Source organism: Streptosporangium canum, from assembly GCF_900113865.1.
Lineage (GTDB): Bacteria > Actinomycetota > Actinomycetes > Streptosporangiales > Streptosporangiaceae > Streptosporangium > Streptosporangium canum.
In genome coordinates, this window is sequence record NZ_FOQY01000001.1 from 478,789 (window position 1) to 520,745 (window position 41,957).

Sequence of the window (41,957 nt, forward strand, 5' to 3'; positions counted from 1 at the left end):
GGCTCGGTGGGCGCCCCGAAGCCGGCGTAACCGCGCACGGCCTGGTCGAAGATGACCAGGTCGAAGGTGGTGGCCCGGAAGGTCGCGAACTTGACCAGGCCCAGCAGCGAGTAGGCCGCCGTGGCCAGCACCACGAGCGCGCCCAGCGCCAGTCCGTGCCGCCGCCTCCGCAGGAGGTCCATGACGGCCGGGATCACCGGGGCCACGGCCTCGGGCGGAGCGGTGGCGCTCATGCCTTGCGCGTGCTGGTCATCGTCGCGTAGGCGATGACGTTGTCGGTGTAGTGGCCGGTCGCGCGGTCGTAGGTGCCGCCGCACGTGATCAGGTGGAGCTGGGGATTGGGCGACTCGCCGTACACCCGCTGCGTCGGGAAGACCGCCTTCTCCGCCTGTTCGAGGCCTCCCACGGTGAACACGGCGACGATGCCGTCCTTACGGTGCACCTCGATGACGTCGCCGTTGCGGATCTCGTCGAGGCGGCTGAAGACCGCGCTCCCCGACTTCGTGTCCTTGTGCCCCAGCATGATCGCCGGACCGGCCTCCCCTGCCGTGGGCCCGGAACGGTACCAGCCGACCAGGTTCGGGTTGGTGACCGGCGGCACCTCGATCGCGCCCTGCTTGTCGAGTCCCACCGACCTGATCGGCGCGTTGACGCCGAGGCGTGGGATGACCACGCGTACCGGGGTCGAGGGCTGCATGGCGGGGGCCGCCGGGATGTTCGGCAGGGGCGGCGGCTCGGTCGGCTCGGCCTGGAAGTACGGGTCCGCCGGCCCGGTGGCGTTCGCCTGGCTGCGGGGCGGCAGCGTGGTGCGCTGGTCGGCCAGGCCGTACTGCTCGGGCGCCGCCACCATGTAGAGCATGCCGACCAGCACCGTGATCACCCCGGCGACCCCCGCCAGGATGAGCACCGACCGCATCACCCGGCCGCCGTCGATCCGCTCGTCGGGCCACTCCCCGTGCGGCCCGCCGTACTGCTGGTATCCGGGGTGCTGCTGCTGGTAGGACGGATGCCCGTACGGCGGCACCGGCCCGCGGGGACGCCCCTGGGGGCTCCCGCCCTGGGCGGGAGCCCTCGGCGGCCAGTTGTCAGGCGTCGGGGTGGTCATCCGGCCGACCCGGTCAGCCTCGGGTCGCCGTACGGCGCCGCAGCACCAGCCCGCCGGCCGCCGCGCCCGCCATCATCAACGCGCCACCAAGCATGATCATCCGAGCGTCCGGACCGGCGTCCCCGCCACCGCCCGTGGAGGCGCCGCCGCCGGGGGTCTCGTCGATCTGCCGGTCCTTGGTGGGCTTGGACGTCTTGGTCCGGGTGACGGTGATCGTCGGCTTCGGCGCGGTGGCCGTCGGGCTGGGGGTGCCCGTGTTCGTGTTGCTCGGAGTCGGGGTCGGGGTCGGGGTGCCCGTCCCGGTGCCGGCGACCGACGGCTTGACCGTGATCAGCAACGCCGCGGCGCTCGCCTCCGCGGCGTTCGCGACGGTGCAGTCGTACAGCGTGGCCTCGGTGCCGCTGCCCGGCCCGGCGGCCGGCTCCAGGTAGAGGCCGAATGAGCTCGGCTGGACCGCGATGACGCCGGTCGCGGTGGGGGTCATCGTGATCAACATGGTGGGCAGTTGCAGCGGGGCACCGGACGCCACCGCGACGGCGGCGGCGGTGGCCCCGACCGTCCGGAGCTCGGAGGGGACGATCGAGGGGTTGGCGGTGACGAGCGCGTCCCCGTCGAACACGAGGCGCTCGGTCACGGGGATCGCCGACGGCGCGAGGAGGGACGGCGAGGCGGCGGGCTGCCGGATCGCCCAGGTCGCCACGACGGTGGAGTTGGGCGTCGGGGCCAGCGGGCCCGTGATGTCCATCTGCAGCTTGTAGGGGGTGGGCGCACCCGCGGCCCCGGCCGTGCAGTTGTAGGAGACCGGCTGCGGGGCCGCCGCCATGGAGGCGATCGCCGGGACGGCGCCGAAGAAGAGACCTCCGCACACTGCTGCGATGGCGGCTGTCTTGACCGCGACGCGGCGGCGCGTCTTGGACTTCAGCACAGTCTCTCTCCACTTCGGAACAGTTGAGCGCTTTGGGCGGTTGTCCACGATTCCAGGCGATGGTCACGGTCCGGCATAGATCCTATGAACAGAGACCGCGAGATGCGCGCAACTCGGCAAAACGGGCATAAATTCCTCTCCGTCCCATCACTGCCTACTCCGCCCACCGCCGTACCCTCCCCCGAGGCGCCGGGTCGCGGGGCGCACCGCGTCACAGACCGCACCCCACCGCACCGCGTCGCGTCCGCAACGCAACGCACCACGTCGCAACGCACCACGTCGCATTGCAACGCATCGCACCGCGTCGCGTCGCGTCGCGTCGCGTCCGGACGCTAGCCGAGCAGCGCGCGGACCGTCACGGTGGTGATCGGAAGCTCGAACTCGCCGTGCGCGGTCTCGGGAGTGGATCGCAGGTAGTCGAGAACCCGGGCCAGCAGCTCGGCGCGCTCGGCCTCGGAGAGGGTCAGCACGTGGGAGTGGGTGGCGATCGTCGCCGCCATCGACTCGGCGGTCCGGCGCTGGCCGTGGGCGAACTCGGCGTGCTCGACCACCCGGAAGTGCGGCCCTTCCAGGGGGATCGAGCCGCGCCGCCACTGCTTGAACGACACCGTGCTGGCGGCCGCCTCCTTCAGGCCCTTCACCCAGGGGACCCGGTCGTCGTCGAGGTTCCACAGTCCTGCCAGGACCCCGCCCGGCGCCAGGACCCGGGCCATCTCGGGGACGGCCCGGTCGAGGTCGAACCAGTGCAGCGCCTGTCCGACCAGGATCGCGTCGACCGAGCCGTCCTCCAGCGGGATCCGCTCCGCCGTGCCGGCCAGTGCCCGGACTCCGGGCAGCCGGTGACGGAGCTGGGCGAGCATGGCCGCGTCGGGCTCCACCGCGACGACGTCGGCGACGTGCCGCAACAGCGCCTCGGTCAGCTTCCCGGTCCCGGCTCCCAGGTCGAGGACGCGCAGCGGCACGCGGCCGGAGACGGGTTCGAGTGCCCACAGCAGGGCGGCGTCGGGATAGCCGGGCCGCTCCTCCGCGTACGCGGCCGCCTGGCCGCCGAACGACGACGCTCTCAGCGCCCGAATCTCGGGATCGACACCGTCGAAGGCGGATGAGCTGCTCACGTGCCCACGATAACCCCGCGGCCCGGCCGGTATCTCAGGAAGATCGTCCGGCGGGAGGCGCCGGGTCGGGGGATGCGCGCCTCTCGCCGGACGCCCGTCGCTCCCGGCGCCGCTCACCGCCGGAGCGCGGCCCGGCGCCGCGGGTCAGGGCCAGGGCGATGACGAGGTACGGCACGGCGAAAACGGCGAAGATCACGCCGTGCCCGGCCACCGTGGAGGCCGCGGCGTAGCCGCCGTAGACGAGGATGCCCGTCACATCCGTGCCCAGCCCGGCCAGCGAGGTCACCGTGGCACGGGCCGGACCGGTGATGCGATCCTGGAGCCGCGCGCCGGCCAGCACCGTCGCCATCTGGAAGAGGCAGAAGGCCGCCGCGATCGCGGCGAATCCCGCCGGGACCCCGCTGATCGCTCCCGCGCCGAGCGCCAGTGCCCCGGCGGCGAGGATCCCGGCGAACGCCCGGTCCGTGAAGCGCCGCCCGGTCGCCGCGAGCACACCGCCGAGCGCGACCCCCGCGGAGACGAGGAGCACCAGGAGCGGTACGGCGTACGCGGCGACGCCGGTGGCTGCCGCGAGCAGGGCGACGTACTCCTCAAGCGAGCCCCAGACCGCCCACACCACGGCCAGCAGCAGCACCGCCCGCCGTACCGATCGGCTGGCGCGCATCTCCCGCACGCCTTCCCGCAGGATGGCGGCGTAGCCGCGCGGCGTCTCCTCCGGGCTCTTCACCCGGTGCTCGGGGAAGGTCGTCGCGACGGCCGCGCAGAGCAGGCATGCCAGCACACTGGCCGCCCCGAGCAGCGGGTATCCGCCCACGGCCAGCGCGGGGGCGGCGGCAGCCGTGGCCACCATGGTGGCGCCGGTGCCGAACGCGTGGCCACGCCCCATGATCGTGGCGTAGCGGTCGGCGGCGTCCAGGCGTTCGAGCTCGGTGTAGACCAGCGCTTCCAGAGCGCCCGACTGCAGCGCTCCCGCCGCACCCCAGAGCACGAAGCCGGCGGCGAACGCCCAGTAGGAGGGAGCGATGCTCCACAGGGCGTAACCGGCGGCGGCCAGCAGCGGCGCCAGGGCGAGGAGCAGCCGCCGCGAGACGGCGTCGGCCCACACCCCGGAGGGCACCTCCAACACCAGGGAGGTGACCGACCAGATCACGAACAGCGAGGAGATCTCGGCGGTCGACAGGCCCGTGTCGACGAACAGCAGTGCGTAGACCGGGTAGAGCAGGATGAAGTCGTACAGAGACGTGTAGCCGTAGAGAGTCGTGGCCAGGCGCTTCACGCGCGCGCCGGGGTCACGCAGAAAAGAGATCATCAGGAGGTCCTTCACGCGGGGGGAGACTGTGCGGGCCCGGAATGCTCGGCATCCCGGGCGGTCCGCGACAGCGTGTTCCGCGTCGACCTCTGGTGATGGATCAATGTCGCCAGGTCATGGAGCCGACTCTACCTCCGGCCGCCCCACCCCGCCCAGCGGATTTCGCGAGGCGCCCCGGGCGGGAGCGCTTCGATCACCGGCCGGTTCAGTCTCCGGTCCGCGTCTGCGCCGGCAGGCTGTACGGCCGCGGCTCGCCCTGGTCGCTCCCGTGTGTCGTGAGGACCCGGTCCAGTCCGGTGACGCGCAGCAGCCGGACCGTCTGGGAGCGGGGCGCGGCCAGCCGCAGGGTGATGCCGAGCGCTCTGGCGCGGCGCTGGGTGCCGACCAGTACGGCCAGCCCCGACACGTCGCAGAACGACGCTCTGGACAGGTCCAGGACGAGCGGACCCGTACTGAGCCGCAGGACACGCAGCAGGCGTTCGCGGAGAGCCGGACTGGTGAAGATGTCGATCTCGCCGTACAGCGGGACGATGGTGGTGGCGGGATGCGCGGGATGCGCGGTCCGAGGGCTCGCCCCGTGGCGGGTCTGGGTCTTCGTCTGGAAAATGGTCATGGGATCTCCGATCGGAGAAGAGGCGGGACCCGGGCGACCGGTCAGCAGCGCGCGGTGGCGCGGATGCCGCTCGGAGCCGGGTGCCCGGCGGCGCCCAGGCCGTTGTGGTCAGGTCGCGGGCACGCGGTCGGCGAGATGCCCGCCCTCATTCTCCCCGGCGGCCCGGCTGTCGCCTCGTACGGACGAGGCGACGGCTGAGGCCCACCGGTGGGCGTCGGTGAGGACATGTCCTCGGTAGACCCAGCTTACTCCCCGGAAGCGCGCATAGCCGGACATCGACGCGCGGCGTCGTCCCTGGTCACCGTGGATCGCGTGCGGGCTCGGAGAAAATGTCGCCGGGGTTCGCGGGCGGGCCCGGGAAGGATGTCGCCGGGGTTCGCGTGCGGGCTCGGAGCGGATCCGGCCGTCACCGGCTCAGCTCGGCGGCGGGGACGGCGGGAGGGAACCGGCGAGGAGCGCGGTGAGCGAGCGGATGCGCCCCACCAGCTCAGGTGGCTCGTGCACCTCGAAGCGGTAGCCGAACAGGCCGACGTACAGCGCGAGTTCGTCGAGGGAGTTCGAGCCGGCGCGCAACGTGCAGGAGTGCTCGTCGATGGCCTCAAGCACGCCGATCGTCGGCGCTATCTTCTCCGCGGCGACGTGAACGGGCACATGCAGCGTGAACCTGCCCTGATAGCGGTAGGCCCCGGTGGAGATCCCATGTGCGGTGTAGCCGGCCAGATCGGTGTCCGGCGGCCGGCGTGGTGTGAACCGCGGCCCGGTGGGAACGCGCGGACGCAGCCGGTCGACGCGGAAGGTCCGCCAGTCGTCGCGGTCGAGATCCCAGGCGATGAGGTACCAGCGCCGGCCGGCGTGCACGAGGCGATGCGGCTCGGTGCGGCGGACGCTCGACCCGCCCTCGTGGCCGGCGTAGTCGAAACGCAACTGCTCGTGCGCGCGGCAGGCGGCGGCGACGGCCGTGAGCACGTCGGGGTCCACGACGGGGCCGCCGGAAGGCACGGTCACGGTGACCGACTGCAGCGTGCTGACGCGGTGCCGCAGGCGTGCCGGCAGGACCTGTTCGAGTTTGGCCAGAGCACGCAGCGAGGTCTCCTCGATGCCGGCGACGGTGCCGCTGGCCGCGGTGCGCAGGCCGATGGCGACCGCGACCGCCTCGTCGTCTTCGAGCAGCAGCGGGGGCAGCTTCGCGCCGGCACCGAGCAGGTAACCGGCGGCGCCGGCGGTGGCGTGCACCGGATAACCGAGGGTGCGCAGCTTCTCGATGTCACGGCGGACCGTACGCACGTTCACGTCGAGCCGGTCGGCGAGATCCGCGCCGGTCCACTCACGGGGCGTCTGCAGCAGCGACAGCAGGCGGAGCAACCGGGCCGAGGTTTCCAACATGAATGCGAGCTTCCCATCGAGCTAGGACAGCTCTCACCCTAGCCACATGCCTGCCCCCGGCCTCACGACCGGCATCCGGAAGTTCTTCCGGTCACCGCGCTGACCCGGATCAGCCGCCGGCGATCAGGCGATCCCGTACGGCACGCGCGGCACCCGGGTTGTCGGCGAGCACCCCGTCCACCTGGAGCCCGTACAGCCGTGCCAGCCAGCCCGCCACGTCCCCGGCGGCGCGGGAGTACGCCGGTCTGGCGGGATCACCCCGCCGGTAGTTCGCCGGGAGGCTCGCGTTCTCGTCGCGGATCGTCGCGACGTGAACCTGGAGGCCCTGCTGGTGGGCGTCCTGGACGAGCGAGGTGGGAGCACCCAGTCTCCCGTCGGGGCCGACCGGCACGACCCGCGTGGTGGTCACGCCGATGCCGGCGGCGTAGGTGGCGATCTGCCGCAGGCCGGCCGGGGTGATGAGATCGTCGCAGGTGAGCGGGTCACCGCTCTGCAGCAGATCGTACGGCGTGCCGCTTCCGGCCCCGATGAGCTGGATGAGCCGCAACCGCGTGGCGGACCGCAGCTGCTTGAGGTTCCCCGTCTCGAAGGACTGGATGAACACCGGGTCGCAGGCGTCGTCCCAGCCGTACCGCCGGAGGGTCTCCAGCAGCGGTCCCTCGATCGGCAGCCCGATCGAGGCGAAGTAGCTCGGATATTTGATCTCGGGATAGATGCCCACGCCGTGCTTCTGCGCGAGCTGGACGATCTCCTCCAGTGTCGGGATCTGCGCCTTCCCGTCGTATGCCGCGCTGGCCGGCCGCCGCCGGGGGAAGCGCTCCCTGGCACGGAGGGTACGCAGCTCGGCGAGGGTGAAATCCTCGGTGAACCAGCCGGTCGTCCGGCCGCCGTTGATGGTCTTGGCCGTCCTGCGGGCGGCGAACTCGGGGTGGTCGGCGATGTCGGTGGTCGCCGAGAGCTCGTTCTCGTGCCGGGAGACCAGGACGTGGTCCTTGGTGGAGACCAGGTCCGGCTCGATGTAGTCGGCGCCCAGCTGGATGGCGACCTCGTAGGAGAGAAGCGTGTGCTCGGGCCGGAAGGCGCTGGCCCCCCGATGCCCGACGACGATCGGCATGCGAGCGCCGCCCCCGAGCAGGGCGGGCGAGGGGCCTGTGGGCCGGGCCGCACTCGGGGGTTGAGCCGGGCTCGGCGGCTGGGCGGGCGCCGATGGTTTGGCAGCCCTCAGGTGCCGGGCCACGCGCGCGGCCCGGGCGGCCCGGGCGGTACGCGCGGACCTCGCCGTTCGGACGGACCGTTTCGCCTTCGGCCAGCGGGTCCCCCTCGGCGAGCGGGCTGAGCGGGTGGTCCGGGCCTTGACCGCGGAACGCGTCATACGGGCGGACCGGGCGGAACCCGCGAGCCGGACAGGGCCCACGGGCTGGATTGAGGTCGCGGGCTGCACCGAGGTCGCAGGCTGACCGGAACCCACGGCCTGAGCGGAACCCGTGGCCGGACCGGAGGTCACAGCCTGAGCGGAACCCGCGGCCGGACCGGAGGTCGCGGTCCGAGCGGAACCCACGGCCGGAGCGGAGGTCACGGATCGATCCGGACCGGTGGGCCGGGCTGGACCGGCGGGATGGAGGGCGAGGACCGCCGCCCCTCCTACGAGCACGATAAGGACACTGATCCGTGTTTTCCCGACCACCCGGGTACACCCCCACTTTCCTGCCTTGTGGGGGGCACACTGGTACAAACAGCTCTACCCCGAGTGGCCGAACGGCTAACGGACGCGCCTACCTCTCCGTCGTCGCGGCCCTCCGGGTAAGAGGGTGCGCCGGCGACGGCCCGGCTCCTCGCCGCCATCCCCGTCCTGGGCGGGCCCTCGCCCCTCGCGAGCGGGCCGCTCGCCGTACGGCGGGTCCGCGGGGACGGCCGCCCGAGGGGGCCGGTCCCGTAACGGACACCTCGCCGATCATCACTCCGGGCGGTCGCCGGTGTGCTCCAGGATGGCGTCGGCGAGCTGCCGGTGCACCTGAGGGGGCAGGGTGTGGCCCATCCCCTCGATCATAAGAAGCTCGGCCCCCGGGATCTCCTGAGCGATGAGTGCTCCGTGACCCGGTTTGACCGGCTCGTGCGTGCCCTCGATGACGAGCGTGGGCGCGACCACCCGGTGCAGGATTCCCGCGGGCTCGAACTCGGAGGCCGAGACCCCGGCGCGCTGATGGTTGGTCACGGCCGCGGGGTCGGCGGCACGGTCGTGGAGCCGCTCCTCCACGCGCCGCTGCCCGTCCTCGTCGAACGGCAGGGCCGGGCCGTGCAGCACCCGGGCCAGCTCGATCTGGAAGTCGATCTGCTCGCGCCGCCCGGCGGGCGGCGGGTTCACCGCCGCCTTGGTGAAGAACTCCACGAACTCCGGCGTGGGCGGGGGCAGGCTGCCGGGAGGCTGCTCCTGACCCATCAGCGCGCGCATCAGCACCTGCCCCTCCCTTCCGCCCAGCGGTGACGCCCCGATCACCGTCAGCGTCAGCACCCGGTCCGGCTGCTCGGCCGCGATCCACTGGCCGAGCAGGCCGCCCGCCGAGTGCCCGACGATATGGGCCGCACCGATCCCGTAGGCGTCCAGGAGGCCGAGGACGTCGTCCTTGATGGCGGCCCAGGTGTAGGGGTGGGAGTCGAAGTCGACGGTGGTCGAGCGGCCGGTGTCACGGTGGTCGTAGCGGATGACCCGCCGGCCACCGGCGACCAGCCGCCCGACGAACTCGTCCGGCCACAGGACCCCCTGCGACATCGAGCCCATCACCAGCAGCACCGGGGGGTGCGCCGGATCGCCGAATTCCTCGGTCCACAGTTCGACGTCGCCGACGTTCACCATGCGTCCCTGAGACATATAAACCGGCTCCTTCTCACAGAGGTTGTCGTCTGCCGATGCCATGAGCCTGGTCTACCGGCGCGCCGGCGCCATCAGTAGGACTACTGGGCTCGGCCCACCCCAGTGACGCGGCCCCTGTTCACGTGCCCCCCGAGTTCCGGCGATCACGGGCGGGCAGGCGCCGGCAGCCGTGACGGACCGCCTGATCGACGCGGCGACCCCGCCGGCTTGAGCCCCTCCTGGGCGAGGTCGTCGAAGACGGCCAGCGTACGGGCGCCCCGTCAACGGACAGACCATCTGTGAGTAGGAGATTTTCTCTTTTAGCAGGACGTAGGCGGCAAAACCCTGCCATGACAGGACTAATGCCCCTTCCGGTCACGCCGACGGAGGAGGAAGCTTGAACGGGAGGTGTTCGTAATGGACTCAAAGCAATGGGATGTGCAGATATTCATCAGTGAGGACGACAACGACGACGTCACCACTGCCAAGGCGGTGCTGACGACGCCTGACGGCAGAAGGCGCGAGTGCGTCGCATACGCCCGGCGCAACCCGGCGGACCAGCCTGTTCCGGCGATCGGTGACGAGCTGGCGGCGGGGCGTGCTCTGGCCGACATGGCCGGCAAGCTGATGAGAGACGGCGCCGAGGACGTCGCCCAGTTGGCAGGGCATGCGCCCAGGGCATGGTGAGCTCCGGCTCACCCCAAGGGCCTCCGGCGGATCCGCCGGAGGCCCCCACCTGCCGCCGGCGACGGACCAACGCCAGCGGATCGCCACCACCGGACCATCGCCGGATCACCGCCGCACCACCACTGGATCACCGCCGGATCACCACCGCCGGATCACCGCCGGATCACCACTCCGGCTCCGTCCGAGACCGGTCCGGCCGACCCTGCCCTCTCCCGGGCCGGAAGGACCGGGAGCCGGCCTCTGCCCGCGAAGGCCGCCTGATCATCCCTCCCCCGGGACGCCTGACGTTCCCGTCCTCGGACCGTCCGAACGCCCGGCTCCTGTGCCGCCCGGTGACTGGGCCGTCCGGCCGCCCGTAGCCCCAGTCCCTGTCGTACCTGGCGTCCGGACCGTTGGAACGTCCGTACCCCCGGTCCCTGGCATCCGGACCATTGGAACGTCCGTACCCCCGGTCCCTGGCATCCGGACCGTTGGAGCGCCCGTATCCCCGGTCCCTGGCATCCGGACCGTTGGAGCGCCCGTATCCCCAGTCCCTGTCGCTCCCGGCGTCCGGACCGTTGGAGCGCCCGTATCCCCGGTCCCTGCCCCAGTTGGCGGCTGGGCCGTCGGGGCGTCCGTACCCCCGGTCCCTGTCGTACCTGGATCCCCGGTCCCTGTCGTACCTGGCGTCCGGGCCCTGCTGCCTGGCCCGTCGGCCACCGGACTGCTTGGGCGCCGGCCCTCCGGGCCGCCCGAACGCCCACTCCCGGTCGCGCCTGGCATCCACGCCCGGCCGCCTGGTCCTCCAGTCACCGGGCCGCTTCACGCCCGACCCTCCCAAGCGACCGAACCCCCGGTCCCGGTCGCGTCTGCCGGCCGAGTCCGGCCGCCTGACCGTCCAGCTCGCAGGTCGCTTGACGGAGGAGTGTCCCGGTCGCTTGACCACCCAGCTCGACGATTGACCTGATGTCGGCTTCGAGTGCTGGACGGCGCCGACCGCCGCCACCCCTATGAGTACGGCCAGCACACCGGCCCTCATGATGCCCATCCGAGCACACCCCCCGCTTTCCGATCTTCCGGGGGGCACACTTGGTCAGACGGATCTCTACCCGAGTTGGCCGCACGACTAACGATCAGATGTGAACATCGCCCAGGTCACGGGCATGGAGCACCGCCGTCCGCATCCGGGCCGTGCGCCCGCCGCGCCGCGACGTGCCAGGCGCAACGTGCCGGGCTCCGCACCCTTACCCCAATAACGGTTCTCCAGTTCCATTAAGCCATCTCCTCGTGCTACTGTCGCCACATCTTAACGGAATAAAAGTCCCATTAGATGGTCCGTCGCGGAGGAAAACCATGTCCACACTCGACCAGGCCCCGCCGGTCACCACGCCCCACCCATCGGACCCGCCGGCGAACGCGACCACGCCGCCAGGCCGGCGACAGGCGGCGCGCATGACAGGGCGCCAGAAACTGGTGCTCGCCCTGCTGCTCGGATCCCAGTTCATGGTCGCGGTGGATTTCTCCATCCTGAACGTGGCCCTCCCCGTGGTCGGCGCCGGTCTGGGCTTCTCCCTGGCCGACCTGCAGTGGATCGCCACCGCCTTCGCCCTGACCGCGGCCGGCTTCACCCTGCTGTTCGGCCGGGTGGCGGACCTGTTCGGCCGTAAGCGCCTGTTCCTGGGCGGCATGGCGCTGCTCGGCCTGTCCTCCGCCCTCGGCGGCCTCGCCACCTCGCCGGGGATGCTGCTGGTCGCCCGCGTGCTGCAGGGGCTGGCCACCGCGGCCGTCACCCCGGCCGGGCTGTCCCTGCTGACCACCTCCTTCAAGGAAGGGCCGCTGCGGGACAAGGCCCTCGGCCTCAACGGCGCCCTGATGTCGGCCGGGTTCACCGCCGGCGCGATCCTCGGCGGGCTGCTGACCGATCTGCTGTCCTGGCGCTGGGCCTTCCTGATCAACGTTCCGGTGGCCGTCCTCGTGGTGGTCCTGGCCCCGTCCGTCATTCCCGACTCCCGCCCCGCCGGCCGTTCCCGGCTGGACGTGCCCGGCGCCGTCGCCGTCACCGGCGGCCTGCTCACCCTGGTCTACGGCCTCACCCAGGCGGGCGAGACCGGCTGGGGCGACCCCGCCACCCTGGCCGCCCTGGTGGCCGGCGCGGCGCTGCTGGCCGGTTTCTGGTTCATCGAGAAGCGCTCCGCCGATCCGCTCGTCCCCGTGCAGATCATGAAGCGACCCACCGTGGTCTGGGGCAACGCCGTGGGCCTGATCGCCTTCGTCACCGAGACCTCCCTGGTCTTCCTGCTCACCCTCTACCTGCAGAAGGTGCTGGGCTACTCCCCGCTGGCCACCGGACTGGCCTTCGGCGTCCTGGGTCTGGGCACCGTCATCGGCGGCACCTTCGGCGGCAGGGCCGTCGGCCGGATGGGCAACCGCGCCACCATCGTCATCGGCGGCGTCGTCCAGGCCGTCGCCACCGTCTCCCTGGTCGCGCTCGGCACCTCCGGTGCCTGGATCTGGCTGCTGCTGGCGGCCACCTTCATCGGCGGCGTCGGCAACATGTTCATGATCGTTGGATTCATGGTCACCGCCACCTCCGGCCTGCCCGACCGTGAGCAGGGCCTGGCCACCGGTCTGGCCACGATGACCCAGCAGGTCGGCATCACCATGGGCATCCCGATCATGAGCGCCATCGCCACCGCCCGGATGACCGCCCTGGACGGCAGCGGCCCCGGCGCCGTCCTGTCCGGCGTCTCCCTCGCCATCCTCGTCAACTCCGCCGTCGTCCTCGTCGGCGCGGTGCTCGCCGGAGTGTTCCTCGCCCCTCGCCGCGACAAGCACGCACCGGTCAGGTGACCTCGCCTCAGAGGGTGCCGGGACCTCCCGGCACCCCGGCGACGTCGCCCATCCGCCGTCCCCCTTCTCGCCCCCTACGTCCGGCAGGCCCTGGGGGCTGCCGGGAATGACACCGTCAGCGGGCCTGCCGTACGGGCTCGTAGTCCTTCAGGGCGATGCGGGTGGCGAACATGTCGGTCATCTTCAGCATCAGCCCCAGCAGGAAGCCGTACTTGAACGTCCAGTTGCGCATGCGGATCCTGGCCGGGCTGCCGGGCGCGAGGAAGGGGCCGGCGTTGCCGCTCCTGGCTATCTTCGCGTAGCCGCGGAACTCCTGCTCGTACCGCTCGAAGGCCAGGCGGTGATCACCGCCGGCCGCGGCCAGCTCGCCCGCCAGGACGTAGGCGCCGACGAAGGCCAGGCCGGTGCCGAAGCCGCCCAGGGTGTTGCCGTAGGCGGCGTCGCCGAGCAGCACCACCCGGCCCCTGGCGTAGTGGTCGATCCTGACCTGGCTGATCGAGTCGAGGTAGAGGTCGTCCGCCCGCCGTAGCGCGTCGACGATCGCGGGGCCCCGCCAGCCCATGCCCGCGTAGGCCTTGGCCACGATCTGCCTGTGCTGCTCGACGTCGTAGCGGTCGTAGTCGAGCTGCTCGGAGGCGAAGACGAAGAACCCGGGCGCCTTCGGCCCGCCGACGGTGACCATCCTGCCGGGCTCGTTGTACATCTTCGGCACGGGCCCGAAGTCTTCGGGAAGATCGGCCAGGGCGTAGTAGTAGCCGAGGAACGCGACGTGGTCGGACTCCGGGCCGAAGGACAGGCGGCGCACGTTGGAGTGGATCCCGTCCGCCCCTACCACCAGGTCGAACGTGCGCGGCGCGGCGCGCTCGAAGGTGACGTGCACGCCGTCCGCGGTCTCGGTCAGGGACGTGATGGAGTCGCCGAAGACGTATTCGCAGCTAGCGGCCGTCCTGTCGTACAGCAGCCTGGACAGGTCGCCGCGCCTGATCTCGATCTCACCGCCGGTGAACTCGCCGGGGATGACCGCCAGCCTGCGGCCGTCGGCGTCGACGATCTCCTGGTCGGTCCCGCCGGTCTGCAGCCGCCGCACATCCTCCAGGATGCCCATCCGCCGCAGCACGGTGAGGTGGGTCTCGCCCTTGAAGTCGACGGCCTGGCCGCCCGTGCGCAGGGCCGGGGCCTTCTCGACGACGGTGACGTTGAAGCCGTGGCGGTCGAGCCAGTAGGCGAGCGCGGGGCCGCCGATGCTGGCGCCGGAGATGAGGACGTTGGTGTTCTTCATGTCCCGGAGCCTCGCCGAGGCCGCTGACAGCCCGGCGACCACCGGCTGACAGTTACCCGCCGGAGCCGCCCAGGACTGTCAGCGCCTCCTGCCGGCCCATCGCCGCGCCCCGCGCGAACACCGTCGCGAACGCCTCGGCGCCGAGGACGTCCGTGGCGCCCGCGGCGGTCCGGGCGACGTCGCGGTCACCGGTCACGGCCATGCCGCGCAGCGCCACGCCCACGCCCAGCAGCAGTGCGGCCCGCTCCGCCGTACCCGCACGCAGGGCCTGCCCTGCCAGGCCCTCGGCGATGTCGGCGAGGTCGATCGCCGGCGTCGAGCGCAGCGCGGTGGCCAGCGCCTGGCGATGCCTGATCATGGCCTCCCGCGTGTCGCCCGTCGCCTCGGCCAGCCGTCCGAGCGCGGTGAGCACGCGCGAACCGGTGGTCTCGACGATGAATCCACCGCTCTCCGAGGCCGCCAGCGCGGCCCCGAGCCGCCACGCCGCCTCGGTGTGGTCGCCCTCGAAGCGGGCGAGCTCACCCAGCCCCAGGTGGGCCGCCGCCATCGTCTCCGGCCTGCCCGTCCTGCGGGCGAGCTCGGTCACGCGCAGGTAGTCGGCGGTCGCGGCCGCGGTGTCGCCCCGGCGCCGCAGCCCCTCGGCGCGCCTGCACAGCACGTCGGCGATCTCTTCGAGCGCGCCGAGCTCTTCGAGCAGGTCGAGTGCGCCCTGCCACAGCTCCATGGAGCGCGCCCATTCACCGCGCCAGCTCGCGATCAGGCCGAGCCAGTCGAGCCCCTGCGCCTTTCCCCAGCGTTCGCCCACCGCGCCGAAGGCCGCGACCACGGCCTCGAACTCCCGCTCGGCCCTGGCGACCCGGCCGCCCTGCAGCGACAGCAGTGCGCCGCCGAGCCTTTCGAGCGCCTGGCTCCACGGATCGGAGCCGAGCAGCCGCCGCTGCCGTTCGATCGCCTCGGGCGTGGACTCGGGCGGCCCCGCCGTCATCCCCCACAGGGCGGGGGCGAACCGGTGCCGCATCGGCCGGTCCAGCGACTGCATGATCGCTTCCGCGCGTTCCCAGTGCCGCGGCCCCGCGTTCGGTACGGCGTGCAGCACGGCCATGACGTACTCGTCGGCCAGCTCCGCGGGCGGCTCCGACTCGATCGCGTCGAGGAGCCGCACGGCGTGCTGGGTGGCCTGGCCGCGCCTCCCGCTCAGCCACCAGTACATGGCCATGGCGGCGATCAGCCGCAGCGCCGTCGGCTGGTCGTGCCCGACGGCCCAGCGCAGCGCGGCCTGCAGGTTGGCGTTGTCGGCCGACAGGCGGGCCAGCCAGCGGAGCTGCTCCGCCCGGTAGAGGTGGGCGTCGGCGCGCCGCGCGAGGTCGAGGAAGCAGGCGGCGTGGGCGGCGCGCAGCCGCTCCTCCTCGCCCGCCTCCGCCAGCCGTTCGGCGCAGAACAGCCGGATGGTGTCGAGCATCTGGTAGCGGTCGCCATCGGTCTCGACGAGCGACCTGTCCACCAGATCGGCCAGCAGTTCCGCGGTGTCCCGGCCGCAGACCCGCTCGACCGCCTCCAGGCTCGCACCCCCGGAGAACACCGAGAACCGCCTGGCCAGCACCTGTTCGTCGGTGTCCAGCAGGTCCCAGCTCCACTCCACGACCGCGTGCAGGGTCTGGTGGCGGGCGGCGGCGGTGCGGTCGCCGCGCGACAGCAGCCTGAACCTGCCGTGCTCGGCCAGGCGGGTGGCGATCTCCTCGACCGAGAACGTGCGCACCCGCGCCGCCGCCAGCTCGATGGCCAGCGGCAGGCCGTCGAGCGCCGCACAGATCCGCAGGACCGCGCCGAGGTTGCCGGGCTCCAGCGCGAAGCCCTGCCGTACGGCCGCCGCCCGGTCGGCGAACAGCCTGATCGCCGGATAGCCGAGCGGGTCGTCGGGCACGTCGTCGGGCGGCGGGGTGGCCAGGGGCGCCAGCGGGACCAGGTGCTCGCCGGTGATGCCCAGCGGTTCCCTGCTGGTGGCCAGGACGGTCAGGCCGGGGCAGGCGGCGAGCAGCCGGCGGGCGAGCGTGGCGGCCCCGGTGATCACGTGCTCGCAGTTGTCCAGGACGAGCAGCAGCTCCTGCTCGGCCAGCGCCGCCACCAGCCGGTCGGTGGGATCGGGGGGGCCGGACGTGGGCGGCCGCAGCCCGGTCTCGCGCAGGCCGAGCGCGCCGAGCACCGCCTGCGGGGCCTGGTCCCCGTCGTCGAGCGGGGACAGGTCCACGAAGCACGCGTCGCCGCCCCGGCGGGCCGCCGCCTCGACGGCCAGCCTGGTCTTGCCGGTGCCGCCGGGGCCGATGACCGTGACCAGCCGGACGGACCGCAGGGCGTCGATCCGCTCCAGCTCCCGCTCACGGCCGACGAAGCTGGTGAGCTGGGTGGGCAGGCCCGTCCGTGCGGCGCGCTCGCGCGGCTGCCCGCCGCGCAGGACCGCCAGGTGCACCGCCGCGAGCTCCGGTGAGGGGTCGGCGCCGAGCTCGTCGGCGAGCAGCCGCCGCACGTCGTCGAACACGGCCAGCGCCTCGGCCTGCCGCCCGGCCGCGTGCAGCGCCCGCATCAGCAGCCCACGCGGCCGCTCGCGCAGCGGATGCGCGGCGACCAGCTCCTGCAGCTCGGCCACCGGGCTGGTCTCGGCGAGGGCCAGCTCCGCGTCGGCGAGGTCCTCCACGGCCGTGAGCCTGAGCTCCTCCAGCCTGCTGACCTGCGTGCCGGCGAACGGCGCGGCGGCGACGTCCGCGAGCGCGGGCCCCCGCCACAGCCCGAGCCCCTCCCTGAGCAGTCCGGCCGCGCCGGCGTGGTGGCCCGCGGCGAGCAGGCGTCGTCCCTCGCGGGCGAGCCGCTCGAACCGGTGCGCGTCGACGTCTTCCGGGTCGATCGCCAGCCGGTAGCCCGCGCCGTGGAACTCGATCAGGTCGGCGGGCAGGTTGCGCCTGAGCCGGGAGATCTGCGCCTGGACGGCGTTGGCCGCGCCCGCGGGCGGGCGCTCGCCGTACTGGCCGTCGATGAGCCGCTCCACGCCGACCGTCCGGCCCGCGTCCAGGAGCAGCAGCGCGAGCAGGGTGCGCGGCCGTGGACCGCCGACGGCGATCAGGTCGCCGTCGGCCGATCGCACCACCAGCGGGCCCAGGATGCCGAACTGCACGAGGTCGATTGTCCCCCACCACCGCCCGGCCGGGGGTCGGCGAGGCTCGCCGGCCGGCTCACCTGGCGCCGGCCAGGATCCATCCGCCCCGGAGCTGGGAGAAGTGCTCCTCCTGATCCGATTCGGCGAACCCCGCGCGTCGGTTTACCCGGTCGATCGGCGCGCGACCGGGTAACGCGGGCGCGCACGGTGAAGCGGGCATCGGCGCATTGAATTATTGGCATATTTCGGAATCGACAGCCCGATATACGGCGACTGACCGACCGTTTGCCAAGCAATGAGACGAGTCGCGACAACCAGACGGCGGCCCCTCAATATGGTTTATCTCGCACAGAAGAGACAGGGCCCGGCACACGCCCGCCTTGCAAAATAAGCAAATGTCCATATTTGCAGCCCATGGCGGAGATTGCCATTTTCGTTAGGAGTTCGGAAGACACATGTCTGAGCTTGTACGGCGACGATTCCTGCAGATCGGCGCGATTACCGGAGCCTCCTTGCTGGCTCCGATCCGGTTCGCCGAAACGTCCTTCGCGCGATCCCTGCCGGGACGAACGGTCGACCCGACCACCATCAGAAAGTATGTGACGCCGCTGGTGATCCCGCCGGCGATGCCACCGGCCAAGACAAAGCACAAGTTCGACTACTACGAGATCGCCGTGCGCCAGTTCAGGCAGCAGATCCTGCCTCCGGGTCTACCGGCGACGACGGTATGGAGCTACGGATCGGTCGATCATCCAAGCTCATTCAACTATCCGGCGTTCACGATAGAAGCTCGCCATCGGCGGTCGATCCAGGTCAAGTGGATCAACGATCTCGTCGACAAGCACGGCTGCTTCCTGCCGCACCTCCTGCCGATCGACCAGACCTTGCACTGGGCGAACCCCCCAGGCGGCAAGCAGCACCGCGACTCGAACGGCACCGACCAGACCCCCTACCGCGGACCGGTGCCGCTCGTCACCCACGTACACGGCAACCACACCTTCGACTACAGCGATGGATACGCCGAGGCGTGGTATCTGCCGGACGCCTCCAACATTCCGAAGGGATACGCACGCGAAGGCTCTTTCTACAATTTCTTCAAGAAGAAGTCGCCGCTGGGCCACGACTGGGACACCGGCGAGGTGGTCTTCGAATACGGCAACGACCAACCGGCCAACACGCAGTGGTACCACGACCACACGCTTGGAATGACCAGGGCCAACGTCTACGCCGGACCGGCCGGCTTCTATCTGCTCCGCGGCGGCCCCAACGACCTGCCGCAAGGTTGCCTGCCCGGCCCCGCGCCGCAGGTCGGCGACCGGCCGGGCAAGCGCTACTACGAGATCCCGCTGGCCGTCCAGGACCGCTCGTTCAACAACGACGGCTCCCTGTTCTACCCCGACAGCCGGGCCTTTTTCGATGGGTTCACCGGCCCGTACGCGCCGGACAGCGACGTGCCGCCGATCTGGAACCCGGAGTTCTTCGCCAACACGATCGTCGTCAACGGGAAGACCTGGCCGGCACTCGGGGTGGAGCCGCGACGGTACCGGTTCCGCGTCCTCAACGGATGCAACAGCCGTTTCCTGATCTTCAAGCTGGTATCCAACCCGCTGGCGCCACGTCCCGCTCCAGCGGTGTTGCCTCTCTGGGTGATCGGCGCGGAAGGCGGCTTCCTGCCCGCCCCGGTATCACTCGACAATCTGCTGCTGTCGCCGGCCGAACGGGCTGACGTGATCGTGGATTTCACCGGCCTGCCGGTGGGCACGGAGATCTATCTGATCAACGAGGGGCCGGACGAGCCCTTCAACGGCCAGCCGGGGACTTTCGCCGATCCCGCCACCACCGGCCAGGTCATGAAGTTCAAGGTCGTGCCGCTCACCTCGCGTGACACCAGCACTCCGCCGGACCGGCTGAAGCTGCCGGCGCCTTCCCCGCTCGGCGCGGAGACCAACCGCAGACAGGTCTCTCTCAACGAGCAGGATTCGGCCGTCCTGCCGGATGTGGGCCCGGTCATAACGCTGCTCGGCACAGTGCAGAACGGCGCGGCTGTCCCGCTGAGGTGGGAAGACAAGATCACCGAGAATCCCGCACTGAACTCCATCGAAGTCTGGGAGATGTACAACTTCACGGCGGACGCGCATCCGATCCATATCCATGAGGTGCAGTTCCAGGTCCTCGACCGGCAGCCGATCGACGGTAGTCCACGGCCACCGGAACCGTGGGAGCGAGGCTTCAAAGACACCGTCATCGCCTACCCCGGAGAGATCACACGGGTGAAGGCGAAATTCGACCTGCCCGGCCAATATGTCTGGCACTGTCACATCGTCGAGCATGAGGACAACGAGATGATGCGCCCCTACCACATTGGGCCGATCCCACCGTCCCTACCATAACCGGGTCGCGCCGATCATCACACAGAATAATTTCCGCAAAACGGCCTTGGCCTGTCACGTGAATTCTTCCGTCACCCCCGGCCCGGCTCCCCCCGAAGGCCGTTCCCGCCGGACGAGCATTCTTGCCCTCACCCGTTTCGAGCACAGCAGACCCAGGTAAAAGCCGCCGAGACCGCCTCAACGAGATGTGAACGGACCGGCCGGCGGCTGAGAGATATCGCACTTACCTGATCGCATCCATTCGCGCCTCCCCGGGAATCAATTCCGCACACCGGGAAGCCGGGCCCGGGAAGGCTTCCGCGCCGCCGGCGCGCTCGGCGCGCCGGACGGGGCGAGCGGTCAGGAGACCTTCCGGCCGAGGAAGTCGCGGATGAGCGCCGCGATCTCGGCGCCGTGGGTCTCCAGGGCGAAGTGCCCGGCGTCCAGGAGGTGGATCTCCGCGTCGGGCAGGTCGCGGGCGTATGCCCGAGCCCCGTCGGCGCCGAAGATCTCGTCGTTCTCCCCCCACGCGACGAGCACGGGCGGCCGGTGCGTACGGAAGTACTCCTGGAAGCCGGGATAGCCGTCGAGGTTGAACTGGTAGTCCCAGAAGAGCTGGAGCTGGATCTCCTTGTTGCCCGGCCGGTCCAGGTAGGCCTGGTCGAGGGTCCAGGTGTCCGGAGTCAGACGGTCGAGCCGGTCTGCGGGAACGCCGTGGGTGTACTGCCACCGGGTCGCCTCCGCCTCCAGGAGCGTACGGACCTCGGCCTCGTTGGCGGCCCGGTCCTTGGCGTGGGCGAACAGGACCTCCCAGAAGGGAGTGAAGCCCTCCAGGTAGGCGTTGCCGCTCTGGCTGATGATCGCGGTCACCCGTTCCGGCTCCCGGCCGGCGATGCGCAGCCCGATCGGCGCGCCGTAGTCCTGGATGTAGAGGGCGAACCGGCCGACGCCGAGAGCGTCCAGCAGCCCGAGGGTGACCCGAGGAGCAGGGATCACACGGGCTACGCCCGATCATTACCTAACCATCTAAATCGCTCTTGTCGGTTAGACCGTACGACCGCGAACCTAACTTGTCAATGCGGCTTTGAGGGTTAGGATTGGACGGTGACCCACAGACCGCTGACCGGCGAGCCTCTGGCCCTCGACCTCGTCAACACCGAGTGGCCCGAGCACGGGCGGATGCTGGACTACCTGGCCGACCCCGCCGGCCTGCGGACCTGGCTCGCCGAGCACGAGGACGAGCTCGGCCCGGTGGATCCGGAGGACCGGCCCCCGCTCGGACCACTGCGACACGCACGGCGCGCGATCCGGCGGGCACTTGAGGAGAAGGAGTACGGCGAGCTCAACACCGTGCTCGCCCACGGCCGGCTCCGGCTGAGCATCGACGGCCACGGACCGGCGGAACGCCCGGAGCTGGACGACCCGGCGTGGCTACCCGCCTGGGAGGCCGGGCGGGCCTTCCTCGACCTCATCCGGACGGCGCCCGCCGGACGGGTGCGGAAATGCGACGGGCCCGACTGCGTGCTCTGGTTCCTCGACACCTCACGCAACGGCCGCCGCCGCTGGTGCTCCATGACCGGCTGCGGCAACCGCGCCAAGGCCCGCGCCCACTACACCCGGGGGCAGGCCGGCTGAGCCGGGCCCGGCCGTCAGGCCCACGCCTCAGGGGCGGCGGACAGGCCACACGAGGTGATCATGATCCTGCTCCCAGGCGGCCCGATGTTCCGCGGGCCACAGCTCCGGGCATCCAGGAGGTGGCGGGCCGGCGGTCACCGACCGGACCCGCCGCCACATGGGACGACGGGACGGCCGGAAGGCCGGGAGGTCACATGCAGGTCATCGGAGCGGGGTTCGGCCGTACGGGGACCGCCTCGCTGAAGGCGGCGCTGGAGCATCTGGGCCTGCGGCCCTGCTACCACATGCTGGAGATCTTCGATCATCCCGAGATGGCCGGGCAGTGGCTGGACATCGCGGAGGGACGGTCGGCGGACTGGGACGCGGTGTTCGGCGGCTACCAGGCCACGGTCGACTGGCCGGGCGCGTCCTACTGGCGCGAGCTCGCCGACCACTACCCCGAGGCCAAGATCCTGCTGAACGTCCGGGACCCCCAGCGGTGGTACAGGAGCATGGAGGCCACGATCTTCAAGCAGGCACGCACGAGGGAGACCCTGGCCGGACGCGCGGGATACGCCGTACTGTGCCGGATGAGCGGTGATTTCGCCACGTTCACCAGGATGACCCGCGAGGTGGTCGTCGAGCGGGTCTTCGACGGCGACATCACCGACAAGGAACACGTCCTGAAGGTCTTCAAGGACCACACCGACACGGTGCGCGCGTCGTTCCCGCCGGACCGGGTGCTGGTCTACGACGTCATGCAGGGCTGGGAGCCGCTCTGCGCCTTCCTCGGCCTCCCCGTCCCCACGGAGCCGTTCCCCCGGCTCAACGACAGTGAGAGCTTCGTCCGCGACGCCCGCCGGCGGATCGCCCGGATGGTCCTGCGCCGCTGAGAGACCGCCCCGTCCACACCTGACACCCCGGCCCGGGGAGGACCGACGGGGGCCGACCGCGACCGGCCCTCCCCTGCGGACCGGTGCGGACCGGTCAGCGGACCTACTTGATCCTGGTCATGCTGGAGTCGTAGCCCCCGCCGCCGGGGTAGACCCACGCGCCGGAGACGGTCTCGCCGTCGGCGCCGAAGGTCCCCCGGTAGTACGCGGGTGAGCCCTTCTCGCCGCCCCAGATGGTCAGGGTGTCACCGTCGAGCTCGTAGACGTAGTCGAAGGTGCTGCCATCCCTGCCGTAGAAGCGGGACTTGATGTCCTCACTGGCCTTCTCCGCGCCGAAGGTCTTCTCACGGCCGATCACCTCGAAGCCGGTGATGCTCTGGCCGTACTGCTCCAGCTCGACGTCCTGGATGAGGAAGAAGCCGCCGTCCAGCCAGCGGTAGGTGACCGTCCCCTCGGCTCCTCCACTCACCCGCCAGGAGCCGACGAGCCGGTCCAGGGCCCTGACCTGCTCGTCGGGCTGCGCGGCCTGCGTGTTCTCGGCGCTCTCCGTCATGATCGTTCCTTCCTGCCGTTCCCCGCGTCGTTACGGTGTCGCTCATATGACCGGCGGGCCGGCGGAAAGGGAGCGGCGCGCGAGAGTGATCTGCGTCACATCCGTTTCGGGCCGGGTCCACGAGGCCGGAGACACGCCGGAGCGGGATCGCAGTGCCCACCCGGCCCCGCCGGGTCCACCGAACAGGCCCTAACCGGCCAGCGCGCGGGCGGCGGCCGGGGTGAGGGCGGCGCCGTGCCGGTGGGCCAGGGTGAAGCGCGGCTCGCCCAGCCGCTCACGCACCTGTGCGGTGATGCGGTCGATGTCCGCCTGCTCGGCCGGCGCGACGCTCTGCCCGGCGCGGAGCGCGGAGGCGGCGCCGAGGAGCCGGGCGGCCTGCTCATGCCGCCCCAGCAGGTCAAGGGCGCCGGCCATGCCGTCCAGCGGAGCCGACAGCTCCCTGCCGCCGGAGAAGGCCGTGCCCAGGTCGAACGCCTCCCGGTGGCGGGCGAGCGCCTCCGGCCCGTCCCCGCGCCGCTCGGCGACGAAACCCAGCTCGCAGTGGATCATCGGCAGGTACGGCGGGGGCGTGCCCTCCACGGCCGTACCGGGACTGCGCTCCAGCACGGAACGCAGGTGCGCCTCGGCCTGGTCCAGCCGTCCCAGCCTGCGCAGCGAGAACGCCAGCCCCATCGTCGCGAACACCTCGCCCGCCCGGTTCCCCTGCTCGGCGTACAACCGGAGGCCGCGCTCGCAGGTCTCGGCCGCGACCGACAGATCCCCGCGTTGCAGCGCCAGCCAGCCGAGCCAGGCGACCCGCCCGGCCACCTCCGCCCACAGGCCCAGCTCCTCGGCCCAGCACAGGCCCTGGCGGTGCAGCCGTTCCGCCTCGGCGTGGTCTCCGGCCAGCTCGGCCAGCGCGCCCAGCCAGCCGGTGGCCTCCAGCTGCCCCCACCGGTCTCCCGCCTCGGCGAACAGCGCCGCGGCGCGCCCGGCGTCACGCCCCAGCCCGTCGAGGTCACCGCGGATGTGGGCCAGCTTGGCCCTGGTGGTCAGCGCGGCGGCGGTGCCCCACCGGTCGTCCAGCCGCTCGAACACCGGCAGCGCCTCGCCTACCAGCTCCTCCGCCGCCACCAGGTCACCCAGGTCGCTGCCGGCATAGGCCAGGAACCAGGCGGCCCTGGCCCGCCCGCCGGGGTCGTCGTGCAGGCGCAACGCGACCTCTCTCCGCCGGTCGCGGTCGCCGTCGTCGCCGTCGCCGTACAGGAAGGCGATCCCGGCGTCCCACGCGAGCGCCCGCCCGCGCAGAGCCGGCTCACCGGAGTCGGGCACGGCCAGCGCCACCGCGAACGACCGCCCGGCCTCGGCCAGCCTCCCCCGCAGGAACCAGTACCAGGCGAGGGCGTTGACCAGCCGCAACGCGGACTCGCCGGCCGGGACCGGGGGAACGGCCGGGCCGGCGGCGGTGGCGAGGGCCGCCCTGAGGTTGGCGGCCTCGGCGTCCAGCCGGCCCAGCCACTCGCGCTGGTCGGCGCCTCGCAGCCGCCGCTCGGCCTGCTCGGCCAGATCGAGGTAGTAGGCGAGGTGGCGGTGCCGTATCAGCTCCTCCTCGCCCGCCTCCCGCAGCCGGTCGGCGCTGTAGGCCGCGACGGACTCCAGCAGCCGGTATCTCGGCCCGGCCGGATCGTCGGTCATGACCACGAGCGAGCGGTCCACCAGGCGGGTCAGCGGGTCGAGCACGTCGTGCCCGCTGACGGCGGCGGCGGCCTCCAGCGTGCAGCCGTCGGCGTGTACGGCCAGCCGGCGCAGCACGGATCGCTCCGTCTCGCCCAGCAGCTCCCAGCTCCAGTCGATCATCGCCATGAGTGTCTGCTGACGCGGCGGCGCGCCCCTGTGCCCGGTGGCGAGCAGCCTGAAGCGATCATCGAGGCGGCGCACCAGCTCGCGTACGCCGAGAGAGCGCACGCGAGTGGCGGCCAGCTCCAGCGCCAGCGGGATCCCGTCGAGGCGGCGGCACAGCACGGCCACATCGGCCGCGTTCTCCTCGTCCAGCGTGAACCCCCGCGACGCGGCCCCCGCCCTGGCCACGAACAGCCGTACCGCCCCGGAGGCGGCCAGCTCGCCGAGACCCGCGTCCGGAGCGGCCACGTCCAGGGGCGGTACGTTCCACACCACCTCGCCGGGCAGCCCGAGCGGCTCCTGGCTGGTGGCCAGCACCCGCAGCCCCGGCGCGGCGGCCAGCAACCGCGCGACCAGCGCGGCCACCGGTTCGACGACGTGCTCGCAGTTGTCGAGGACGAGCAGCGTGCGGCGCCCGCGCAGTGCCTCGACGAGCCGGTCCGCGGGCTGCGCGCCCTCACTGATCCCGAGCACCGCCATGACGGCCTCGGCCAGCCTGGTCTCCGCGTCCACGGCGCCGGGCCGGTCGAGGACGGCCAGTTCGACGAACCACACCTCGTCGAGGCCGGCTGCGGCCTCGACGGCGAGCCTGGTCTTGCCGACGCCGCCGGGCCCGGTCAAGGTCACCAGCCGCTCGCCGGCCAGCCGCTCGCGCAGCTCGGCGACGGCGCTGTCCCGGCCGATGAGCGCGCCGAGCGGCGTCGGCAGATTCGTCCGGCCGGGGGACGGGGCGGGGGACGAGCCTGGGGACGGGTCGAGGGACGGGCCTGGGGACGGGCCGCCCGCGACGGACTGCGTGAGGACCTGCCGGTGCAGGGCGACAAGGTCCGGGCTGGGGTCCAGGCCGAGCTCCTCGGCCAGCACGGCGCGCAGGCGCTCGTAGCTGCCGAGCGCCTCGCTCTGGCGCCCGGACCGGTACAGCGCGAGGATGTGCGCGGCGCGCAGCCGTTCGCGCAGGGGGTGGGCGGCGACCAGCTCCCCCAGCTCACCGGCGAGCAGCGCGTGCTCGCCGAGCGCGAGCCGTACCTCGGCCAGCTCCTCCACGGCGGCCAGCCGCCGCTCCTCCAGCCGGGCCGCCGCCGCGCGCGCGAACGGCGCGTCGGCGAAGTCGGCGAACGCGTTCCCCCGCCACAGGCCCAGCGCCCGTCCCAGCAGCTCGGCCCGCTCACCGGCGGCGGCCCGCCCGGCGGCTTCCAGCCAGGCGTCGAAGTCGACGGCGTCGGTCTCGGCCTTCAACAGGTATCCGGCCGGCTGGTGGGACACGAGCTCACGTGCCCCCGGCTCGGCGTCCTCCAGCACGCGCCGCAGCTGTGACACCTTCGCCGACAGCGCGCCCGCCGGGTTGCCCGGCAGGTCGTCGCCCCACAGGTCGTCGATGAGCCGGTCGGCCGGCACCGGGCGGCCCTCGTGCAGGAGCAGGTCGGCCAGCAGCGCCCGGACCTTCAGCCCCGGCACCGCGACCGGCTCCCCCGCCGATGTCCACACCGCCACCGGCCCCAGCATCCCGAAGCGCATGCGGGCCACGATAGCCGGGCCGTAAGACAACCGGAAAGATCCCGTAAAGCACCTCCGGCACAGTGGACTCACACGGCAGGAGGGAGGACGCGATGAGCGGGCAGACCGGGCAGGCCGCCCCGTTGCGGGTCGCGGTGATCATCGCCAGCACCAGGAGCGGGCGGTTCGGGCCGACCGTCGCGGGCTGGTTCGCCGGCCGGGCGGCGCGGCGGAGCGATCTTGAGATCGAGATGGTCGATCTGGCGGAGACGGGCCTGCCGGAGCGGCTGGTGGACGAGGGCGAGCCGCGCCCGCCCCAGGTCGTCGCCCTGTCGGGGCGGCTGGCCGCGGCCGACGCCTTCGCCGTGATCACCCCCGAGTACAACCGCAGCTTTCCCGCCGCGCTCAAGACGGCCATCGACTGGTACTACGAGGAATGGCAGGCCAAGCCGGTCACATTCGTCGCCTACGGCCGCGACTCGGGCGGCCTGTACGCGATCGACCAGCTACGTCAGATCTTCACCGAACTACACGCCGCCGTCCTGAGCGACGCCATCACGCTGCCCCGCTACTGGGAGCTGTTCGCCGCGGACGGCGGCTGGCCCAAGGCGTCGGCGGACTGCAACACCGCACTGCCCGCCGTCCTGGACCGGCTGGCCTGGTGGGCCAGGGCCCTCCGGGACGCGCGGGCCGCACACCCCTACCCAAGGAGACAGTCATGAGGAAGATCATCGCTTCCACGTTCAGCACCCTCGACGGCTTCATCGACGAGCCGCACACCTGGTCCATGGAGCACAACAACGACGAGTGGGCCGCGTACTCCAGTGGCCAGCTCTCGGAAGCGGGCGCGCTGCTCATGGGCCGGGTCACGTTCGAGGGGATGGCCCAGACCTGGCCGGCCATGCCCAGCAACCCGTTCGTCGACAAGATCAACTCGATGCCGAAGTACACCGTCTCGTCGACGATCGACAAGAGCGACTGGGCCAACTCCACCGTCATCCCCGCCGCCGACCTGGTGCCGGCGATCACCAAGCTGAAGGAGGAGCCCGGCGGCGACATCATCGTCTGGGGCTGCGGCCGGCTCACCGACGCGCTGCTGGAGGCCGGCCTGATGGACGAGTACAGGATCTGGGTCTACCCCGTGGTGCGCGGGCACGGGCAGCGGTTCTGGAGCGAGGGCCTCTCGGCGAAGCTGTCGCTGACCGAGGCGCGGACCTTCGGCCAGGTGGTGCTGCTCGACTACCGGACCACCTGACCGGGTCCCCCGGGCCCGCGCCACCACGGGCTTCCGTACGGCCGGAGCCGCGTCGGGCCTTCCGCCGCGAGGCGCCCCGCACACCGCTACGCGACCATCGAACCCCCGCCGGGACACCTCAGGCGGGGGTTTCGGCGCTTCCGCGCGGCGCCGTACGGGGTGCTCCCCGCCGCGCGGGCGGGTGAGGGGCGGCGGGAAGGGTGCGTGCCGACCGGACCATGACAGAGCCGGTTCACGCCGGCACATAGCGCGGTGGGTGAGGGTTTACCAGGTCTCGCCGGCGAGCGTCTGCCGGGTGCGTGCCATCAGGTCCACCCGGTTGACGCCGGCCAGGGCCAGCGCGCGAGGTACAGCGCCGATCTCGGCGCCCAGGACGCCGAGCAGCAGATGTGCGGGACGCAGGTCCTTCTTGCCGGTGGAGGCGGCGAAGCCTCGTTCGAGCGCGAGTCGCGCCGAGGCGCCCATCTTCGGTGGTTCGGGGGCAGGGCTCGGCTTCGGGAGGTCGAAGGCGGTGAGGTTCACTCCGACCGCGTCCAGGCTGTGCTCGAACTCGCGGTCGAGCGCCTCCCTGATCGCCTGCCGTCCGAATCCCGCCGTGGTCAGTACGCGGTAGGCGGCGGTGCCCTCGTGGGCGGCGAGCGCCAGGAGGAGGTGATGGGCCTCGGTCGCCGCCGAGCCGTCCTCCCGCGCCTCCGCCGCCCCCTCCTCCATGATCGCGTTGATGTAGTGGTCGATCGCGCTCATCGTCGTCTCCTCAGCGTGACGCCGGCGGCGATGAGCCGCTTGGCGTGCTTCTTGTGGACCGCCTGGCGGGTGACACCGAGGGCCTCGGCGACGTCCGGCCAGCCCCAGCCCGCGCGCATGGCCTGCTCCACGGCGGCGTCCTCGAGCCGATCGGCCAGATGCCGCAGCGCGGCGACGGCCGCCAGCGCGTCGGCGGGGTCCTGGGGAACGGGTATGTCCTGTGCCGGCATGTGAGCAACTATAGTTGACAGCGCACGATAGTCAACTTGAGTTGCCAAACATGACCTGGCGTGACACCAGGGCGGCGCGGCCTGAGGCCGCGATCACATCCGGCCGCACACAAGGGCGACCGCCGCCACTTCGCGACGCCGAACACATACCCGCCAGGCCGGGGATTTTGCCGCCATAAGCAACATGGGTTGACTAACCTGAAATTAGTCAACTACGGTTGCTTGTATGGCGTCGAGCCGCCGATGGACCGGCGTTGCGACGCCTCGGGCGATCCGATTTTGGGGTCCGCGAAGAAATGAGACGACGTGAACAACCCTCTGTTCAAGCTTGTAATAACTGAAACAGGAAGGCGGTGATGACGGACAGGGCCGTCGTGCTCCATGTCGAAGGCCTGCGCATGCGCTACGGCACGACTGACGTCCTGCGCGACGTGAGCTTCCAAGCGCGCCAAGGAGAAGTGCTGTGCCTGCTCGGGCCGAACGGCGCAGGAAAGACCACCACGATCGAGATCATGGAGGGGTTCCGGTTGCGGTCGGCAGGCCAGGTCGACGTACTCGGCACCGATCCGGCCCGCGGTGACGAGCACTGGCGGGCCAGGGTGGGGATCGTCCTGCAGTCCTGGCGCGACCACGGCAAGTGGCGGGTGCGCGAGCTGCTGGAGCATCTGGGGTCGTATTACCGCGCCTACTCCACCGAGGCGACAACACGGCCGTGGGACGCACAGCGGCTCATCACCGCAGTCGGCCTGACGGAGCAGGCGGACAAGAAGGTGAGGATGCTCTCCGGAGGGCAGCGGCGCCGGCTGGATGTCGCGATCGGTCTCGTGGGCCGGCCCGAGTTGGTGTTCCTCGACGAGCCCACCGCCGGGCTCGACCCGGTGGCCCGGCACGGTTTCCACGAGCTCATCGAGGGTCTGGCCGAGGAGGGCGAGACCACGATCCTGCTCACCACCCACGATCTGGCCGAAGCCGAGAAGCTCGCCGACCGCATCCTGGTCCTGGAAGGGGGCCGGATCATCGCGGACGGCACGGCGGCCGAGCTCGCCCGGCAGATCGCCGGAGAGGACGAGGTGAGCTGGACTCACTGCGGGCGCAGCTTCCGGCAGTCGACGACCGAGTCGACCCGGCTGGTGTTCGAGCTGTTCAAGGAGTACGGCGAGGCGATCGGGGACCTCGAGGTCCGTCGCGCCTCACTGGAGGACACCTATCTGTCCCTGGTGCGCCAGGCCGAATCCGAGGGAGCGGCTCGATGAATCCGACCGTGATGGCATGGCGCGCGGGCTGGTCGCGCGGCGTGATCGAGCTGCGGCAGTCGCTCACCAACGCCGGGGATCTGTTCAACCATTTCTTCTGGCCTGTGCTGATGTTGGGCGCCACGTTCTTCATGCGCGATGTGTCCTTCGGGCAGAGCGGATTCACCCTCGGCGCGTTGGCCCTGCCGAGCATCCTCGGCATGAACGCCGCGATGTCCATGGTGAGCATGAGCCAGCAGCTCACCGCCGACCGTGAGGACGGGACCCTGCTGCGGGCGAAAGCGACGCCGAACGGCATGATCGGCTACCTGACGGGAAAGATCATCTCTGTGTCCGGCGGCCTGGTCGTCGATCTCGCGATCTTCCTGGTTCCCGGCCTGTTCATCATCTCCAGCCTGGCCGTCGACGACGCGAGCTCCTGGTTGACGCTGATCTGGGTGCTGGTGCTCGGACTGGTGGCCACCCTTCCGATCGGCGCGGTGCTGGGGTCGGTGTTCGTCAGCGCACGCAGCCAGGGACTACTCCAGCTGCCGATCCTCGCCATGATCGCGATTTCCGGGATCTTCTACCCGATCACGGCTCTGCCGGAGTGGGTGCAATGGATCGCCCAGGCGTTCCCGGTCTACTGGCTCGGTCTCGGCATGCGGTCGGCGCTGCTGCCCGACAGCGCGGTCATCACGGAGATCGGCGAATCCTGGCGGCACCTGGAGACCATCGGGGTGCTGGGCGCCTGGGCCGTGCTCGGCCTGGTCCTGGCGCCGATCGTGTTGCGCAGGATGGCGCGCGGGGAATCGGGCTCCAGCGTGGCCGCACGCCGTGAGAAAGCCCTGCAACGGACCGGTTAGGGCCACCCGGTTCCCGTGTGTGCTTCGATGCTTCGGTGATTCGACTGACTGTTTCCACGGCTGATGGATCTCCGGCGGCTTGCGTTGTCAGGCCGCGTGACGCGTCTGACATCGATGAGTGCGTCCGGGTGCTCGCTCAGGTCCATGACGGTGACGGCTATCCGGTGAACTGGCCGGACCGGCCCGGCGAGTGGCTGATGGAGCCCTCCCAGTTCGCGTCCTGGGTGGCGGAACTGGACGGGCGCGTCGTCGGACACATCGGTCTGTCCTGTGGCGGGGCCGGGGACGTGGCACCGATCCACTGGAGCCGTCTCGAAGGCAGGCCTGTTCGGTCCACTGCGGTGGTCAGCCGTCTGTTCGTCTCACCCACGGCTCGTGGATACGGAATCGGCGCCCTGCTGATGGCCGAGGTCGTGAGGGAGGCACAGGAGCGTGATCTGCACCCGGTTCTCGACGTCGTGGCCACTGACACGGCGGCAGCCGCTCTGTACGAACGTCTGGGCTGGCGCTTGCTGGCCACGGTCGACCAGCGGTGGAGTCCGGCTCAGACAGTGACCGTGCACTGCTACGCCGCGCCTGCGCCGATTTGAGAGTGCCGGTGAGCATGCCGCGACTCACCGCCTCTCGCGACCTGGTGCAAGCGCCAGGCGTCTGCCTTCCACCTCTCGGTTCGAACGGTCGGTCGGTCCTTCTGGGCCGGCAACCGGTGGGACAACGTCTGAAACTCGGAGGTGGCTGCCCCGCTCTCCGTCACGGGAGAGCGGGGCGATTTCCGTCTTGCGCCTGAACCTGGCCGACGAGCGCCCCGTCCTCGATGAGGATGCCGTTCACGCCCTACTCCTGCCACACAGGGTCTACACATCCTCCGGTGTCACATCAGTCCGACAGGGAGCGCGACCTCACCCGACGTGCGCCAGATCGCCTGCCCTGTCAGTCATGGACCTTGAAGTCCCCGTGGCTCGTCTCGAGAATCGGCGCCGTGCCCTGGCAATCGTTGATCGGCGCGTTCATGAACCCCCACATCCAGTAGAGCCTGTCGGAACGGCCGTTGTCGTGCACGGTGAACGAGACCTTCTGGCCGGTGACGTCCGTGTTCTTCTCATCTGTAAGGTTCGCGTAACCACGGGTGATGACGCCGGTGGCGACGGCGACCTCACCGCCCACCAGCAGACAGGTGATCTTCCCCTCGAACTCGGCGACGACGCCACCGGTCCTACCCTTCCCGTGGAACGCCTTGAAAGTCCCCTTCGTGGTGCCGGGTCCGCCACGGGCCTCGATCTGGAACTTCACCGGGTCCCCGGCCCAAGGTCCGAACGACTTGGTCAGTTTGCCGCCCGCGGATCCGGACAGCCGGGGCTCAGAGTCGGAAGGCGCGGTTGCGGCGAAGGACGCCGTCGCCGTTCCGGTGATCAACGCAAGCGTGGCAGCCAGTCCGGCGATTCCACGTCGTCTCCACAGCTTTTTCGTATCGGTCACGTCGCGACTCCCTCGGTGGATTGCGTTCTACGGCTCCGCCAATCTGCCACCGCGGGGGTGCCCTGGACGTCGTCGTCAGGTCTCGACGAGATCCTCCGGAGGTCGCGATCGGGGTCATCCCCCAAGAGGACCGCGTTCATGGTGAGCGGGGGTCGCCGCCCCGGTGGCCATGATCGACCGGCAAGCGACCGACCGCACGTCGAGGTGCCTCAGCCCGGCCGCCCGAGCGTCCTCGCCGGGCTCGGCGTCGAACTCCACGCGCACGAGGTGGTCCTGCGCACCGGGGAGTGGAAAATCGCCTGATCAACCCGACGAAATGCGACAGAACGAATCAACGCCGGGGCCCTGCCGGCACACCGCGTCGTTGATGTCCCAGGTGATCAGGTTCTCCGCGCCGGCCTGGGCCGGGCATCACACGGTGCGCGCGGACACCGGCGATCCGGTCCGAGGCATCCGGGATCACGAGAAAATATTTCGCCGCGCGGTTCAACATCTTCGTCCCTTCGGCCGTCTGGGACATGACGACCGAAGGGACGACAAGTGGATGACGAACCGGGCTTCGACGCATTCGTGGCCGAGCAGGCGGACGCGCTGCTCCGCTACGGATACGTCCTGACCGGCAACCCGCACGACGCCGCCGACCTGGTCCAGGAGGCCCTGGTACGGCTGCGCGGCGCCTGGCCGCGAGTGAGACGCAAGGACAGCCCGCACAGCTACGCCCGGACCACGATGGCGCGGCTGCACATCAGCGTCTGGCGGCGGCGCAGGCGTGAACACCTCACCGGAGAGCCGCCGGAGCGGGCTCAGCACGAAGTCTTCCCTCCCGACGAGGATCAGGGTCTCTGGGAGGAGCTGGCCGCGCTGCCCCGCAGACAGCGTGCCGTACTGGTGCTGCGCTACTACGAGCAGCTCGCCGACGCCGAGATCGCCAAAGTGCTCGGCGTCTCTCCCGGCACCGTGCGCAGCCACGCCTCCCGGGGCCTGGACAATCTGCGTTCCTCCCTCTCCCCCGCACCGGCGACCCACGGGAGCATGCGATGACCGATCTGGAAGACAAGCTGAGCCGCGTCCTCTCCGGGGCGGCGGACCGTGCGCCGCAGGCGCCGGCCGGGCTGACCGCGGCGGTCAAGGCGCGCCATCACCGGCGGCGGGCGCGGGCCGCCGCCGTGCTCGCGGCCGCGGCCGTGGTCGTGGTGGCGGGCGGGGCGGGCACGGCGGTGAGCGCCCTGCGCGCGACGGCCGCGCCGCAGCCCGCGACCGGCGCGACCGGCGAGGCCACGCCGTCGGCGGGCGAGCTCCCGCCGCCCATCGAGAAGGTGTGGCCGCAGGCCGTACACAAGATCCCGGCCAGGCTGCCCGACGGCCGCGCGTACTACCCGCAGCTCCTCCTCGACGATCGCACGCTGCTGGTCATGACGGGCGGCCCCGACGGGGACCGCCAGTTCCTGTGGAGCTACGACCTGGAGACCGGCGCACCCAGGCAGATCGCCGAGATCCCCCCGACGAAGGGATCGGCGATCTTCGCCGATGACGTCGCCGCCGGTGGCGGCGACATCGTCTGGTGGGCGTCCTACAAGGAGGCGGGTAGCCCACGGGTCGCCCGGATCTGGACGGTGCCGGCCACCGGCGGCCGGCCTCGGCCGGTGACCGACGTCCCCCTCGGAAACGTCATGAAGCAGGGGCACATCAACGGGCTGACGGTGGCGGGCTCCGACGTGGTCTTCGCCTACGAGAAGGGCGGGGTCTACCGGGTGCCGCTGAGCGGGGGCCGTCCGCAGCCGGTGAAGGGCGCCGAGCGGCACCACGTCCTGCGGTGGCCGTGGGTGGGCGTCCACCACGGGAAGGCGATCTTCAGCGAGCTGCTCAACGCCGAGACCGGTGAGCGGCGCGACGCCGTGCTCAAGGCCGGCGAGGAGGTCAGGTGCGGCGTCGAGCGGTGCGCGGGCATGGCGGTGCGATACAAGACCGTCAAGGTCGAACGCCCCCGCGACCGCTCCGGGAAGGAGATCAAGTGCGGCACTCGCCGGTGCCCGGACACGGAGCGGACCCAGACCGTCCTGCGCAGGTTCGTCCGCGACCGCGACGGCTCCGGGGAACGTGAGCTGCCGACCAACTTCCAGACAGGTGACGACGCCGGCCTTGAGCGCTTCTTCAAGGTCGATGTGATGGGGCCGGGAGACCAGCCCGTCCTGACGCTCTACGACGCCGACACCGGCAGGTCCGCCGATCTCGGCATACGGCCGGACGCGAAGGGAGCCATGGGGATCCCCGACGGCGGCCTCGACCGGCTGATGACCTACCCGATCAAGGACGAGATGTACGTCCTGGACCTGGCGGCGATCAAGTAAGAGACCCGGGACGGCAGATGACGTCTCGCCCGGGATCGTCTGACGGGAAGTGCACAGGCAAGTGACGCCGGGGGCGTGCACTTCCCGTCAGCCGACCACGCTCCTCAGCCGGGAAGCGCGCAGGCGGGCGACCTTCCCAGCGGGGTTCTCGCTTTTTCCGTCCCGCCCCCCATCGAGCCGCTCCACCATGCGGCAGGACGGAGATCGTCCAGGGACGCTCCGCCGTCCCCTCACCAGGGTCCCGGCGCGGCGCTTGCCGATCGTGGCCGTGACCACGCCGGACACCATGGATAGATCCGTCAGCCGTCGAACTCGTCGGCCTTCACGCCCTTGACGAACGCGTCCCATTCACTCGCGGTGAAGGTGACGACCGGGCCGTCCGGATGCTTGCTGTTGCGTACCGCCCGTCCACCGCCGGGCAGTTCGGCCACCGCGACACAGTTGTCATTCGCGCCGCTGAAAGTGCTGATCCGCCAGACGAGCCCAGTCGGGGTCGATTCCATCTTCGTCTTCACTCCCGCAGTCGATCCACCAGCGCTGCCAGATAATCAATAGATTCCTCCGGAGACAGCGCGATTGCTACCACCCGATTGAAAATCAAGCTGTATGCCTGGATCTCCCCCGGCTTCTCCAGATGCAGGGAGTCGGTCGCCGTCTCCAGGTAGACGACAGACGGGTCCTGCTCCGATGCGAAGTCGAGCAGCACGAACGACCCGGCCATCCCGGCATGCGCCCCGACAGAGTCGGGCACGATCTGGATCGTGATGTGCGGTTGGGCTGCCGCTTCGATGAGGTGGCGGAGCTGGTCACGCATCACCTCCATGCCGCCGACGAGCTTGCGACATGCCGCCTCATCGATCACAGCCCAGAACTCCGGCGGTTTCTCTCCCCGGAGAGTCTTCTGGCGGACGAGACGTCCTTCGATTCTGCGCTTCACGGTCTCGTCGTCCAGCACCTGTTCGGCTCGGAATACCGCTTCCGCGTAAGCAGAGGTCTGAAGGAGGCCAGGGATGTAGAGCGCTTCGTAAGCACGGATCTGGGTGGCGTCGGCCTCGAATCCCGGCAGGGAACCTCGGAACACGTCGTTGTACTTGGCCCACCAGCCCTTCTCCCGAGACTGGCGGGCGAGATCGACGATCGCGTCACGGATCTGCCGGTCCGCCACGCCGTACACATCGAGAAGCGCGCGGATGTTTCCCAGATCGGGTCTCACCCACTTGTTGGTCTCCATATGGGTCAACCGCCCCGTCGACCATTCCAGGCGCTGGCTGACCTCCTCCACGGTCAGTCCCGCCTGTTGGCGGAGCCGGACCAGCTCGGCACTGAGACGCCGCCGCTTGACGGTAGGACTTCCGCCCATGCCACCCTCCCGCGCACTGTGAGTGACCGCATCATACGGTTACGCGATCGTTCGAGGTAAGGGACATTTCGGATAATCAAATTTCACTATTGAAAGTTCGCCGATCAGCGTCCACCATGGAGCCAGCATCACAGAAAGTGATGCGACAGTCACGATTCACATCCATGGGTTCACCTGGTCGCCACTGCGAGCACGCGCGGCGGCGGCCGGTGCATGACCCCGGAGACACGGTGTGCGCAACCGCCGACGATCCGGGAGGGGCGGCTCCACCTCTTCTTGGAGGGGTGGTGGTGGAGCCGCTCCGCAGACCTCCGGCCCGGAGTCACCCCCGTGCCCCGGCCGGACCGGGCCCCCGACGTGCTTCCCCACAACCCGTCGGGGGCCTCCCACCCGCACCGATCCGCCGTGCGCGGATGCCCCACGCCCTCATCCCGACAACTGGAGTACGGCAAGCCCGCCCACCCCATTACCGGAGGCCGTCCATGGCCGTCACCGACACCACCGACACCACGGCGACCGCTCACCTGACCCGCCTGATCGAACGACTCAACGAACACGGCCTGCACGCCCGGGTCCGCGTGGCCTCCTGCCACTCCCCGGCGCTGGCCGTCGTCAACCCCGACGCCCCCGCCCTCTCCGAGATCGTCTACGCGGCACCACAGGAAGGAACCTGGTGGTACTGGTGGTCCTGGCACGAAAAGATCGCGCCCGTCGCCGAATCGGACGCCGTCGTACGGAAGATCCGCCACGTCCTGACCCCGACGGGCCGCAGCCGGTGACACCTCTTCCCCTCCCGGCCGACGCAGCCCTTCCCCTTCCGGCCGACGTGGCCCGTGAGCTGGAGGGCCGCCACCCCGGATGGGTCGTCCTGTGGCGCTGCTGGGCGTGCCGCTACTGGGCCTTCCCCTGCTGGATCACCACCGGCCCCGAACCCGTCGAGGCCAGGCACGCCGACGACCTGCTGACCCTGATCGAAGAGGTCGAAGCCCAGCACCCGGCCCTCCCCCACAGCGGACAGCACGCGGGCTGAGAGGCCCGAAAGCCGCGTGGAGCGGGAGGCTCATCCGGGAAGCCGTCCCGCTCCACGCTCATTCCGCATCCGTGCCTCGTCGGCGAGCAGGGCGTGGATCCGTTCCTCCGACGGCGTCTCCGCCGGGGCGAGAGGGGTCAGGCCCGTGAACTTGACCGTGTGTCTGTGCCTGCTCTCGCCGGAGGAGGCGTCGCACGACGATTCGTAGCCGTGGAGCGCCGTCCCCTCGACACGATAGGTCGTCGCGTACAGCTCGTACTCCACCGAGGAGACAGTCGTCTCGTACACATGCCGCAGCGCCCCGGAGGCGTCCAGCTCGTAGTAGGTGCGCTCCTCGGTCAGGAACGCGCCGTCCGGGCCGAGGATGCCGTGCGGGCCGAGCAGGGTGTCGCTCAGCGGGCCCACCGGCCCGGCGACCAGCACGCGGCCGTCGGGCGTACGCCATGCCTGCACGGGGTGCGGATCCTTCCGATACCGGTGGGGACGGCGCGATCAGACGCGGCGGGTCTTCGACAGGGTCGCGTAGACGATGATGTTGTCGGTGTAGTGGCCGGTCTTGCGGTTGTAGACGCCGCCACAGGTGATCAGCCGCAGGGTGGCCTCACCGGTGTTGCCGTAGACCCGCTTCGACGGGAACGCCTTCTTGCTGACCTGCTCCACGCCGTCGACCGTGAACTCCGCGATGGTCTTGTCCGACCGGGACACCTTGATCGTGTCCCCGCGCTTGATCTCCTTCAGACGGCTGAAGACGGCGGCCCCGCGCTTGGTGTTCACATGCCCGAGGACCACCGAAGGCCCCTGCTGGCCGGGGATCGGCCCGTGCTTGTACCAGCCGGCCTGGTTCGGCTTGCTCAGCGGAGGGGTCTGGATCTCCTTCTTGGCGTCCACCCCCAGCGCCATCAGCGGAGCCAGCAGCCCGATCTTCGAAATGGCGATCCGGTACGGCCTCACCCCGGCGCTCTTGAGCGGCTCCGGCGGCTGGACGACGGGCAACGGCGGCGGCGCGGTGGGCGCGGCGGCCGTCAACGGCACATCCAACCCGCCCGGTCCCACCGCAGGCGGCAGCGCCGCCGCCGGATTCTGCTGCTCCTGCTGCTGCTGTTCCTGCTGCGGCGGCTGCACCGGCTGCTCCCCCGGTGCCGGGACGTTCTCCACCACCGAGCTGTCCGCCGCCTGCGCGACCGGAGGCCCGTAGGGCTCCTCGTCGGCCGCCGGAGTCAGGTATGTGAGCAGCCCCGCCATGATCGCGACCACTCCGCCGAGCGACCCGACCACGAGCAGCCCCGGGAGCAGCATGCTCTTGGGAGACCTGGGGGGCTTGGGTGGACGACCGACGCCGTAATAGGGATCGGGACCACCGTTCGAAGGCCCTGGATACATCCGGCGCGCCTCCTTACCTAACCTCGGCCGCGCACATGCGCCGCCCTCCGCCGCTTCAACACCACTCCGCCGAGCACGCTTCCGAGCACCATGGCCGTCCCGCCACCGATCAGCCCCATCCCCGAAGGGCCGTCATCGGAAGCCTCACCGGTCTGGGCGCCACCCGACGGTGTCACAACGACCTGCGGAGTCGTCGGCGTCGCCCTGGTGGGGGTGACGGTCGCGGTGACGGTCAGGGTCGGCTTGGGAGTCGACGCGGGCGTGGTCGTAACGGTCGTCGTCGGCTTCGGCGCAGCGGTGGTGGGACTTGGAGTGGGAGTCGTCGGGGTAGGAGTTGGACTGGCCGGCGCCTTCTCAACCTTGACCGTCACGATTTCCGGGTCTGAGGGAGGGATACAGGTCGCCTCGACCAACTCCACGGGGGACGTGTGTTTCTTGGTGATCAGGTTGAAGGCATCCACCAGCATGTGCTTGCCGCTGGCCTTCTCAAACTTGACCGTGTGCTCGCCGTACGGCAGATCCGTGCGCGACCAGAGAACTTGCTGCCCAAGTTTGTCCCCCGCCTTGTCAGCAGGCATCGCACTGCCGTCAGCCTTCTTGGAGGCATCGACCGTGACGGGCGTAGCTGCCCCATCGACAGTGATATTGACCATACCCATGTCGTCATCACGTTCAGAAATGTATTCGATTCCCGTACCCACGAATTTGACCGACGCAAAGTTGCCGTTCACCGTGGAGTAATGAATATCATCCAGGTGATCACCTGGATCATTGGGTGCAAAAATTTCGGGATTCGTAGCTTTCCGCTTCGACGAATAATCCCAGTTACCTATATAAGTGATCGGGCCGTGCGCCCCACCAGAAGGGCCATGCGCAGTCTCGCTCGGATTGTCGGTGTCATTGACCTTTACGTTCGACTCTGGCGGAGTGAAAGAGAAGGAAAATTTTAGATTCCCCGGCTTAACCTTGATTTCGCCCTCCTTCCCGGTAGCAGCAGACCCGATGGACATCGCGGGAAGCTCTAGCTTGTCGCCGTTTTTCAGGGTCGCAAAATCTTTAGTACCGGACGAGTCCAGCGTTCCATCCCAGAGACCTGAAATACCCACCGTACCCGTAGCCGCAAGCTGGCTAGTGGTGGCATAGTTGCCAGGCGATACAAACGGCGACTCAGAAAGAGCCCAACCCACCTCTAGAGGCTTGCCGAGCTGGATACTCTGCGGAATGGACAGCTTAACCTTGACGGTTTTGTTGGCGCCAGATGCAAGATTACCAGTGCAGGTGTAGCTGTAATAGTAATTGTTCGCCGCATCGGCAAGGCTCTGCGAGCTGGCAAGAACGACCAGGGAGCCAACCGCCAACCCCAAGGCCGACGTCGCAGCCGTTCTGCGGAGCCCCGCTCCCCATCGCACCACTGGACACTCCGATTCGCCGGGATCTGGCCGCAAAACTGGTCATCCAACCACAACTAGGCCCGGATCGTACCGTCCCACGATCTCCCCCCGCAGGAGGATGACAAGACCCCCAGGTGACTGTGGCGGACTTGTGATCTGGCCACTCCGGGCACAACAGCCGTACCGGCACCACAGGACGGGTGTACCTGAAAGTAACAGAATCGTATTCTGGTCCACGGAACCCCCAAGGAGGCAGTCAATGCAGCGAGACCTCTTCGAGGAGGAGCACCAGCTCTTCCGTGAGACCGTGCGCGAGTTCCTGGCCCGCGAGGTCGCGCCCCACCACGACCGGTGGGAGAAGGACGGCATCGTCCCCCGCGAGGTGTGGAAGAAGGCCGGCGAGATCGGGATGTTCGGCTTCGGGGTGCCGGAGGAGTACGGCGGGGCGGGGATCACGGACTTCCGCTACAACGCCGTGATCGTCGAGGAGGTCATCCGGATCGGCGCGTCCGGCCTGGGCTACTCGCTGCACAACGACGTGATGGCGCCGTACTTCGTGGACCTCACCGACGATGAGCAGAAGGCCCGCTGGCTGCCCGGGTTCGTCAGCGGCGAGCTGATCACGGCCATCGGGATGACCGAGCCGGGCGCGGGCAGCGACCTGCAGGGCATCAGGACGACCGCCGTGCGCGAGGGCGACCACTACGTCCTCAACGGCCAGAAGACCTTCATCACCAACGGCATCAACTCCGACCTGGTCGTGGTGGTCGCCAAGACCGATCCGGCCGCCGGAGCCCGGGGAACGTCCCTGCTCGTCGTCGAACGGGGCATGGAGGGCTTCAGCCGGGGCCGCAACCTTGAGAAGATCGGCATGCACGCCCAGGACACCGCGGAGCTGTTCTTCGACAACGTCCGGGTCCCCGCGGCCAACCTGCTGGGTGCGGCGGAGGGCCAGGGCTTCTTCCAGCTCATGGGCAACCTCCCGCAGGAGCGGCTGTCGATCGCCGTCATGGCCGTGGCCGCCGCCGAGACCGTCCTGCAGGCGACCATCGAGTACTGCAAGAGCCGCAAGGCCTTCGGCCGCAGCATCGGCAGCTTCCAGAACACCCGCTTCGTCCTGGCCGAGCTGGACACCGAGGTCGAGATCGCCCGCCACTACGTGGACAAGTGCATCCGGGCCCTCAACGCCAAGGAGCTCACCGTCGTCGACGCGGCCAAGGCCAAGTGGTGGACCACCGAGCTGCAGACCAAGGTGATCGACCGCTGCCTCCAACTGCACGGCGGCTACGGCTACATGATGGAGTACCCCGTCGCCAAGGCCTGGGTCGACAGCCGGGTCCAGACCATCTACGGCGGCACGACCGAGATCATGAAGGAGATCATCGGCCGCTCCTTCGGCTTCTGAGCACTCTGCCGAGGGTCGGCGCGACGTTCACCTCGGCCCGCGACTCCGGTGGGACGACCACCGGAGCCGGGCGGGAATGCCTCCGCTACGAGGGGACCGGCTCGCGGGGGGCGGCCGTCTCAGCCGTTACGAGGGGCGGACCAGATCGCGGGGTGCGGTCGTCTCGGCCGTGCCGGTGATGACGAGGTGGATGCAGATCGTGGAGATCCAGGCCCAGCCGATCAGTGACGCGACGGCGAACAGCAGGCTCATCAGTTCGGGGTTGGTCTGCGGCAGCACGGTGTAGACGATCCCGCCGGCCGCCGCCATGAACAGCGTCCCGGTGACGATGAAGTTGGCGATCTGCAGCCACCCGAGGTCTCCCATCGCCAGCTGGCTGAGCATGTGCCGGGACAGGTCGAAGCCGTCCCGGGAGAAGGCCTGGGCGAACGCCACCGTGAAGAACAGCGGGGTCGCGATCACGCCGGCGGCCAGCAGTCGCTTCGTGGTCGTGGTGTCAGTCAAGACTTGATCCTTGTCATGGTGAACGCAAGCCGCCGCCCAGCCAGGTCCAGGTGTTGGAAGCTGCGGCGCGGTCGGCGGCTCTCCGTCTCAGGCGTTCCGTCGTGTTCCTAGCCATGTGACGGTGCCTGTCCAGAAAAGGAATCGGTCCGGTCCCGACAGACCGCGATCAGCGTGCACCGATTGCCATGAGAGTGTCGGTGACGCCTGTCACATCACGTCTCCGGGTCGAGCAGCGGGGTGTCGTGGAGATCGATGGAGATGTTCAGGGTCAGCTTCTCAGCCCTGAAGGGCTGAGCTTGCAGCTCCTCGCCGTCGATGGGTTCGACGGTTTGGTCCGCGTCAGGCAGCGTGACTCACTGCCCAGCTTGTGACACCGCGTGCGGCGATGTTACGGGCTGCGTTGACGTCGGCGTGCTCAGCGAAGCCGCACGACGTACAGCGGAAGGTTTCCTGGTCCGGCCGGTTCTTCTTGTCCACGTGCCCGCAGGCCGAGCAGCCTTGCGAGGTGTAGGCCGGGTCCACGTAGACCAGAGCGACACCGGCACGGGCCGCCTTGTAGGCAATGAACCGGCCGAGCTGGTGGAAGCTCCACGAATGCAGCGTGACCCGCTGGGGCTTACGGAGCCGTACCCGGTCGCGGATGCCCTGGAGATCTTCCAGGGCGATCCCTTGCCCGGTGCGTGTCGCCTCGGTCACG

40 protein-coding genes (1 of these 40 running past the window's edge) are annotated in these 41,957 nt (G+C 70.2%); 16 read left to right on the plus strand and 24 right to left on the minus strand.

Annotated features, from left to right (window positions below; all coding sequences use genetic code 11):
• The 9 genes from BM085_RS02125 to BM085_RS02165 form a co-directional block, all read right to left on the minus strand.
• Positions 1-233: the 5' portion of a DUF2079 domain-containing protein gene (locus tag BM085_RS02125; protein WP_093885309.1), read on the minus strand. It extends 1,237 nt beyond the left edge of the window; only the first 233 of its 1,470 coding nucleotides appear in the window; the start codon lies at positions 231-233; its stop codon lies beyond the left edge, outside the window.
• Positions 230-1,105 (minus strand): class F sortase, encoded by an 876-nt coding sequence (locus tag BM085_RS02130; RefSeq protein ID WP_093885310.1) that lies wholly within the window; start codon positions 1,103-1,105, stop codon positions 230-232. Before BM085_RS02130 ends, BM085_RS02125 begins: the two co-directional genes overlap by 4 nt.
• Positions 1,106-1,118: 13 nt before the next feature.
• Positions 1,119-2,030, minus strand: a complete 912-nt coding sequence (locus tag BM085_RS02135) for a hypothetical protein (RefSeq protein WP_093885311.1) — start codon at positions 2,028-2,030, stop codon at positions 1,119-1,121.
• Positions 2,031-2,362: 332 nt separating this feature from the next.
• Positions 2,363-3,145, minus strand: a complete 783-nt coding sequence (locus BM085_RS02140; RefSeq protein WP_093885312.1) for a class I SAM-dependent methyltransferase — start codon at positions 3,143-3,145, stop codon at positions 2,363-2,365.
• 34 nt (positions 3,146-3,179) lie between these two features.
• On the minus strand, positions 3,180-4,454 hold the full coding sequence (locus tag BM085_RS02145) for an MFS transporter (RefSeq protein ID WP_093885313.1): 1,275 nt from the start codon (positions 4,452-4,454) through the stop codon (positions 3,180-3,182).
• A gap of 205 nt (positions 4,455-4,659) precedes the next feature.
• The gene (locus BM085_RS02150; protein WP_093885314.1) at positions 4,660-5,067 is read right to left on the minus strand and encodes an STAS domain-containing protein; all 408 of its coding nucleotides are present in this window, start codon (positions 5,065-5,067) and stop codon (positions 4,660-4,662) included.
• 414 nt (positions 5,068-5,481) lie between these two features.
• Complete coding sequence (locus BM085_RS02155) at positions 5,482-6,450, minus strand: helix-turn-helix transcriptional regulator (RefSeq protein ID WP_093885315.1); 969 nt, start codon at positions 6,448-6,450, stop codon at positions 5,482-5,484.
• A 109-nt stretch (positions 6,451-6,559) separates the two neighbouring features.
• Positions 6,560-7,564 carry a glycerophosphodiester phosphodiesterase family protein gene (locus BM085_RS02160; protein WP_245789062.1) on the minus strand — a complete coding sequence of 335 codons (1,005 nt, stop codon included), beginning with the start codon at positions 7,562-7,564 and terminating at the stop codon, positions 6,560-6,562.
• 840 nt (positions 7,565-8,404) lie between these two features.
• Positions 8,405-9,316: an alpha/beta fold hydrolase gene (locus BM085_RS02165; protein WP_093885317.1), complete on the minus strand. Its 912-nt coding sequence runs from the start codon at positions 9,314-9,316 to the stop codon at positions 8,405-8,407.
• 399 nt (positions 9,317-9,715) lie between these two features.
• Here BM085_RS02165 and BM085_RS02170 point away from each other — a divergent pair, with 399 nt between their 5' ends.
• Together BM085_RS02170 and BM085_RS02175 are read left to right on the plus strand one after the other, a co-directional pair.
• Positions 9,716-9,985, plus strand: coding sequence for a DUF1876 domain-containing protein (locus BM085_RS02170; protein ID WP_093885373.1), 270 nt, complete (start codon positions 9,716-9,718; stop codon positions 9,983-9,985).
• 1,431 nt (positions 9,986-11,416) lie between these two features.
• The gene (locus tag BM085_RS02175) at positions 11,417-12,814 is read left to right on the plus strand and encodes an MFS transporter (protein ID WP_093885374.1); all 1,398 of its coding nucleotides are present in this window, start codon (positions 11,417-11,419) and stop codon (positions 12,812-12,814) included.
• Positions 12,815-12,929: 115 nt separating this feature from the next.
• On the opposite strand, the gene BM085_RS02180 is transcribed toward BM085_RS02175, so the two are convergent.
• Together BM085_RS02180 and BM085_RS02185 are read right to left on the minus strand one after the other, a co-directional pair.
• Positions 12,930-14,093, minus strand: coding sequence for an FAD-dependent monooxygenase (locus tag BM085_RS02180; RefSeq protein ID WP_093885318.1), 1,164 nt, complete (start codon positions 14,091-14,093; stop codon positions 12,930-12,932).
• Between the two features lie 52 nt (positions 14,094-14,145).
• Positions 14,146-17,256 carry an ATP-binding protein gene (locus BM085_RS02185; protein ID WP_093885319.1) on the minus strand — a complete coding sequence of 1,037 codons (3,111 nt, stop codon included), beginning with the start codon at positions 17,254-17,256 and terminating at the stop codon, positions 14,146-14,148.
• 437 nt (positions 17,257-17,693) lie between these two features.
• Here BM085_RS02185 and BM085_RS02190 point away from each other — a divergent pair, with 437 nt between their 5' ends.
• A complete protein-coding gene (locus BM085_RS02190; RefSeq protein ID WP_245789063.1) occupies positions 17,694-19,628 on the plus strand; it encodes a multicopper oxidase family protein in 1,935 nt (644 codons plus the stop codon).
• Between the two features lie 339 nt (positions 19,629-19,967).
• Here the strand turns inward: BM085_RS02190 and BM085_RS02195 are convergent, their stop codons facing one another.
• Positions 19,968-20,603, minus strand: a complete 636-nt coding sequence (locus tag BM085_RS02195) for an alpha/beta fold hydrolase (protein ID WP_093885321.1) — start codon at positions 20,601-20,603, stop codon at positions 19,968-19,970.
• A 108-nt stretch (positions 20,604-20,711) separates the two neighbouring features.
• On the opposite strand from BM085_RS02195, the gene BM085_RS45655 reads away from it, so the two are divergent.
• Positions 20,712-21,242 (plus strand): CGNR zinc finger domain-containing protein, encoded by a 531-nt coding sequence (locus BM085_RS45655; RefSeq protein WP_093885322.1) that lies wholly within the window; start codon positions 20,712-20,714, stop codon positions 21,240-21,242.
• 194 nt (positions 21,243-21,436) lie between these two features.
• Complete coding sequence (locus BM085_RS02205) at positions 21,437-22,114, plus strand: sulfotransferase family protein (protein ID WP_093885323.1); 678 nt, start codon at positions 21,437-21,439, stop codon at positions 22,112-22,114.
• A 103-nt stretch (positions 22,115-22,217) separates the two neighbouring features.
• Here the strand turns inward: BM085_RS02205 and BM085_RS02210 are convergent, their stop codons facing one another.
• Positions 22,218-22,667 (minus strand): hypothetical protein, encoded by a 450-nt coding sequence (locus BM085_RS02210; protein WP_093885324.1) that lies wholly within the window; start codon positions 22,665-22,667, stop codon positions 22,218-22,220.
• A gap of 189 nt (positions 22,668-22,856) precedes the next feature.
• The gene (locus tag BM085_RS02215) at positions 22,857-26,060 is read right to left on the minus strand and encodes an AfsR/SARP family transcriptional regulator (protein ID WP_093885375.1); all 3,204 of its coding nucleotides are present in this window, start codon (positions 26,058-26,060) and stop codon (positions 22,857-22,859) included.
• A 92-nt stretch (positions 26,061-26,152) separates the two neighbouring features.
• On the opposite strand from BM085_RS02215, the gene BM085_RS02220 reads away from it, so the two are divergent.
• Both BM085_RS02220 and BM085_RS02225 read left to right on the plus strand, forming a co-directional pair.
• Positions 26,153-26,761: an NADPH-dependent FMN reductase gene (locus tag BM085_RS02220; protein WP_093885325.1), complete on the plus strand. Its 609-nt coding sequence runs from the start codon at positions 26,153-26,155 to the stop codon at positions 26,759-26,761.
• Positions 26,758-27,294, plus strand: coding sequence for a dihydrofolate reductase family protein (locus tag BM085_RS02225; protein WP_093885326.1), 537 nt, complete (start codon positions 26,758-26,760; stop codon positions 27,292-27,294). Before BM085_RS02220 ends, BM085_RS02225 begins: the two co-directional genes overlap by 4 nt.
• Positions 27,295-27,558: 264 nt before the next feature.
• Here the strand turns inward: BM085_RS02225 and BM085_RS02230 are convergent, their stop codons facing one another.
• Positions 27,559-28,038, minus strand: a complete 480-nt coding sequence (locus BM085_RS02230; protein ID WP_093885327.1) for a Clp protease N-terminal domain-containing protein — start codon at positions 28,036-28,038, stop codon at positions 27,559-27,561.
• Positions 28,035-28,268: a hypothetical protein gene (locus tag BM085_RS02235; protein WP_093885328.1), complete on the minus strand. Its 234-nt coding sequence runs from the start codon at positions 28,266-28,268 to the stop codon at positions 28,035-28,037. The genes BM085_RS02230 and BM085_RS02235 overlap by 4 nt, the downstream gene beginning before the upstream one ends.
• 356 nt (positions 28,269-28,624) lie before the next feature.
• On the opposite strand from BM085_RS02235, the gene BM085_RS02240 reads away from it, so the two are divergent.
• The 3 genes from BM085_RS02240 to BM085_RS02250 all read left to right on the plus strand — a co-directional run bounded on the left by BM085_RS02240 (position 28,625) and on the right by BM085_RS02250 (position 30,956).
• Positions 28,625-29,521 carry an ABC transporter ATP-binding protein gene (locus BM085_RS02240; RefSeq protein WP_093885329.1) on the plus strand — a complete coding sequence of 299 codons (897 nt, stop codon included), beginning with the start codon at positions 28,625-28,627 and terminating at the stop codon, positions 29,519-29,521.
• On the plus strand, positions 29,518-30,366 hold the full coding sequence (locus BM085_RS02245; protein WP_093885330.1) for an ABC transporter permease: 849 nt from the start codon (positions 29,518-29,520) through the stop codon (positions 30,364-30,366). Before BM085_RS02240 ends, BM085_RS02245 begins: the two co-directional genes overlap by 4 nt.
• A gap of 128 nt (positions 30,367-30,494) precedes the next feature.
• Positions 30,495-30,956 (plus strand): GNAT family N-acetyltransferase, encoded by a 462-nt coding sequence (locus BM085_RS02250; protein ID WP_218158565.1) that lies wholly within the window; start codon positions 30,495-30,497, stop codon positions 30,954-30,956.
• Between the two features lie 340 nt (positions 30,957-31,296).
• On the opposite strand, the gene BM085_RS02255 is transcribed toward BM085_RS02250, so the two are convergent.
• Positions 31,297-31,842 carry a hypothetical protein gene (locus BM085_RS02255; RefSeq protein ID WP_143120765.1) on the minus strand — a complete coding sequence of 182 codons (546 nt, stop codon included), beginning with the start codon at positions 31,840-31,842 and terminating at the stop codon, positions 31,297-31,299.
• A gap of 138 nt (positions 31,843-31,980) precedes the next feature.
• On the opposite strand from BM085_RS02255, the gene BM085_RS44140 reads away from it, so the two are divergent.
• The 3 genes from BM085_RS44140 (at position 31,981) to BM085_RS02265 (ending at position 34,190) form a co-directional block, all read left to right on the plus strand.
• The gene (locus BM085_RS44140; protein WP_177244919.1) at positions 31,981-32,145 is read left to right on the plus strand and encodes a hypothetical protein; all 165 of its coding nucleotides are present in this window, start codon (positions 31,981-31,983) and stop codon (positions 32,143-32,145) included.
• A 237-nt stretch (positions 32,146-32,382) separates the two neighbouring features.
• Complete coding sequence (locus BM085_RS02260; RefSeq protein ID WP_093885332.1) at positions 32,383-32,883, plus strand: SigE family RNA polymerase sigma factor; 501 nt, start codon at positions 32,383-32,385, stop codon at positions 32,881-32,883.
• The gene (locus BM085_RS02265; RefSeq protein WP_093885333.1) at positions 32,880-34,190 is read left to right on the plus strand and encodes a TolB family protein; all 1,311 of its coding nucleotides are present in this window, start codon (positions 32,880-32,882) and stop codon (positions 34,188-34,190) included. Before BM085_RS02260 ends, BM085_RS02265 begins: the two co-directional genes overlap by 4 nt.
• Before the next feature lie 299 nt (positions 34,191-34,489).
• Here BM085_RS02265 and BM085_RS02270 read toward each other — a convergent pair whose 3' ends face one another.
• Positions 34,490-34,693: a DUF397 domain-containing protein gene (locus BM085_RS02270; protein ID WP_093885377.1), complete on the minus strand. Its 204-nt coding sequence runs from the start codon at positions 34,691-34,693 to the stop codon at positions 34,490-34,492.
• An 8-nt stretch (positions 34,694-34,701) separates the two neighbouring features.
• Positions 34,702-35,550, minus strand: a complete 849-nt coding sequence (locus BM085_RS02275) for a helix-turn-helix domain-containing protein (RefSeq protein WP_093885334.1) — start codon at positions 35,548-35,550, stop codon at positions 34,702-34,704.
• 482 nt (positions 35,551-36,032) lie between these two features.
• Between BM085_RS02275 and BM085_RS02280 the strand changes: the two genes are divergently transcribed.
• Entirely contained in the window at positions 36,033-36,329 is a 297-nt protein-coding gene (locus BM085_RS02280; protein ID WP_093885335.1) for a hypothetical protein, read from the plus strand.
• Complete coding sequence (locus BM085_RS44145; RefSeq protein ID WP_093885336.1) at positions 36,326-36,580, plus strand: hypothetical protein; 255 nt, start codon at positions 36,326-36,328, stop codon at positions 36,578-36,580. The genes BM085_RS02280 and BM085_RS44145 overlap by 4 nt, the downstream gene beginning before the upstream one ends.
• Positions 36,581-36,610: 30 nt before the next feature.
• On the opposite strand, the gene BM085_RS02290 is transcribed toward BM085_RS44145, so the two are convergent.
• From BM085_RS02290 to BM085_RS42640, 3 genes are all read right to left on the minus strand, one after another.
• Entirely contained in the window at positions 36,611-37,033 is a 423-nt protein-coding gene (locus tag BM085_RS02290; RefSeq protein WP_093885337.1) for a hypothetical protein, read from the minus strand.
• 39 nt (positions 37,034-37,072) lie between these two features.
• On the minus strand, positions 37,073-37,876 hold the full coding sequence (locus BM085_RS02295; RefSeq protein ID WP_093885338.1) for a class F sortase: 804 nt from the start codon (positions 37,874-37,876) through the stop codon (positions 37,073-37,075).
• Positions 37,877-37,977: 101 nt separating this feature from the next.
• Positions 37,978-39,372 (minus strand): hypothetical protein, encoded by a 1,395-nt coding sequence (locus BM085_RS42640; RefSeq protein WP_143120767.1) that lies wholly within the window; start codon positions 39,370-39,372, stop codon positions 37,978-37,980.
• Between the two features lie 238 nt (positions 39,373-39,610).
• Between BM085_RS42640 and BM085_RS02305 the strand changes: the two genes are divergently transcribed.
• Complete coding sequence (locus BM085_RS02305) at positions 39,611-40,756, plus strand: acyl-CoA dehydrogenase family protein (RefSeq protein WP_093885340.1); 1,146 nt, start codon at positions 39,611-39,613, stop codon at positions 40,754-40,756.
• A 126-nt stretch (positions 40,757-40,882) separates the two neighbouring features.
• Here BM085_RS02305 and BM085_RS02310 read toward each other — a convergent pair whose 3' ends face one another.
• Together BM085_RS02310 and BM085_RS02315 are read right to left on the minus strand one after the other, a co-directional pair.
• On the minus strand, positions 40,883-41,260 hold the full coding sequence (locus tag BM085_RS02310; protein WP_093885341.1) for a DUF998 domain-containing protein: 378 nt from the start codon (positions 41,258-41,260) through the stop codon (positions 40,883-40,885).
• Positions 41,261-41,599: 339 nt separating this feature from the next.
• A partial coding sequence (locus BM085_RS02315) for an RNA-guided endonuclease InsQ/TnpB family protein (RefSeq protein WP_245789064.1) occupies positions 41,600-41,957 on the minus strand: 358 nt, incomplete at its 5' end.

Bases quoted from the DNA above. Each gene is read 5' to 3' on its own strand.
- BM085_RS02130 (WP_093885310.1), bottom strand. From the start codon at position 1,105: ATGACCACCCCGACGCCTGACAACTGGCCGCCGAGGGCTCCCGCCCAG.
- BM085_RS02145 (WP_093885313.1), bottom strand. From the start codon at position 4,454: ATGATCTCTTTTCTGCGTGACCCCGGCGCGCGCGTGAAGCGCCTGGCC.
- BM085_RS02150 (WP_093885314.1), bottom strand. From the start codon at position 5,067: ATGACCATTTTCCAGACGAAGACCCAGACCCGCCACGGGGCGAGCCCT.
- BM085_RS02155 (WP_093885315.1), bottom strand. From the start codon at position 6,450: ATGTTGGAAACCTCGGCCCGGTTGCTCCGCCTGCTGTCGCTGCTGCAG.
- BM085_RS02160 (WP_245789062.1), bottom strand. From the start codon at position 7,564: ATGCCGATCGTCGTCGGGCATCGGGGGGCCAGCGCCTTCCGGCCCGAG.
- BM085_RS02165 (WP_093885317.1), bottom strand. From the start codon at position 9,316: ATGTCTCAGGGACGCATGGTGAACGTCGGCGACGTCGAACTGTGGACC.
- BM085_RS02170 (WP_093885373.1), top strand. From the start codon at position 9,716: ATGGACTCAAAGCAATGGGATGTGCAGATATTCATCAGTGAGGACGAC.
- BM085_RS02175 (WP_093885374.1), top strand. From the start codon at position 11,417: ATGACAGGGCGCCAGAAACTGGTGCTCGCCCTGCTGCTCGGATCCCAG.
- BM085_RS02180 (WP_093885318.1), bottom strand. From the start codon at position 14,093: ATGAAGAACACCAACGTCCTCATCTCCGGCGCCAGCATCGGCGGCCCC.
- BM085_RS02190 (WP_245789063.1), top strand. From the start codon at position 17,694: ATGTCTGAGCTTGTACGGCGACGATTCCTGCAGATCGGCGCGATTACC.
- BM085_RS02205 (WP_093885323.1), top strand. From the start codon at position 21,437: ATGCAGGTCATCGGAGCGGGGTTCGGCCGTACGGGGACCGCCTCGCTG.
- BM085_RS02210 (WP_093885324.1), bottom strand. From the start codon at position 22,667: ATGACGGAGAGCGCCGAGAACACGCAGGCCGCGCAGCCCGACGAGCAG.
- BM085_RS02215 (WP_093885375.1), bottom strand. From the start codon at position 26,060: ATGCGCTTCGGGATGCTGGGGCCGGTGGCGGTGTGGACATCGGCGGGG.
- BM085_RS02220 (WP_093885325.1), top strand. From the start codon at position 26,153: ATGAGCGGGCAGACCGGGCAGGCCGCCCCGTTGCGGGTCGCGGTGATC.
- BM085_RS02225 (WP_093885326.1), top strand. From the start codon at position 26,758: ATGAGGAAGATCATCGCTTCCACGTTCAGCACCCTCGACGGCTTCATC.
- BM085_RS02230 (WP_093885327.1), bottom strand. From the start codon at position 28,038: ATGAGCGCGATCGACCACTACATCAACGCGATCATGGAGGAGGGGGCG.
- BM085_RS02235 (WP_093885328.1), bottom strand. From the start codon at position 28,268: ATGCCGGCACAGGACATACCCGTTCCCCAGGACCCCGCCGACGCGCTG.
- BM085_RS02240 (WP_093885329.1), top strand. From the start codon at position 28,625: ATGACGGACAGGGCCGTCGTGCTCCATGTCGAAGGCCTGCGCATGCGC.
- BM085_RS02245 (WP_093885330.1), top strand. From the start codon at position 29,518: ATGAATCCGACCGTGATGGCATGGCGCGCGGGCTGGTCGCGCGGCGTG.
- BM085_RS44140 (WP_177244919.1), top strand. From the start codon at position 31,981: ATGGTGAGCGGGGGTCGCCGCCCCGGTGGCCATGATCGACCGGCAAGC.
- BM085_RS02265 (WP_093885333.1), top strand. From the start codon at position 32,880: ATGACCGATCTGGAAGACAAGCTGAGCCGCGTCCTCTCCGGGGCGGCG.
- BM085_RS02270 (WP_093885377.1), bottom strand. From the start codon at position 34,693: ATGGAATCGACCCCGACTGGGCTCGTCTGGCGGATCAGCACTTTCAGC.
- BM085_RS02275 (WP_093885334.1), bottom strand. From the start codon at position 35,550: ATGGGCGGAAGTCCTACCGTCAAGCGGCGGCGTCTCAGTGCCGAGCTG.
- BM085_RS02280 (WP_093885335.1), top strand. From the start codon at position 36,033: ATGGCCGTCACCGACACCACCGACACCACGGCGACCGCTCACCTGACC.
- BM085_RS02295 (WP_093885338.1), bottom strand. From the start codon at position 37,876: ATGCTGCTCCCGGGGCTGCTCGTGGTCGGGTCGCTCGGCGGAGTGGTC.
- BM085_RS02305 (WP_093885340.1), top strand. From the start codon at position 39,611: ATGCAGCGAGACCTCTTCGAGGAGGAGCACCAGCTCTTCCGTGAGACC.